The organism is Ruegeria sp. H7, assembly GCF_056532945.1.
Genome location: NZ_JBQFNZ010000001.1, coordinates 850,003 through 904,902, shown reverse-complemented (window position 1 = coordinate 904,902; position 54,900 = coordinate 850,003). Strand labels below are relative to the sequence as shown.

Below are 54,900 nucleotides of genomic sequence, written 5' to 3'. Positions count from 1 at the left end.
GTTGGGGCTGCGTGGTCCTGGCGCGGGCAGGCTGTTCTGCTGAGCGATGGTGCCGAGCAGGCAGTTGAACGGGCGGGCAGTGTTGGCGCTGTATCCTCTCGGACCAGTGACCGATTTGCGATTGTTCGGGAAATCTCCGGTGAGGTTTTTGGCTCGGTCGTTCTGACCAATGGCGCGCAACGGTTCAGCGCGGATCTGGTTGTTCAGGACGGCGAGATTGACCCGACCTTTGTGTTCTCGGACGGATGCCCACCGCGCGATCAGTCATTCTGGATCTGCGACGTTTTGGATTTTGGCGGTCAGGCGTTTGTCGAGCCACCTCAGGACGCAACCGTCGTTACCTTTCCACTGCACGCTGTGACGCGGAAGACCTAAGCGCGGTAGCAATCCAGGCTTAGCGACCTGCGGCCATTCGAATTGCGCCCTTTTCCCGGGAATTTCTTGCCGAATAGCTTATTGACTCTGACTGATCTGCAGATATAAGCGCGGCTTCATTGGTGTTGGTGGCCCCCGCAAGGGGATGCCTGTCATGGGGGAAACCTCAAGAGGACAACGCCCTTTATAACCCGGCACCACGCCTGGTCTGAACTGGAACTGCCCGGTCCGAGCGGAGACGCTATTTCGGCCCGAGAAATGGGAACCGGTTTTCGGATCAAGCCGATATGCCTCAGTAAAGGAGATCAGCCGTGACCAAACGCACGTCTGCCAAGTACAAAATCGACCGCCGGATGGGCGAAAACATCTGGGGTCGTCCGAAATCCCCGGTCAACCGTCGTGAATACGGCCCCGGCCAGCACGGCCAGCGCCGCAAGGGCAAACTGTCGGACTTTGGTCTGCAGCTGCGCGCCAAGCAGAAGCTGAAAGGCTACTATGGCGACCTGACCGAGAAGCAGTTCCGCCGCATCTACGCCGAAGCCGAGCGTGTCAAAGGCGACACCGGTGAAAACCTGATCGGCCTGCTGGAGCGCCGTCTGGACGCTGTTGTCTACCGTGCCAAGTTCGTGCCGACCGTGTTTGCCGCGCGTCAGTTCGTGAACCACGGCCATGTCAAAGTGAACGGCAAGCGGGTCAACATCCCCAGCTACCGCGTCAAGGAAGGCGATGTGATCGAAGTGCGCGACAAATCCAAGCAACTGGCCGTTGTTCTGGAAGCGGCTGCTTTGGCCGAGCGCGATGTGCCTGACTACATCGACGCCGACCATTCGAAAATGACCGCGACCTTCGTGCGCGCGCCGGGGCTGGGTGATGTGCCCTATCCGGTTGTCATGGAACCGAACCTGGTTGTTGAATTCTACGCGAAGAACTGATCTTCGATGACATTCGAAATTCGAAGGGCCGCGCCATCTGGCGCGTTCTTTTTTGTTTGAAGGGGGCTCTGCCCCCGTCGCTGCGCGACTCCCCCGGGATATTTCTGGCCAGATGAAGGGCGGATCAGAGTGGCAGGGGGCGGGCTTCGGCAATGGCCTCCATGGCGAAATATGAGGTTACGCTGTCCAGCTCGACCTTCTCAATCAGGCGTTGGTAGACCTTGTCGTAGGATGCCATGTCCTGAGTGACGACTTTGAGCTGATAATCGTAGTCGCCGCCGATGCGGTGAAAATCCACCACTTCGGGGATGGTGAGCACATGGCGGCGAAAGGCTTGTAGCCAGTCCGCCGAATGGTGGCGCGTGCGCAGCATGACGAATACCACCAGGTCGAGCCCCAGTTTCTCGCGCGCGATCCGGGCGGTGGAACCCAGAAGAACACCGTCTTCGTTCAGCGCCTTCAGCCGCCGCCAGCAGGCGTTTTGCGAGAGGCCGACCTGATCTGCGAGTTCTCGCTGGGACAGGGTGGCGTCTTTTTGCAGCGCTTGCAGAATACGCATGTCAATTTGATCTAATTTTGCGGTCATATCTGATCATATGACACAAAGTTTGCGTTTTCCATGCAAAGATTGGTGACGCTTACTCGCTTTTGCTCAATCACATTGGTATCACAGTAAGGAGCCGGTGTAATGACCTTGTCCAAGTTTCGCGCAGAAATCCAATCCACCACTCGCAATTCCAAGCTGCGCGATGGGCTGATCGGAGAGAACGTTCTGATTCCGGGTCTGCACGGGGACGTACCGCTGGTTTATGCGGATTACGTCGCCTCGGGCCGCGCATTGCGGCAGGTTGAGGATTTTGTGGCCGAGCATGTTCTGCCGTTCTATGCCAACAGCCATACCGAGGCCTCTTTCTGTGGGTCTTACATGACGCGGCTCCGCCATGAGGCGCGTGCTGAAATTGCCCGCATTGTTGGTGCGAGGGGAGACGACGCGGTGATCTTTGCCGGGTCCGGAGCCACTGCGGGTTTGAACCGGCTGGTCAGCCTTCTTGGAGTGGAGGAGGCCGACCGGCCGGTTGTTTTAATCGGGCCGTATGAGCATCACTCGAACATCCTGCCGTGGCGTGAAAGCAAGGCATTGGTGGTTGAGATTCCCGAAGCCGCGGATGGCGGGGTTGATATGGGTGCGCTGGAAAGCGCTTTGCTGCGCCATGCGGATGCGGATCTTGTGATCGGATCGTTCTCGGCGGCATCCAATGTGACGGGGATTATCACGGATCCCGATCCGGTCACGCGGTTGCTGAAGCGCCACGGGGCGATGGCGGTTTGGGATTATGCCGGTGGCGGGCCGTATCTGCCCATGGATATGGGGCCAGAGGATGCGCGCAAGGATGCGATCGTGGTCTCTCCGCACAAGTTTCCGGGTGGGCCGGGCGCGTCGGGTGTGCTGATCGTGAACGGGCAGGCGGTGCAGCGCACCAGCCCCAGCTGGCCCGGTGGCGGGACGGTCAGTTTCGTCTCACCCTGGCGGCATGACTACAGCGCCGATCTCGCCACGCGCGAAGAGGCGGGAACGCCGAATGTGATCGGGGATATCCGTGCCGCGCTGGCCTTTGTCGTCAAGGACGTGGTGGGAACCGATGAAATTGCGCGGCGCGAGGCGTTGTATAACCGTATGGCACTGGACGGCTGGCAGGACAATCCAAATCTGACTTTGCTTGGGACGGGGTCTGAGCATCGTCTACCGATCTACTCGTTCCTTGTGCGGGATAATGCGGGGCGGCCGGTGCACCAGCAGCTGTTCACGCGTATGCTGAGCGACATTTACGGTATTCAGGCCCGTGGCGGCTGCGCCTGTGCAGGGCCCTATGCGCACCGGCTGCTGGGCATCGACCGGGCGACGTCAGACGAATTGCACGCAGCGCTGTCTGCGGGTGATGAAATGAAAAAACCCGGTTGGGTGCGGCTGAACTTCTCGTATCTGATGAGCGAGGAAACGGTTCAGTTCATCATCGACAGCGTCAATGACCTGTCCCGCCGGACTGCGGAATTCGCGCCCTATTACAACGCCGACCCGGCAACCGCGCGCTTCAAAGCCGCATGAGGGAATTGCCGCTTTTCTCAACCTCTTGAGACAGGTATGAGAGGCTCCAATCAACGGAGCCTCTCAATGACCAAGATCACCCCGCAACCCGGCATCATGGACATCGCGCTGTATCAGGGCGGCCAGTCGCATGTGGCCGGGGTCGAGCATGTGATCAAGCTGAGTTCCAACGAAAACCCGTTTGGACCCAGCCCCAAGGCGATTGAAGCTGTGCGCGATAGCTCCGCGACCTTGCATCGTTATCCCAGCACCGATCATGCCAGTCTGCGCTTTGCTATTGGCGCGCGGCACGGGCTGGACCCGGCGCGGATCATCTGTGGTGTCGGGAGTGATGAGGTTCTGCAATTCATCGCTCAGGCCTATGCGGGGCCGGGGGATGAGGTGATCTATACCGAACACGGGTTCTCGATGTACCCGATCATTGCGCGTATGGCCGGGGCGACGCCGGTTATGGTGCCGGAACGCGACCGCCATGTGGATGTCGATAACATATTGGCCGCAGTGACCGGGCAGACGCGGATTGTGTTTGTGACGAACCCGGGCAATCCGACCTCGACCATGATCCCCGAGGCCGAGCTGGAGCGTTTGGCCAGCGCACTGCCCGAAACCTGTCTGATGGTTATCGATGGGGCCTATGCCGAGTTTGTCGATGGGTTCGATGGCGGCGCCGGGCTGGTGGACGCCCATGAGAATGTGATCATGACCCGGACCTTTTCAAAGGTTTACGGTCTTGGCGGCATGCGCGTGGGGTGGGGCTATGCTCATCAGCCGATCATCGATGTGCTGAACCGGGTGCGCCAACCCTTCAACCTGTCTCTGACGGCTCTGGCTGCGGCAGAGGCGGCGGTGAATGATGTCGAGTTCCTGACCTTCTGTCAGGCCGAGAATGCGCGGCTTCGGGTTTGGCTGGCAGATGAACTGGCCAAGGTCGGCGTACCCTCGGACCCGTCCTGCACCAATTTCATTCTTGCGCGCTTTGCGGATCAAGCCGAAGCCGAGGCTTGTGACGACTACCTCAAAACGCAGGGTTTGATTGTACGCCGCGTTGCAGGCTACAACCTGCCCAACGCGCTGCGGATCACCGTCGGCGATGAAGAGGCCTGCCGCCGCGTGGTTGCGGCCGTCACTGCGTTCAAAGGGGGCGCTGCATGAGCCAGATATACGACCGTGTGGCGCTGATCGGGTTGGGCCTGATCGCCTCATCCATGTTCTGGGCGATCAAACGCGCCGGGCTTGCGGGTGAGGTGACGGGCTATGCGCGCTCGGAGGCCACGCGGGAAACGGCCCGCCGGATCGGGTTGTGCGACCGCGTGTGTGACACCGCGCAAGAGGCGGTCGAAGGGGCCGATCTGGTCGTGCTGTGTGTTCCGGTTGGGGCTATGGGCGCAGTTGCCCAAGATATCGCGCCGGTTCTGAAGCCGGGCGCGACGGTGACGGATGTGGGCTCCGTCAAGCGCCACGTCATTCAGGCGGTGTCGCCGCATATTCCCGAAGGCGTGCATTTCATCCCCGCCCACCCGCTGGCCGGGACCGAGCATTCCGGCCCGGAAGCGGGGTTTGCGGAGCTTTACGACAACCGTTGGTGCTTGCTGGTGCCGGTCGAGGGCTCGGACCCCGATGCCATCGCGCATTTGCGGGCCTTATGGGAAGGCATGGGGTCCAACGTTGATGAGATGGACGCTGATCACCACGATCTGGTGCTGGCCGTGACGTCCCATGCGCCACATCTGATCGCTTATACGATGGTGGGTGTGGCAGATGATCTGCGTCGGGTGACGGATAGTGAGGTTATCAAATACTCGGCGGCGGGTTTCCGGGATTTCACCCGGATTGCCGCATCCGACCCGACCATGTGGCGTGATGTTTTTCTAACCAACAAGGATGCAACGCTGGAAATCCTTGGGCGCTTCACCGAGGAACTGTTTGCCCTGCAACGCGCCATCCGCACCGGGGACGGGGATCATCTGTTCGACTATTTCACCCGCACACGTGCGATCCGGCGCGGGATTATCGATGCGGGTCAGGACACGGACGCGCCGGACTTTGGCCGGGGAAAGGTCAGTTCGTGACACGTGTCCGGGGGCATATCCTGTTCTGTATGGCGGCGCTTTGGGCCGTTGCCGCGCAGGCAAAGCCCCCGGAACAGTCATTGTTTCCCGTTGCGCGTCCCAATAGCACTTCGAACAGCGTCGAATTGGTCGCGGCCTCCAGCCGCGCGGCAACCCCGCTGAGCATCCCCAAAATGCGCCCCGAATTGCGCCCCGTGTCACCGCAGGTTACTGCAGCCGCCGCGCGCCCGTCGGATTTGCCGTTGCTGGGCCCGGATACATCCCTGATGCCTTACCTGCGGCCCGAGTCGCTGGAGCAAGCCATTCTGTTCAAGCGACGTAAGCTGCGCAAAGGCTCGGTTTGTGGGGATATTGCGATTCAGGGCAAACCCGTCGGGCGCGTGAGCAGCAAGGTCAGTGCCTGCGGGATCAAGGATGCGGTGCAGATTACCTCGGTGTCGGGCGTTGCGCTCAGCCGTCCATCAACGATGGATTGCGGAACGGCGATTGCGTTGAACAAGTGGGTGGATAAATCGGTCAAGCCCACGTTCAAGCGGCGCGGACCGGTGGTGCAGTTGCAGGTCGCTGCCCATTATGCCTGCCGGACGCGGAACAATCGCAAAGGCGCGCGTATCTCTGAACATGGCAAAGGCCGCGCCATCGACATTTCGGGTTTCGTTATGGCGGATGGTGAGGTTGTCACCGTCTATGATGGCTGGCGCAAGAACCCTTCGCAGAAACAACTTAAAAAGGTCTGGCGCGGGGCGTGCGGGCCTTTTGGAACGGTTCTGGGGCCGAATTCTGACCGGTACCACCGTGATCACTTCCATCTGGACACGGCGCGCTATCGCCGTGGTCCCTTCTGCCGTTAACGCAGGATCAGGCGTGGGGCCGGGCCCAAGGGCAGGGGCCCCAGCGCCACAAACCCGTCGCGGAAATTCAGTTGCAGATCCAGCGCATTCGGGTTGCCGCCCAGCCCCGCCAGAAAGTTGAGCGCACGGGTGACCGGATCGACCGCCTGATCGGGCAGGGCCCCCGCCGCGTTTGCCATCGCAATCATGTCGCGCCAGTTCTCGGCCTTGATGGCGATTTCGCCGGTTGGAATGCCTTGGGCATCCACGTCCAGCTCACCTGCGGCAAATAACCGAAGCTCTCCCCATTTGATCTCGGCCAGGTTCAGGTCAATGGCCACGGGCTGAGGGCGGCTTTCTTCCAGCGCGGTCCGGTCCCACGGCTTGTCGAATGTGGTTACCATGTCCAGTTCCAGCGTTTCGAACCGCTGCGGCAGCGAGGTGGCGGACTGCATCAGAGCCCGCAGATCGTCCCCCGGGGCGAACCCTTCGATCTGCGCCGTGATTGCATAGGCTTCGGGGGTCGCCGTCTGCTCCATCACAAGGCCAAGGGTGTCGCCGCCGGCCAGCGCCTCGCCGTCTTCCGAGATCAGCCAGGGCCCGGCGGTCAGCGCCATCTTCTCAAGCACCAGCGCGACACCGGGTTGCAGTTGTAACTGGGCCTGAAGCTCCTGCGCCTCAATGGTTGCGGTCTGGTCGAAATAGGACAGGCGCTGGGGTGTGTCGGCAAAGCGCAGAATCTGCCGCCCCGGCCAGATCGCGGGGCTTTGGAATTCGATCCAGTCCGCGCTCCACGCGGTTCCGGTGGCAGGATCGGCCAGGGCCGGGCTGTTCAGCCGCGTGATGTGATGCGCAGGAAATCCCGCTGTTTCGACATCCGAAAACTCGGCCTGCCACCCGCGGGATTGCTGGGCGTCAAACCAGCTGGTGATCGCATTGCGCAGGCCATATCCGGCGATGAACCAATAGGCGCTCCATGCGATGGCTGCAAAAATGAACACTCGTATCAGACGGCGCATGAGCTTCGGCCCTTTTTCCTGCCTCGGAATTGATGTTTATAGGTCGAAACAGGCAAGGACCAGTGCAATGACAATGTGGGTTTTCGGATATGGATCGCTGCTGTGGAACCCCGGTTTCCCCGTGGCCCGAAGCGAGCTTGCGACGCTGCACGGATATGCGCGGTCCTTCTGCATGAGCTCGATCCACCATCGCGGCACAGAAGAGAAACCCGGCCTTGTTCTGGCATTGGACGAGCAACCCGATGCCCACTGCAAGGGGCTGGCGCTGGCCGTTGAGGCCGGGCATGAGGACCGCACCCTGCACGAATTGCGCGAGCGTGAGCTGATCTCATCCGCTTACGTGGAACGGATGCTGGACGTGCATCTGGACAATGGCGAGGTCGTCACTGCCGTGACCTATGTGATTGACGAAGGCCACGTGCAGTATTGCGGGGGCATCCCGCTGGAAGAACAGGCCCAGATCATCGCCCATGCGGTTGGCGGGCGCGGTCCGAACACCGAGTATCTGTACAACACTGCCGAACATCTGGCCGAGATCGGGTTGCATGATCCCGATCTTGAGTGGTTGGCGCAACGGGTGCGCAGCATCACCTCATAAACCCTTGGCGTCGTCGGCGTAATTTCGCTAGATTCGGGCCAGAGCAGATAAAAACCGGGAACCACGCGCATGGCGCAGGCACATCAGGGCGCGAGACCCCACTTCTCGCATCCGACACGTCAAATCCTTTTGATGTTGCTGGCGATTGGCCTGTCGGGGCTGGGCGTATTTCTGGCACTGCCTTACGTTCTGCCGGTCTTCTTCGCCAACCCGTACCTGAACGGCTTCATTCTGCTGGTGTTCATCATCGGCGTTTTCGCCTGTTTCTATCAGGTTCTGCAACTGATCGGCTCGGTTCGGTGGATCGAGGCCTTTGTGGGCGGCGTGGTGCGCGAAGATGCCCGGACCCCTCAGTTGCTGGCCCCATTGGCCTCGCTGCTGCGGGAACGTGGCGCGCGGTCGCAGATCAGTTCGACCTCGACGCGGTCCATTCTGGATTCGGTGGCCGAGCGGGTCGAAGAAGAGCGTGAGATCACGCGCTATATCACCAACGTTCTGATCTATCTGGGTCTGTTGGGCACGTTCTTCGGCCTCGCCACCACGGTCCCCGCCATCGTCGACACCATCCGCAGCCTGAACCCGCAAGAAGGTGAGGAAGGTCTTGCTGTTTTCAACCGCCTGATGACCGGGCTTGAGGCGCAGTTGCAGGGCATGGGCGTGGCCTTTGGATCGTCGCTTTTGGGTCTGGCCGGATCGCTAATCGTCGGCTTGCTAGAGGTGTTTGCGGGCCACGGCCAGAATCGGTTTTACCGCGAACTTGAGGAATGGTTGTCGTCGATCACCCGCGTCGGTTTTGCCTCGGGCGAGGAAGGCGGGGCAGAGATTGCCGTGCTGACCCCGGTTCTGGATGCCATGTCGGAACAGATGGACGCGCTGCAAACCTTGTTTGTGGCGCAGGAAACCGACCGCGCCGACGTGTCGAACAAGCTGGGGCAACTGGTCGATGCCATCGGACAAATGAACCAGCGTCAGGCGGATAACGAAGGCATTACAGCAGCGCTGGAACGTGTGGCCTTGGGGCAGGACGCCTTGCTGGATCACATGCGCGATCACGGCGCAGGCGACGGCATCGACGCCGAAAGCCGGATGCGTCTGCGGTCCATGGACGTGCAACTGCTGCGCATCCTCGAAGAGATTTCGGCTGGCCGTCAGGAAAGCATGAACGAATTCCGCAAGGACATCGAGTTGCTGGTCAAGGCCATGACCCTGCCACGCGGCGCCGTGCGCACGACGCCCGAAGGAGAGTAACCCATGGCCCTGTCCCGTCGCACCGGTCAACGGTTCCAGGGCTCGGTCTGGCCCGGATTCGTGGATGCGATGACGGGTCTTCTGATGGTGCTGACCTTTGTGCTGACCATCTTCATGGTGGTGCAGTTCGTGCTGCGCGAGACGATCTCGGGGCAGGAGGATGAACTGACCGCCCTGTCGGACGAGGTCGCGGCGCTGGCCGGTGCGCTGGGGTTGGAAGAGCGTGAAAACAGCCGCTTGCAGGCCCGGCTGGGGGCCTTGAATGCCACCCTGACACAGGCCGAGGACGATCTGGCGCAGGCGCAGACCCGCATTACGGATTTTGAGGCTCAGGTCGCAACGTTGCTGGCCGATCAGGCGCGCGCGCAGGACGACATTGCCGCTTTGGAAACACAGCGTGCGGACCTGTTGGGTGAACGGGACGCTTTGGATCAGGCATTGGCCCAAAGCCGCGCGGAAATCGACGCGCAGGCCGAGGCCGCTCGCCTTGCCGCTGCCCGGCGCGAGGCGCTGGAAGCACTGGTGGCCGATCTGGAACAAAGCGGCGAGGAGCGCGCGGCGCAGATCGCGGAATTGCAGGAGCAGCTTAGCGATGAAGAGGCCGCACGGCTTGCCGAAGCCGCCGCAGCGGAAAACCTGCGCAACCGCTTACAGAATGCCGATGCCGAACTGACCGCCATGACTTTGGCGCTTGAGGCGCAGCGGAAAGAGGCCGAGGACACGCTTACCTTGTTGGCCGCCGCGCAAGCGGCCCGTGCCGAGTTGGAGCGCCAGTTCGGTGAATTGAACAACGAAGACCTGCAAGCCCAGTTGCAGGCCGCCCTGGATGCGCAGACACAGGCGGAAACCGATGCCAATGCGCAAAGAACGCTGGCGGAACAGCGCGCGGCGCTATTGGATGTCGCGCGTGAAACACTCTCTGCAGAGCAGGCGATTTCGGCGAAGGCTCAGCGCGAGGCCGCTTTGCTGAACCAGCAGATTGCGGCCCTGCGGGGGCAGTTGGGGTCCCTACAGGCGTTGCTGGATGACTATGAAGAACGCAACGCCGCTGCTGATATCCAGATTCAGACTTTGGGCCAGGACCTGAACGCAGCGCTTGCACGGGCCGCGTCCGAGGAACGCCGCCGCCGCTTGTTGGAAGAGGCCGAACGTCAGCGGCTTGAAGCCGAGGCCGAGGCTCTGGCCGGGCAGAATCAGGAACTGACTGCACAGGCCGAGGACCTGCAACGCTATCGGTCCGAGTTTTTCGGCAGGTTGCGCGATGTTCTGGGCGATCAGGAAGGTGTCCGGATCGAGGGCGACCGGTTCGTGTTCTCATCCGAGGTGCTGTTTGACACAGGTTCAGCAGAATTGTCCGCCGAAGGCCGGCAGGAGGTCGCAAAGGTCGCCGCGATCCTGCGCACCGTTGCCGCCGAAATCCCCGAGGGCCTGAATTGGGTGATCCGGGTCGATGGCCATACCGACAATGTGCCCCTGGCCGGGTCCGGGCGGTATCGCGACAATTGGGAACTGAGCCAGGGTCGCGCCTTGTCGGTCGTGCGCTACATGGTCGATGCGCTGGGCATCCCGCCGAACCGTCTGGCAGCCAACGGGTTTGGTGAGTTCCAGCCCGTCAATCCAGCCGACACCCCCGAAGCCCGCGCGCAAAACCGACGGATCGAGTTGAAACTGACCGAGCGGTAAGGCGTCAACTTTGGATTAAATCGTTCTGCCCGGCGGGAATTTCGCCTCTGGATCCGATGAAACACGGCACTTCGCTTCCTATATTATTTCAAGAGGTTGAGAGGGGATGTGTTTGAAAGGCAGGGTGACAAGTCTGGCTAATGCGGTCGATGAGGCTCTGCTTGCGTCCCATCAGCGCGTGGCCCTGTGTCAGACCAGGCAAGGCGACAAGTTCTGGCTGAAACGTGTCGAACGGTTTGCCCCCCACCTCTGGCTTGTCAAAGGAAATCCCGAACAGGCTTTTGAACGGGATCGGTCTTCTCATCGCAATCTTTGGAACCTTGGTGCGCCTGTCCCCAGAATCCTGGCCGAAGGATGCGGTTACATAGCGGTTGAGGATGCGGGTCGCAGCCTGACCAAGTTTTGCACCGAAAGGTCCATTACGGTTGCGGAAAAGCTCAGGGCGTGCCGGGCTGCTGGGCGCGCGCTGGCGCGTCTTCACGCGATGGGATTGGCGCATGGACGTCCCGCTTTTCGGGATATGTGCTGGGACGGTCGTCAGCTTCGTTTTATCGATTTTGAGTATTTTGTGCCCACAAAAGCGGGCAGGCTGCGCAAGGCGCGCGATCTGAGTATCGCTGTCCTATCTGCCTTTTCTCAGGGTGTAGATGGGCCGCGTTATGCGGTCAGTTTGGCGCTTGCATATCGGGAAGCGCGGGGCAGAGAGCCACTGGTTTTGCCCGTGCCATGCCACGTGACCAGTTTCCGCTCACGCAACCGGTGACTTGGTTGGGTACTGCCCAGTATGTTCTCATCGCGAGAATGCTATGAAACGAAAAAACCCGCCAAAGACTGGCGGGTTTTCTCATTCGTATTTTCACCGATCAGTCGGCAGTCAGCAACGGCGGCTTATCACCCGGAATGCGGCGTTGATCGGGGCCTAGGATTTCAAGATCCAACTCGCCCTTCTTGACCGAGACGCGCACCACGCCGCCCTTGGCCAGTTTGCCGAACAGCAATTCCTCGGCCAAAGGTTTCTTGATGTGCTCCTGAATGACACGGCCCAGCGGACGCGCGCCCATCTTGTCGTCATAGCCCTTGTCGGCCAGCCACGCGGCGGCTTTGGGGGTCAGGTCGATGGTCACGCCGCGATCCAGCAATTGCGCCTCAAGCTGCAGGACGAATTTCTCGACCACTTGCAGGATGACCTCTTTCGGCAACGGCGCGAAGGAAATCACGGCGTCCAGACGGTTGCGGAATTCCGGCGTGAACATGCGTTCGATTGCGGCGGTATCCTCGCCCTCGCGGCGGTCGCGGGCAAAGCCGATGGCGGCCTTGGCCTGTTCCTGCGCGCCCGCGTTCGAGGTCATGATCAGCACCACGTTGCGGAAATTCACCGTACGACCGTTATGGTCGGTCAACTCGCCATGGTCCATCACCTGCAACAAGATGTTGAACACATCCGGGTGGGCCTTTTCGATCTCGTCCAGCAGCAGCACGCAATGCGGATGCTGATCGACACCGTCGGTCAGCAGACCGCCCTGATCGAACCCGACATAGCCCGGAGGGGCACCGATCAGACGGGAAACCGCGTGTTTCTCCATGTATTCCGACATGTCAAAGCGCAGCAATTCCACGCCCAGATTGTCGGCCAGCTGTTTCGCCACCTCGGTCTTGCCCACACCGGTCGGACCGGCGAACAGGTAGTTGCCGATTGGCTTTTCAGGTTCACGCAGACCGGCACGGGCCAGTTTGATGGCGCTGGCAAGCGCCTCGATGGCCAGGTCCTGTCCGAACACCACGCGTTTCAACGAGGCTTCGAGGTCTTTCAGAACCGCCGCATCATCCTTGGTGACATTCTTCGGCGGGATGCGGGCGATCTTGGCGACGACCGCTTCGATCTCTTTCACACCGATGGTCTTGCGACGCTTGCTTTCGGCGACCAGATGCTGCGCGGCACCGGCTTCGTCGATCACGTCGATGGCCTTGTCCGGCAACTTGCGGTCGTTGATATAGCGCGCCGACAGTTCGACGGCCGTCTTGATGGCATCTGCGGTATATTTGATCTCGTGATGTTCTTCGAAATAGGGTTTCAGACCGCGCAGAATCTTCACGCTGTCCTCTACCGAAGGCTCATTCACGTCGATCTTCTGGAACCGGCGGCTCAGCGCGCGGTCCTTTTCGAAATGTTGACGGAATTCCTTGTAAGTGGTCGAGCCCATGGTGCGCAGCTTGCCGCCCTGCAAGGCAGGTTTCAGCAGGTTCGAGGCATCCATCGCCCCGCCTGATGTGGCACCGGCACCGATTACGGTATGAATCTCGTCGATGAACAGAACCGCGTCGGGGTGATCTTCCAATTCGGTCACAACCGCCTTGAGCCGTTCCTCGAAATCCCCACGGTAGCGGGTTCCGGCCAGCAACGCGCCCATATCCAGCGAGTAGATGGTGGTGTTGGACAACACATCCGGGGCCTCGCCGCCCACGATCTTGTGGGCCAGACCCTCGGCAATGGCGGTTTTGCCGACGCCCGGATCCCCCACCAGCAGCGGGTTGTTTTTGCGGCGACGGCACAGCACCTGAATGCAGCGTTCGACCTCATCCGCGCGGCCGATCAGCGGGTCCACGTCTCCGGCCCGCGATTTCGCGTTCAGATCGACGCAGTATTTGCCCAGAGCGCTTTCTTTCTGCTCACCATCGCCAGCGCTGGACTGCACCTCTTCCTCGACCTGATCCGCGCCCGAGACCGAGCGGCTTTCGCCATAGGCAGGGTCCTTGGCAACGCCGTGGGCGATGAAATTCACCGCGTCGTAACGGGTCATGTCCTGTTCTTGCAGGAAATAGGCCGCATTGCTTTCGCGTTCGGCAAAAATGGCGACCAGCACATTGGCCCCGGTCACCTCGGTCCGGCCCGAGCTTTGAACATGGATCGCGGCGCGCTGGATAACACGTTGGAAGGCGGCAGTGGGCACTGCTTCGGACCCATCGATGTCAGTGACCAGATTAGACAGGTCTTCGTCGATAAATTCGACCAAGGTGCTGCGCAATTCGTCCAGATCGACGCTGCAGGCCTTCATGACCCGAATGGCATCGGGTTCTTCCAGCAGCGCCAGCAGCAGATGCTCCAACGTTGCAAATTCGTGTCGCCGTTCATTCGCAGCTGCAAGGGCCGCGTGGATGGCTTGTTCCAATGTGCTCGAGAATGAAGGCACGCGGGTGCTCCTCTGTCTTGGGTCAGAAGGGGGCGGGCTTTCGGCCGGAACCCCATCCCAACCATGTCCTCATACTATTAGAGTTTGGTTGATCGACGCCCGGCTTCAAGGGTTTTCTTTCACTTGACAGTCACATTTGTTGTGACCGTGTCCGTGAAGAGGGGCAAATAGGCATCAAAACCGGTCTTTTCTACCCCTGATCTCGGCAAAAACAGCGGCTGGGTCAGACCCCACCATGCCAAGATGCGCCTGAATCGCGGGATCAGAGGCCCGCAGGAATGGATTTGTTGCTTTCTCAAGGGCCAAAGTTGACGGAACTGTCGGTTCTCCGGCTGTGCGGGCGCGTTTGGTCTCCGCAACGCGTTGTTGCAAGGCGGCGTTATCGGGATCGACCGTGACGGCAAACTTGGCGTTCGACAGGGTATATTCATGGCCCGAACACACCAGAGTATCGTCGGGCAGCGCCGCCAGCTTGCTGAGCGAGGCCCACATCTGATCCGGCGTGCCTTCGAACAGGCGACCACAACCCAGGGCCATCAGGCTGTCTGCGGTAAAGACCACGGCGCTTTGGGGCAGATAAAATGCGATATGACCAACCGTATGGCCCGAAACGTCCAGCACCTCGACCGGCTCTCCTCCGATCTCAAAGCCGTTGCCTTCGGACACTTGCAGGTCCAGCGGGGGCAGGCGATGGGCGTCTGCAGCGGCCCCGATCACCTTGGCCGGATGCTTTTCCAGGATGCCGGGCAGGCCATCGACGTGATCCCAGTGATGATGGGTCAGCAACACATGGCTCAGGCTCCAGCCGCGGCGGTCCAGTTCGGCCAGAATCGGCCCCGGTTCGGGCGCATCGACCAGGGCCGTCTGGCCGGTTGCGGCATCATGCGCCAGAAATGCGTAATTATCGCTGAGACATGGGATGGTTACGATCTCAAGAGGCATGGCCTTTTGCCCTTTCATTGCTAGACTGCGCCCAGCTAAGCCGATTGACCGGGTATCCGCAATGCATCTTGATGTGCAGGATCTGAGGAACTTTTACTACCGCAGCACGCTGGGCCGTGCGGCGCAGGCGGCGATCCGTGGGCGGCTTGTCGATCTGTGGCCCGAAGCCAAGGGCCAAACGGTTGCGGGCTTTGGGTTCGCGGTGCCTTTGCTGCGCCCCTATCTGGCCGATGCGCGCCGCGTGATCGGCCTTATGCCCGGTCCGCAGGGCGTGATGCCCTGGCCTGCCGGCATGCCCAATGTTTCGGTCCTGACCGAAGAGACGCTGTGGCCCATCGAAACCGGTCATGTCGACAAACTGGTGGTCATGCACGGGCTGGAAACCTCGGAACGCCCGAGCCAGTTGCTGGACGAATGCTGGAGGGTTCTGGGGCCGGGTGGCAAGGCCCTGTTCGTCGTACCGAACCGGGCCGGGTTGTGGTCCCGAACCGATCGCACGCCTTTTGGCTTTGGGCGTCCGTATTCGGCGACACAGTTGGAAAACCAGTTGAAGGCGCATCATTTCAAGCGTGAAAACCATTGCTCGGCGCTTTATCTGCCGCCGTCATTCCGGCGCTTCTGGCTGAAATCCGGCAGTCTGATCGAAAAGACGGGCCAGCGGATCCCGACAGTCATGGCCGGTGGCGTTCTGATGGTCGAGGTCAGCAAACGTATCCGCCCACCCAGCGGCAGTGTAACGAAAGATACCGCAAAACGGCCGATCAAGGCGCTGGACGGGCTGCTCAAGCCCGCGTAACCGCGAAACCTGCGGGGCGTTTTTGCCGCCCGAAATCGATGAAAATCGGCCACAGGAATCGCAAAAACCTACAGTTTGGTAACATTTTTATCTCAAGCCAGCCGGTCAAAAGGGTCGCACTTTGCGTAAGTGTATGAAATTCAACGTTTTGTGGATAAGGCGCTAGCCGTGATAATATATTGCTAGCTTGGTTCGGCTCTGCTACATCCCCGGTGATTTTGATCCCCGCCCTTTATGGACGGGGTTTCTTCACGCCCCCGGGGTAGCTGCCGCAACGCGAATTCGGGGCCCAAAATATCGGAAGGGTGGACGTGTCCGAACCAGCTTCGATTTCCACAGGCATCGCCGAGCGCTATGCCACCGCGATTTTCGAGATCGCGAAAGAGAATAATGACCTCGCAGGTCTGGAAACCGGCATCAATGATCTGGCAGCAGCACTGGGCGACAGCGCCGAATTGCGCGACCTGATCGCCTCGCCTCTGGTTTCCCGCGCCGAGCAAGAAGGCGCAATCACCGCAATCGCCGCGAAAATGGGTCTGAACACCATTCTGGGCAACACGCTGGGCCTGATGGCGCAGAAACGCCGCCTGTTCGTGGTGCCGCAGCTGGTGCAGGTTCTGCGCGACATGCTGGCGGATGAGCGTGGCGAAGTGACCGCCGATGTCGCCTCGGCCAAGGCGCTGACCAAGACACAACTGGAAAAACTGTCCAAGACGCTGTCCGAGCGTGTGGGCAAGACCGTGACAATCAATGCGACCGTGGATGAAAGCCTCATCGGCGGTCTTGTCGTTAAAGTGGGCTCGAAAATGATCGACAGTTCGATCCGTTCGAAGCTGAACTCCCTACAGAATGCAATGAAAGAGGTCGGATAAATGGGAATCCAAGCTGCAGAGATTTCTGCAATCCTGAAGGACCAGATCAAGAATTTTGGTCAGGAAGCCGAAGTGGCCGAGATCGGCCGCGTGCTGAGCGTCGGTGACGGGATTGCCCGTGTATACGGCCTGGACAATGTGCAAGCCGGTGAGATGGTCGAATTCCCCGGTGGCATCATGGGCATGGCGCTGAACCTGGAAAGCGACAACGTGGGTGTCGTTATCTTCGGGTCCGACCGTGACATCAAAGAAGGTGACACCGTCAAGCGCACCAACTCGATCGTGGACGTTCCGATCGGTGACGAACTGCTGGGCCGTGTTGTTGACGGTCTGGGCAACCCGCTGGACGGCAAAGGCCCGATCAACGCGACCAAGCGTGGCGTTGCAGACGTCAAAGCCCCCGGCATCATCCCGCGTAAATCGGTGCACGAGCCGATGGCAACCGGCCTGAAATCGGTTGACGCGATGATCCCGATCGGCCGTGGCCAGCGTGAGCTGATCATTGGTGACCGTCAGACCGGCAAAACCGCCGTTGCTCTGGACGCGATCCTGAACCAGAAAACCTACAACGACGCAGCAGGCGACGACGAGTCGAAGAAACTGTACTGCGTATACGTCGCCATCGGTCAAAAGCGTTCGACCGTTGCGCAGCTGGTGAAGAAGCTGGAAGAATCCGGCGCGATTGAATACTCGATCGTTGTGGCCGCAACCGCGTCCGACCCGGCGCCGATGCAGTTCCTGGCACCATATGCCGCGACCGCGATGGCCGAATACTTCCGTGACAACGGCCGCCACGCGCTGATCATCTATGATGACCTGTCGAAGCAGGCTGTGTCCTATCGTCAGATGTCGCTGCTGCTGCGCCGCCCGCCGGGCCGTGAAGCCTATCCGGGCGACGTTTTCTACCTCCACTCGCGCCTGCTGGAGCGTTCGGCGAAGCTGAACGAAGATTTCGGCGCAGGCTCGCTGACCGCTCTGCCGGTTATCGAAACTCAGGGCGGTGACGTATCAGCCTTTATTCCGACCAACGTGATCTCGATCACCGACGGTCAGATCTTCCTGGAAACCGAACTGTTCTACCAGGGCATCCGTCCTGCCGTGAACACCGGTCTGTCGGTTTCGCGTGTGGGCTCGTCGGCTCAGACCAACTCGATGAAGTCGGTCGCCGGTCCGGTTAAGCTGGAACTGGCTCAGTACCGCGAAATGGCTGCGTTTGCGCAGTTTGGTTCCGACCTCGACGCCGCGACCCAGCAGCTGCTGAACCGTGGTGCGCGTCTGACCGAGCTGATGAAACAGCCGCAGTACTCGCCGCTGACCAACGCTGAAATCGTCTGCGTGATCTTCGCCGGTACCAACGGTTACCTCGACAAGATCGACGTGTCCGATGTTGGCCGTTACGAAGCTGGCCTGCTGGCGCACCTGCGTGGCAAGCACGCGGATCTGCTTCAGTGGATCACGGACGAAGATCCCAAGATCAAGGGTGACGCTTCCGACAAGATCAAGGCTGCGCTGGACGAATACGCCGCAACCTTCGCTTAAGGGAGAGGCGGGCATATGCCAAATCTTAAGGACCTTAAAAACAGGATCGAGTCGGTCAAATCGACCCGCAAGATCACCAAGGCCATGCAGATGGTCGCGGCTGCAAAACTGCGCCGCGCCCAGGAATCTGCCGAAGCCTCGCGCCCCTATGCCGAACGGTTCAATGCCGTGATGGCGGGGCTGGCGGCGTCGGTCGGGGGCAGCGACAGCGCCCCCAAGCTGCTCCGGGGTACGGGCAGCGATGATGTCCATCTGCTGGTTGTCATGACAGCTGAACGCGGCCTGTGCGGCGGCTTCAACTCGAACATCGCCAAGCTGGCCCGCCAAAAGGCGGACGAGCTGCGTGCCAAAGGCAAGACGGTCAAGGTTCTGACCGTCGGCAAGAAAGGCCGCGACGCGCTCAAGCGTGATTTTGGCGATCTGTTCGTTGGACATATCGACCTGAGCGAGGTCAAGCGTCTGGGTTACACCAACGCGCAGGACATCGCCAAGGATATCCTGTCCCGCTTTGACGGGGGTGAGTTCGATGTTGCCACGATCTTCTACTCGAAGTTCGTCAACGTTGTGACGCAGATCCCGTCGGCACAGCAGATCATCCCCGCCTCGTTCGAGGACGAAGCGGCAGGTGACGACAGCGGTGCCGTGTTCGATTACGAGCCCAGCGAAGAGGCCATTCTGGCCGACCTGCTGCCCAAGGGGGTTGCCACCGCGATCTTCTCGGCCTTGCTCGAAAACGGAGCGTCTGAACAGGGTGCACGGATGTCCGCGATGGACAACGCGACACGCAACGCGGGTGAGATGATCGACAAGCTGACGATCCAGTTCAACCGCTCGCGTCAGGCCGTGATCACCAACGAGCTGATTGAAATTATTTCCGGCGCCGAAGCGCTGTAAGAAAACCGGAGACGAAACATGGCGAATGCAAAAGGCAAAGTCACACAGATCATCGGGGCCGTCGTTGACGTGCAGTTCGATGATGCGCTGCCTGAAATTCTGAACGCGCTGGAAACCACCAACAATGGCAAGCGCCTGGTGTTGGAAGTTGCTCAGCACCTGGGTGAAAACACTGTCCGCACCATTGCGATGGACGCGACCGAAGGTCTGGTCCGCGGCGAAGCGGTTACCGACACCGGCGCGCCGATCTCGGTTCCGGTTGGTAACGCCACCCTGGGCCGCATCCTGAACGTTGTCGGCGAGCCGATCGACGAAAAGGGCGAGGTTGTCGCAACCGAGACCCGCGCGATCCACCAACCCGCACCCGAGTTTGACGAACAGTCGACCGAGTCGGAAATCCTGGTCACCGGTATCAAGGTTGTTGACCTGCTGGCCCCCTACGCCAAAGGCGGTAAAATCGGCCTGTTCGGCGGCGCGGGCGTTGGCAAAACCGTTCTGATCATGGAACTGATCAACAACATCGCAAAAGTGCACTCGGGCTTTTCGGTGTTCGCGGGTGTTGGTGAACGGACCCGTGAAGGCAACGACCTGTATCACGAGATGATCGAATCGAACGTTATTAAACCTGACAACCTGTCGGAATCGCAGGTTGCCCTGGTATACGGTCAGATGAACGAACCTCCGGGAGCACGTGCGCGTGTTGCTCTGACCGGTCTGACCCTGGCCGAGCAGTTCCGCGACCAGTCCGGGACCGACGTTCTGTTCTTCGTCGACAACATCTTCCGCTTCACGCAGGCGGGTTCCGAGGTTTCGGCTCTGCTGGGTCGTATTCCTTCGGCTGTGGGCTATCAGCCGACACTGGCCACCGACATGGGCGCGCTGCAGGAACGCATCACCTCGACCAAGTCGGGCTCGATCACCTCGGTGCAGGCCATTTACGTGCCTGCGGACGACCTTACCGACCCTGCGCCTGCGACCTCGTTTGCGCACCTCGACGCGACCACCGTTCTGAACCGTGCGATCTCGGAAAAGGGTATCTACCCGGCGGTTGACCCGCTCGACTCGACCTCGCGTCTGCTTGACCCGGCGATTGTTGGTGAAGAGCACTACAAGGTTGCGACCGACGTTCAGCAGATCCTCCAGCGCTACAAGTCGCTGCAGGACATCATCGCCATCCTCGGCATGGACGAACTGTCGGAAGAGGATAAACTGACCGTGGCCCGTGCCCGTAAGATCGAACGCTTCCTGTCGCAGCCGTTCGACGTGGCCGAGGTTTTCACCGGTTCGCCGGGCGTTCAGGTTCCTCTGGATGTCACCATCTCGTCGTTCAAGGCCGTTGTGGCTGGCGAATACGATCACCTGCCCGAAGCGGCCTTCCTGATGGTTGGCGGCATCGAAGAAGTGATCGCCAAAGCCGAGAAGATGGCAGCAGAAGCCGCCTAAGGAGTATCCCTGATGGCAAACACGATGCAATTCGACCTCGTCAGCCCCGAGCGGAGCCTCGCTTCGCTCAGCGCTACCGCGGTCCAGATTCCCGGCGCGGACGGGGACATGACGGCGATGCCCGATCATGCCCCCACCATCACCACGCTGCGCCCCGGTCTGCTGAAGGTTGAGGCACCCGAAGGGTCCAGCGAATACCTGGTCACCGGCGGGTTTGCCCAGATCAACGGCGACAGCCTTTCGGTTCTGGCCGAAAAAGCGATCCCGGTGGCCGAAGTGACCCGCGCACATCTGGACGAGCTGATCGAAGACGCCCGCGCCTCGCACGAGGCGGCCAAGGGTGGTGACGACCAGACCATCGTCGATGATGCCGCCAAGTTGCTGGCCGACATGGAAGCGCTTGGAACGCATATGAGCCTGTAACAGGCATCACAGCTGAAAATTTGAACGGCCTCGCACCTGCGGGGCCGTTTTTTTGTCGTGCTTTTGCCGAAAAGCCGGGATAAGTTGCGGGAATTCAAGAATAATGATGACAGAATGAAGAAATTTCTTACCCATCCCATCGGCATCGATCAGGGCGAAGAGGTGCTGTTTTCCGAATTCGCCGAAGGCGGCGATATGTGGACCGGCGAAGGCCCGCGCGAACGTCGGGCTCAGATTCGATTCAGCGAAGCCTTTCGGTCGATCCCGGTTGTACAGGTGGGCATTTCGCTGTGGGACGTGGACACGTCTTCGGCATTACGGGCAGAGGTGAAGGCGCAGGATGTGACGCCCCAGGGGTTCACGGCTGTATTCCGCACCTGGTCGGATACCCGTATCGCCCGCATCCGGGTTGCATGGACGGCTATTGGTGAAGTCGCCCACGCAGATGATTGGAATATCTCCTGATCGGAGCAGGGCGCGGATTAGCTGTCCTGCGCCTCGATCATGTCCACCCGTGTCGCGTGGCGGCCGCCTTCGAACTCGGCGGACAGAAACGCGTCCACGATGTCCAGAGCCTGACCTTCGCCGACGACGCGCGCACCGATGGACAGCATGTTGGCATTGTTGTGCTGGCGGATCATCCGGGCCGAGAAGGCGTCAGAGCACACGCCGCAACGGATGCCGGGGACCTTGTTCGCCGCCATCATGATCCCTTGCCCGGTGCCGCAAAGGATGATGCCCAGCTGACAGTCACCCGACGCCACAGCTTGCGCTGCGGCTTTGCCGTGTTTGGGGTAATGCGTGCTTTCCCGGGTCGTCGGGCCAATATCGACCACCTCCCAGCCTTGCTGGGCGATGTGGTTGGCCACGGCCTGACGCAGATCGATCGCTGCGTGGTCGCTGGACAGGACAATACGTTTGTTGGCAGTCATCACATTCAGTCCATCTGGTACATGGATTCGTAGATCGGTGTCAGCGTTTTGTCTTCGAACAGAGATGAAACGCTGGTGCCGTTCCAGATGTTCAGGATGGCCTGAGTGAAGATCGGTGCGGTCGGCACGATGCGGATATTCTTGGCCTTCAGGATCTCTTTGGTTGGCTGGATCGTATCCGTCAGGACCAGAGATTTCATGACCGAATTGGTCACACGCTCGACCGCGGGGCCGCTCATGACGCCATGGGTGATGTAGGAATGAACCTCTTTCGCGCCGTTATCCAGCAGGACCTGAGCCGCCTTGCACAGCGTTCCGGCGGTGTCGCACATATCGTCCACAATCAAGCAGATTTTGTCTTTGACGTCACCGATCACGGTCATTTCAGCCACTTCACCCGCTTTTTCCCGGCGTTTATCGACAATCGACAGCGGGGCGTTGATGCGCTTGGCCAACTCGCGGGCGCGGGCCACGCCGCCGACATCGGGCGAGACCACCATGATTTCGTCCAGATTGTCCTTGAACTGATGCTTCACATCCAGCGCAAAGATCGGCGAGGCGTAAAGGTTGTCTACCGGGATATCAAAGAACCCCTGAATCTGGGCTGCGTGCAGGTCCATGGTCAGAACCCGCTCGATCCCTGCACCGGTCAGCATGTTTGCGACAAGCTTGGCGCTGATTGGCGTGCGGGCCTTGGTGCGGCGGTCCTGACGGGCGTAGCCGAAATAGGGGATCACGGCGGTGATCCGCTGGGCCGACGACCGGCGCAGCGCGTCGGCGATGATCAGCAGTTCCATCAGGTTGTCATTGGCCGGGTTCGAGGTCGGCTGGATGATGAACATATCCTCGCCCCGTACGTTCTCGAAGACTTCGACGAAGATCTCGCCGTCATTGAACCGCTCGACCCGCGCATCGACCAGACCCTGGTCAACGCCGCGATACAGGCTCATGCGGCGAGCGATGGTTTCGGCAAGCGGAAGGTTTGCGTTCCCAGCAATAAGCTTGGGTTCGTGGAGTGTCGGCATTGGCTGAGATCCCCGGGCAGCGTTGGCAATGTGACAGATTCGTGATGTTGACACCGCTTAGCATGGCCTTACCGTCCCGCAAAGATAACGCTGCGGAGAAAGTGCACATGACCCAGATTGACTACTTTTTTGCGACAATTTCGCCCTACACCTATCTGGCCGGTTCCCGGCTGGAAGAGATCGCGGCGAAGCACGGCGCGACGATCAATTACAAACCGCTGGATATCATGGCCTTGTTCGCGCGCACCGGGGGAACGCCGCCAAAAGACCGCCATATCTCGCGCACCGAATACCGCGCGCAGGAGTTGCTGCGGCAATCCAGGGATCTGGGGATGGAGTTCAATCTGCAGCCCACACACTGGCCGACCAATATGGCCCCGTCGTCCTATGCGGTGATCGCCGCGATCAAGGATGGCTCGGGCGATGTGGGCAAGCTGTGCCAGTCCATCCTGCGCGCCTGCTGGGCCGAGGAAAAGGATGTGGCACAGGATGATGTGATCCGCGACTGTCTGTCGAATGCCGGGTTTGACCCCGATCTGGCCAATAGTGGCTTGCTGGTCGGGGCCGAGACCTATGCCGCCAATCTGGAAGAGGCCGTGGATCGCGGCGTGTTTGGCGCGCCGTTCTACCTCACGCCCGATGGCCAGCGGTTCTGGGGTCAGGACCGGCTGGACGATCTGGATCGGCATCTGGCAGGGATGAACGGGTGACAGCCTTGGCTGCAGCGTCACACGCGGCCTTCGTCCGGCATTTGGGGAAGGGGGAGCGCAAATTGCTCGCCCTTCACTGCACCATTGCGCATTCCGGCGCGTGGTCCGGTTTGGCCAAGGTTCTGGAGGGCAGCGCGTCTCTGATCGCCCCGGATATGCCGTCGCACGGGCGCAGTCCGGATTGGGACGGGCAGAGCGATTTCTTCGATGCGGTGGCTGGGCAGGCGACGCAGGAGTTGACCGAACCCATGGATCTGATCGGTCATTCCTTTGGGGCGATCGCCGCGCTGCGGCTGGCAATGGTAAACCCGCAATACGTGCGCAGCCTGACCCTGATCGAACCCGTATTCTTTGCCGTGGCAAAACAGGATGCGCCCCAATTGTTCGACCAGCACATCCACGCGTCCCAACCGATCAATGCAGCCTTCGCGGCGGGCGATACAGCTTTGGCCGCACGGCTGTTCAACCGGATGTGGAGCACCGGCATCAGCCCGAAATGGCCTGACCTGCCCGAGCGAACTCGGGCCAGCATGGTGCGGGGGATACATGTTGTTCCTGCCTCCCATCCCGTGCTGTACGAAGACCGTGCCGGGTTGCTGGACCCGGAGAACTGCAAACGCGTCACGATGCCGACCCTTTTGCTGAGCGGGTCTGAAACCGACCCGACACTGCCGGTGATCTGCGAAGGATTGCAGCACCGCCTGCCAAATGCGCGGCATAAGGTGGTGCGCGGCGCGGGGCATATGCTGCCCATCTCGCACCCCCATGAGACAGGCGCGCTGCTTCAGGAGTTCTGGAAAGCCAACCCCGCGACAGGCGTTACAGCAGGCTGAGGAACCGGTCGATTTCAGCCGCCCCAATCGACCAGTCGCAAACCAATCGGCAGGCGAGGTTTTCGTCGTCATCGTCCCCTTCAAGCTCGGCACCCCAGAGGTGATAGACCGCCCCGGCCTCGTGCAATTGCTTGTGCTTGGCGCGTGGGAATGAGGCAAAGATCATATTGGCCTGCGGCTCGTGCAGGAACGTGGCCCCCTTGGCGCGCAACCCGTTGGCCAGCAGAGCGCAGTTGTCGTTGGCCTGACGGGCCATTTTCAACCAAAGATCATCTTCCAGATAAGCCGCCATCTGGGCGGACAGGTAGCGATGTTTGGAAAACAGATGCGCCCCGCGTTTGCGGCGCAGCTCGAATTCCCAGGCTTTGCTTTCGTCAAAGAACACGACGGCCTCGACGCCCATCAGGCCGTTCTTCGTGCCACCAAAGCTGACCGCATCCACACCTGATTTCCAAGTCATATCCGCCGGGGAACAATTCAGCGCAACCAGAGCGTTGGTGAACCGCGCCCCGTCCAGATGGACGGGCAGGCCGTATTCCTTGGCCACGCGGCACAGGGCCTGCAACTCTTCCAACGAATAAACCGACCCGCGCTCGGTGACCTGCGTGATCGACACAGGCCCGCGCTGTGGCCCGTGCACCCCGCGCGTTTCTTCCCCAAGGATCGAGCCGCGCAACGCATCCGGGGTCATCTTGTCACCACCCGGCACCAGTGTCAGCTTCGCCCCGCTGTAAAACTCGGGCGCGTTGCACTCATCCTCGTGGATATGCGCGACCGGAGAACAGAAGACCGTTTCCCAGGGGTTGGACAGCGTCGCAAGGGCCAGCGAATTTGCCGCCGTCCCCGTCGCCACCAGATAAACCGCCGCGCCCGGTGCCTCGAAGATGCTGCGGATACGGTCGCGCACCTCGTTCATCATCGTGTCCGCGCCATAGGCCATCTGGTACCCCTGATTGGCCTCGGCCAGCTTGGCCATGACCTGCGGGTGAACCGGGCCGGAATTGTCAGACGCGAAATACATCAGGTTGGCTCCTCGATAATGTAATCTTCCCACTCTTCCATGGGGGTTTCGAACTCGGACACAGTACGCCCCTGAACCGAGACGCCCGCCGCGTGCACGCTGTCCGGCGTACCAGATATCAAAGGATGCCAGTCGTAAAGAGGTTTGCCTTCCCACAGCAATCGATACGCACAGGTTTGCGGCAGCCAATAGGCGTGGTCGTCGATATTGTCGGGAGTCATGACGATGCATTCGGGTACGAATTGGTGCCGGATGTCATATTGCGTGCAGCGGCAGCTTTCATCGTCCAGCAGGCGGCAGGCGACGCAGGTCAAGGCAACCTCGCCTGTGTCCTCATCCTCCAGCTTGTTCAGGCAACATTTGCCGCAGCCGTCGCACAGGGCCTCCCACTCGCGCTGGTTCATCTTGCGCAAGGGCTTGCGTTCCCAAAACCGGGCAGGCAGGCCCGCGCGTTCAATCGGATCGGTGGTCATAGAGCGGCCAGAATACCACGGGCCTTTTGGCAATCGGCATCCATCTGCGCGATCAGGCCGTCCAGCCCATCGAATGTCAGCTCTGGTCGCAGGAAGTCGATCAGACCGACGGACAGGGTCGAACCGTAAAGATCGCCGGAAAAATCGAACAGGAAGGTTTCGATATTGGGGGCTTCGCCATGGAACATGGGGCGCACACCGATCGAGGCCGCCCCGTGATAGCTGCCCTGATGCGGGCCGTCCAACACGTCGACCAGCACGGCATACACCCCGAATTTGGGCGGGTGCAGACCTTCGATGGACATGTTCGCGGTTGGAAAGCCCAACTCGCGCCCGCGCTGTTCGCCCCCGATCACCACACCTTCGATCCGGTGCCAGTGGCCCAGCATAGCGGCCGCATCGCGCGGACGCCCGTCGCTGAGCGCGGTGCGAATGGCGGTCGAGGAAACAACGTTTTCCGACCGCTCCATCAGTGGTGCAATGGTGACGCCAAATCCCATCTGCTCGCCAAAGCGGACCATATCCTGCGCGGTGCCGACACGACCTTTGCCAAAACAGAAATCGGCCCCCACAACGATATGGGACAGGCCCAGCCCATCGCAAATGACGTTTCTGGCGAACTCTTCCGGGGACAACCCGGCCAGTGCCGCATTGAACGGCAGTTCGTACAGCATCTTTACGCCCAACCTTTCCAACCGGTGCGCACGTGCATTGCCCCGCATCAACCGGAAGGGCGGCGCGTCCGGGGCGAAATACTCGCGCGGATGCGGCTCGAACGTCAAAACACCCAAAGGCGCATCAGGGGCGGCGCGGCGCGCCAGTTCAATCACCGACTGGTGCCCCAAATGAACGCCATCAAAATTCCCGATCGCCACACTGGCGCCACGGTCCTGAGGCTCGATGTACTGAAAATCCCGGATGATGTGCATATGGCTTGCCTAGCTGGACTGTAAGGCGGGTTCAAGCACCTGATTGGTCTTGCTTGCGCAGCGTTTCAGCCACGTATTGCCGAACCCAGTCCCTGTTCGTGGCGTCCCAGAGTTTGGCCGTCGGCGTTTCGACGCCCTACGCCAGACCCGGATCGAGACCCAGGGTTTGCAGCACCTCGACCAATCCGACAGGGATGGCGCGTTAAAACAGGATTCTGGCCGACCCGCGCACCCGGTTGCACGCAACAATCGACATAGCAGGGTGCTGCCGCTGCGGGGGCTGGTGCAGATGACGTAAGAATCGAAACGAGGCAGTGATCGACCTGTTGGCCTGACGGAATGTTACCTCTCCATGATCCAGTGTTCTGGCGCGCCAACAACAAAAAAGGCGCCATTCCGGGCGCCTTTGCTGTGACGTGATGTGATCAAGGCTCAGTCGAACTTGCGCGACGGGGCCAGAACCATAGCCTCACCAATCAGGACCTTCTTGCCGTCGACCGAGCAATGGCAATCCAGCTTGACGCGGCGTTTGGCAAAGTCGATGTCGATGACTTTCACCTCGGCATAGACCATGTCGCCGGGGCGCACGGGAGCCAGGAATTTCAGGGACTGACCCATGTATACGGTGCCATGGCCAGGCAGCTGCTCTCCGATCACGGCCGAGATCAGACCCGCCGTCAGCATCCCGTGGGCGATGCGCCCTTCAAAGATCGTGTCACGCGCATAATCGTCATCCAGATGCACCGGATTCCGGTCGGTCGAAACCTGCGCGAACATCTCGATATCCTCATCCGTCACCACTTTGCGCAGGTGGCGGGACATGCCCATCTCGATGTCTTCGATACAGATCGTTCCGCGTGGAAGATTGTCCAACATGTTGCCCTCACTCGAAGTTGGCCGTGAAAGAAAAATCCACCATCAGGCCTAGGTTGGCAACTTTATTACTTCGCAACTGCAGAAAATCAAGTCAAAAATGACTATCGCAAGCGACCGATTGTATATGTCGGGCTGATCTTTTCCCTTTGTATATAGTCAGTTAAGGATTCAGCGTGCGGATGGTGCGACGTTTTTGTTTCCGCTGCCGCCAATCCGCCCGAGATGAACAGGGTATCGATTCCCTCTCCCATCCCGCCAAGGATGTCGGTATGGGGGCCATCGCCAATGGCAAGGATGTCAGAGTCTGCAATATCTGCGCCCAATTCCTGAAGGCGGCGGCGGGCCAGATCGTAGATTGGCGGGTGGGGCTTGCCGAAATACAGGCTCTCGCCACCCATCTCGGTATAAAGCTTTGCCAGAGCCCCCGCGCACCACTCACGCACCTCGCCCCGGTCAACAACGATGTCGGGATTCGCACAGAGCAGCTTCATGCCCATCTGCTTGGCGTACAGGAAATCGGGCCGGTTCACATCGGGGTCCGCCATCGGATCGAAAGGTCCACAGCAGACGATGCCCTCAGCCTCTTTTAACGGGACACGTTCGATGTGGATGGGGTGGTGCAGCAGCTTCAGCGGCTCAAAGAACCCCGCATCGCGCTGCCATTCTCCCATGAAATACACCTTGTGCCCGACCGCGCCGCGAAACATGGCGGACCGGGCTGAATCTCCGCTGGTTGCGATCGTGTCATAGGCATCGGCGGGTACGTTGAACTGGGTCAGCTGCGATGCAACCCCGGCGCGCGGTTTGGGAGAGTTTGTTACCAGCACGACCAGCCCGCCAGCGGCGCGGTAGGCCTGCAACGCTGCCACCGCTTCGGGATAGGCGGTGATACCGTTGTGAACGCAGCCCCAGAGATCGACAAAAAGCGCCTTATATCGGTCGGAGATCTCGGTCAGAGAGGAGATAATCTGGGTCATTGGGTCTCTTTCGGCGATGAACTGCGGCTGCCAAGCCTATGGCAGAGCTTGACGGGTTTTGCCAGAGGGGGCTCTGCCCCCGCCGCCCGTGCCGGGCGTCTCCCCCGGGATATTTCGGGCCAGATGAAGCAAGGAATCCGTTCTTCATCTGGCCAAAAATATCCCGGAGCGCGAGGCAGAGCCTCGCAAAAAGAAAAAGGCGCCCGGTTCGGACGCCTTTCACACGGGAATGACAGAAGATCAGACCTTCAGGTTCGGGATGATCTGTTTCTTGCGGCTCATGATGCCGGGCAGGACAACGGCGTCGCCCTCGACCGATGCGCCAAAGCTTTTCTCGGCAACGGTTTTGACCAGATCGTTCGGGACCAGCAGGGTGGCTTCTTCGTTCAGGATGTCCACGACGAACAGCAGAACCTGATCAACGCTGTCTTCCTTTGCCACATCGACCATGGATGCAGCCAAGCTGTCTTTTCGGTCCAGCACAACGCCCGGCGCGGTGGTTTCCAGAACAGAAACGCGGAACTTGGTGCCGTCGACCTCGTATTCCTTGCTGTCCATGCGGATCAGTTCGGCGTCCGAGAACGAGGACACATCCGACTTCGCTGCAAACATGTCAGCCGCATAGGCCGAGACGTCCAGACCCAGTTCAGCCGCCAGCTTCTCGGCCACGGCGCGGTCATGCGCGGTGGTGGTGGGCGAGCGGAATTCCAGCGTGTCCGACAAGATGCAGGTCAGCGCCGCGCCTTTGACGGCTTCGGGCATCTTGGCGGCATAGTCGCCCATCAGGTCAACCATGATGGTTGCCGTGCAGGCCAGCGGGCGCACGGTGATGTCGATCGGGCCCTTGGTTTCCAGCCCGCCGACCAGCTTGTGGTGGTCGATGATCGCGCGGATATCGGCGCTGTTGACACTCGCGGGCAGTTCCGCCGGGTTGTTGGTGTCCACGATTACAACCGGCGCGTCGGCCTCGACATCGTCGATGATGCGCGGCTTGGGCAGGTCCCAGCGTTGCAGCATAAAGGCCGCTTCGGTGTTGGGTTCGCCCAGCAGAACGGGCTCGGCCTGTTCGCCTTTCACTTCGTTCAGGTACCACGACCACAGGATCGGAGAACCGGTCGAGTCTGTGTCGGGAGATTTGTGGCCAAATACGAGGGTTGTCATGTCAGCTATCCTGAGGATTGGAAATTTGCGCGCCTTATAGGGTGCAAGGCACCGCTTGTCACCCGGTTGCGGCCTGCTGCGACTGTTGGTCTGCTATGCGCCTGGGTCAGAACGGCGCGCGGGTCAGCGTATACCCTTCCTGTTCCAGCAAGGCGAGAAGACCGAAATCATGGCTGAGATGCCCGGCACCCACGGCGATGACGGCGGTTTGATTCTGAATGGCGAGAATATGCCTCATCCAATTCGCGTTGCGGGTCACCAGCAGTTTCTGTTCGAACTGGTCCCATTCCGCGTTGTATTCGGTTTCGGACAGGCCCGAGGCCTCAAGCCCCTGCAACCGCGCCAGTTGCAGGATCTGGGCGTGCTGTTCCTCCAGATAGGCATTGGCCATGGTGGTCAGATGATTGGCGTCGCTTTGCATCGCCCCGGCCAGTCGCACCAACGAGTCCACCTGCTGATCCAGCGGCAGATCGTCGAACATGGTCATCAGGTCTTCGATCCGTTCCAGCGAGTGCTGGGGGATGCCGTTGGCCTCGGCCAGATCTGTCAGACGCGCGTCCATGCCGTATTTCGCGTCGGGGTTCTGCATCAGGCAGGGCGGAATGCCCAGCATCATGCTCAGAAACCAGGGCCGCATCTTGGCGGCCATCCAGCTTGGAATGCCCCGTTCCGTCAGCGACCCTGACAGGGCGGCCCAATCCTCGGCACTCATCAGCTCAATCAATGTGGGCCCCGAAGTGATCATTACCGGGCTCAGGTCCTTGGCCAAGCCCTGCTCAAACGTGTTCATCTCGGCCTGAGTGACCTCGAAATAAAAGGCGTCGGCCCGGCTCAAGGTTGGCGCCAACCGTTCGACCACCGCATCCATGCGCGCGTCGTTTGTGTGCAATGTGCCGATCAGATGCAGCGTGGTGTCGCCCTTGCGGGCGATCCAGTGGTTTCCTTCCGGATAGGGGATGTCAGCCAGTGCCTGATGCAGTTCCGAGCGGTCCGCTTCGGACATAAGCGGGCGCAGATCATGCCCCTCACACGCGGCGTTGGCCGTCATGGGGAGTAGCAGAAAACCGAACAGGGCCAACAGACGCATGGATGAACCTCAGAGATTTGTCAGGCGGGACGACCAAGGATGTAGTCATGCAAATGCAGCATATTCAAGGCAACCCGTCTGGCATTTCAGCCCAAAACGCATAGCATGGGCGCATGGAGCGCGAGCAGGATCTTTACCCCCCGATCAAGGCAATGTTGGAGGGGCAGGGCTATACCGTCAAAGGTGAGGTCGGCGCAGCCGATATTGTCGCCATGCGCGACGGGTCCGAGCCGGTGATCGTCGAGTTGAAACTGCGGTTCTCACTGGCCTTGTTCCATCAGGCTGTCGCGCGGCTGCGGATTAGCGATCAGGTGTATCTGGGGGTCAGCAAACCGACCGGACGCACGGCCCGGCGTGCCTTGCGGGACAATCTGGCCCTGTGCCGCAGATTGGGGCTGGGCCTGATCACTGTTCGCAAGGATGGGGTTGTCGAGGTTCAGTGCGATCCCGGCCCGTATGCGCCGCGCAAGAACAAAGCCAAGGCCGCGCGGATGTTGCGCGAATTTGACCGGTTGGAAGGGGACCCAAACGCGGGCGGCGCAACCCGTCATGGGATCGTTACGGCCTATCGGCAGGATGCGCTGAAATGCGCCGCCCATCTGGCTGAACATGGTGCCACCAAGGGGGCTGCGGTCGCATCGGCCACCGGCGTGCCCGCCGCCACCCGTTTGATGCGCGAAAACCATTACGGCTGGTTCGACAAGGTCGAAAAAGGCATCTATGCATTGTCGGATGCAGGGTCCGAGGGCCTGAAACACTGGGCTTACAGTTGGGAACAGGCCGACTGATCCTTTGTGGCAAAAAATCCGTATCGGCTTGTTGACTCGGGGTTTCAGACCCCCTAGCTATGCGTCGTTATCACTCACACACCCCGAGTGCTAGCGCCTCACCAGCCGGTGAGGGGAGGATAGATAAACTTTGAGCCCAAGGAGCTGCAAAGATGGCATTGAAACCGCTTCATGACCGTGTGCTGGTTCGCCGTACAGAAAGCGAAGAGAAAACCGCAGGCGGCCTGATCATTCCTGACAGCGCAAAAGAAAAGCCAAGCGAAGGCGAAGTCGTCGCAACCGGCGAAGGCGCGCGCAAGGACAGCGGCGAGCTGATCGCAATGGCTGTGAAAGCTGGCGACAAGATCCTGTTCGGCAAATGGTCGGGCACCGAGGTTCAGGTCGACGGCGAAGAGCTGCTGATGATGAAAGAAAGCGACATCATGGGGATCATCGAGTAAGCCCAAACGCTTTCTCTGATCTTCATTTCCAACTTATTTCTCAAGGAGAAACGACATGGCTGCAAAGGACGTCAAGTTCGACACCGATGCCCGTAACCGCATGCTGGCAGGCGTGAACATCCTGGCCGACGCTGTCAAAGTGACCCTGGGCCCCAAAGGCCGCAACGTGGTTCTGGACAAATCCTTCGGCGCACCGCGCATCACCAAAGACGGTGTTTCGGTTGCCAAGGAAATCGAACTGGAAGACAAGTTCGAAAACATGGGCGCGCAGATGGTGAAAGAAGTCGCCAGCCGCACCAATGACGAAGCCGGCGACGGCACCACCACCGCAACTGTTCTGGCACAGGCCATCGTTCGCGAAGGTCTCAAGCAGGTTGCAGCTGGCCTGAACCCGATGGACCTGAAGCGCGGCATCGACCTGGCAACTGCCAAGGTTGTTGCGGGCATCAAAGACGCATCGCGTGAAGTCAAAGACTCGGCCGAAGTTGCTCAGGTTGGCACCATCTCGGCCAACGGCGAAGCCGAGATTGGCCAGCAGATCGCGGATGCGATGCAGAAGGTTGGCAACGAAGGCGTTATCACCGTCGAAGAAAACAAAGGCCTGGAAACCGAGACCGATGTTGTCGAAGGTATGCAGTTCGACCGCGGCTACCTGTCGCCCTACTTCGTCACCAACGCAGACAAGATGATCGCAGAGCTCGACGACTGCATGATCCTGCTGCACGAAAAGAAACTGTCCTCGCTGCAGCCGATGGTTCCGTTGCTGGAGCAGGTAATCCAGTCGCAGAAGCCGCTGCTGATCATCGCAGAAGACGTTGAAGGCGAAGCGCTGGCAACTCTGGTTGTCAACAAACTGCGCGGCGGCCTGAAAATTGCTGCTGTCAAGGCACCGGGCTTCGGCGATCGCCGCAAAGCCATGCTGCAGGACATCGCGATCCTGACCGGCGGTCAGGTCATCAGCGAAGATCTGGGCATGAAGCTTGAGTCCGTCACCATGGACATGCTGGGCACCGCCAAGAAAATCGAAATCACCAAAGACGAAACCACCATCGTTGACGGTGCAGGCGAGAAAGCCGAGATCGAAGCCCGCGTTGGCCAGATCCGCACTCAAATCGAAGAAACCACCAGCGACTACGATCGTGAGAAGCTGCAAGAGCGTGTTGCCAAACTGGCAGGCGGTGTTGCCGTGATCCGCGTCGGCGGCATGACCGAAGTCGAAGTGAAAGAGCGTAAGGACCGTGTGGACGATGCTCTGAACGCGACCCGCGCTGCTGTGCAGGAAGGCGTTGTCGTGGGCGGTGGTGTTGCGCTGGTTCAGGCCGGTAAAGCACTGGAAGCTTTGGAAGGTGCAAACGCTGACCAGAACGCGGGTATCAACATCGTTCGCAAGGCCATCGAAGCGCCGCTGCGCCAGATCGCTGAAAACGCAGGTGTTGACGGTGCGGTTGTTGCTGGCAAGGTCCGTGAATCGTCGGACGCTGCATTTGGCTTCAACGCTCAGACCGAAGAATATGGCGACATGTTCTCGTTCGGCGTGATCGACCCGGCCAAAGTTGTCCGCACCGCTCTGGAAGATGCGGCATCGGTTGCTGGCCTGCTGGTCACCACCGAAGCAATGGTTGCCGACAAGCCTGCCAAAGAAGGCGCAGCACCCGGTGGCGGCATGCCCGACATGGGCGGCATGGGCGGCATGATGTAAGACGTCGTCTTTTTGGAAGACTGAGTTATGGGGTCGCCTTCGGGCGGCCCCGTTTCGTTTTGAATAGCCGCTGCGCGGCTATGCCTCCGGCGGAGGTATTTTTGAACAGAAGAAGATTTGGGTCGGCTGAGGCAATGTGAGTGTGCAAACCCAGCGGAACCGGCTATGCGGTTGGAATGAGATTGCTTCTGCTGACCGCCCTGACCATGTGCGCCTTTGCGGCGAACTCGATCCTGAACCGGCTGGCGATTGACAGCGGCGCCAGTGACCCGGCCAGCTTCGCAGTGTTTCGGGTGATGTCCGGTGCGGCGGTTCTGTGGGCGTTGGTACTGCTGCGCGGCGTCGCACTACCGCTGCGTTCGCGCAGGCGGATTGTGGGGGCTGGATCGTTGTCCCTCTATATGATCGGGTTTTCGCTGGCCTATTTGACCCTCGACGCGGGTCTGGGCGCGTTGATCCTGTTTGCGGTTGTGCAGATTACCATGTTTGCCGTCGGCGCGATCATGGGGGCGACGCCGACCATGCGGCAGGTCGCAGGGGCCGGGATTGCGTTGGCGGGTCTGACCTATGTGCTGTGGCCCAGCGGTTCGGTTCACGTCGATGCGCTGGGCGCGGGGCTGATGGTTGCGGCCGGGTTGGGCTGGGCGGTGTATTCCTTGGCAGGACGGTCCGAACCGGACGCGCTGGCAGGCACGGCTGCGAACTTTGTGGTTGCCTTGCCGATCACAGGGCTGGTGCTGGTCGGTATGGGTGGCAATTGGCAAATGACCGGTTTGGGGTATCTGCTGGCCGCGTTGTCTGGGGGCGTGACATCGGGCCTGGGCTATGCGCTTTGGTACCGTGTGCTGCCGCAGCTTTCCCCGTCGGTTGCGGCGGTGGTTCAACTCAGCGTGCCGGTGATCGCCATCGTCGGAGGTGTTGTCTTGTTGGGCGAGGTTGCTGGCCCGCGCCTGGTGGCAGGGACAGCTTTGGTTCTGGGCGGAATCGCCCTGGCCGTTCTGCGCCGGACCCGAGGGTAGGTCTTTCCACAGCTTCAGATCGGCGCTATTGGGCGGGTATGAGACTTCTGTGCGCCCTGATTTTCCTGTGTCTGCCTGCCGCGGCAAGTGCGAAATGCGTGATCCTGCTGCATGGGCTGGCACGGACCGAGGCGTCATTTTCGGTGATGGAGCAGCTGTTCAAGGCCCATGATTATACGGTCGTTCGGCCCGGATACCCGTCGACCGACATGGGCATACCCGAACTGGCCGAACAAACCCTGCCGGACGCGTTTGCGGCCTGTGGTGAGGACGAGGCCAACGTTGTGGCGCATTCGATGGGCGGCATCCTGTTGCGCTATTGGTTGCAGGACAACCATCCCGAAAACATGGGTCGCGCAGTCATGCTGGGCCCGCCCAATCAGGGCAGCCAACTGGTCGATGAACTCAGTGCATGGGAAGTGTTCGGCTATCTGAACGGCCCTGCCGGATTGCAACTGGGAACGGGGCCGGAAGGCATCCCGCGCAAGCTGCCTGCCGTGGATTTCGATCTGGGCGTGATCGCGGGTGAGAATTCTCTGAACCCTCTGTTCTCATCACTGATCGACGGCCCCGATGATGGCAAAGTGTCGGTTGAGACAACGAAGGTCGATGGCATGGCAGATCACATCGTTTTGCCGGTCACGCATACCTTCATGATGAACAACCCACGCGTCATGGCGCAGGCGCTGCATTTCATCGAATTCGGACAGTTTGATCCGCAAATCACGTGGCTCGACAGCGTGCTCGACGTCATCGAAGAAATCTGCATCGGCGAAGACTGTTCCGAGCCTGACTCGGAACCGACACGATGACCCGACTAAACCTTACGCTGACCGGCGCAGAGGTGCTGTTGCCGCAAGAGAGCCTGTCTCGCGCGCCGCTTTCGATCGCCGATGGGCAGGTGCAGGAAACGCAGGTTGGGCGCGAAGTTGACCTGTCCGGCTATGTCGTTTTGCCGGGGATCATCGACCTTCACGGCGACGGATTCGAACGCCACATCGCCCCGCGTCGTGGTGCGATGAAGCAGATGAACGAAGGCATCCTGTCCGTCGAGGCCGAACTGGCCGCAAACGGGATCACGACCGCCGTGCTGGCCCAGTTCTACAGCTGGGAAGGCGGTGTGCGGGGGCCGGAGTTCGCGGGGCAGGTGTTTGAGGCGATCCGGGCCGTCAAAACCGACACGGTCACCGATCTGATCCCGCAATTGCGGTTCGAGACCAATATGCTCGACGATTACGCTGGTATGGCCCGGCGCATCGCCGATTGGCAGGTCCCTTACGTGGTGTTCAACGACCACTTGCCACATGACCGGCTGGCCCAGGGCAAAAAGCCGCCGCGCCTGACCGGGCAGGCGTTGAAAGCCGGACGCAATCCTGACGCGCATTTCGAACTGCTTCTCGACATGCACGCGCGCCGGGGTGACGTTCCCGCAGCGGTTGAGGCGCTCAGCGCCGAGCTCTCGGAAATGGGTGTTCGTCTGGGCAGCCATGACGACGCAACCGCCGAGACCCGTGCCTGGTGGCGGGATCAGGGTGCCCTGATCGCCGAGTTTCCGGAAACGCTGGAGGCGGCCGAGGCCGCGCGCCTGGCCGGTGATCACGTCATACTCGGGTCGCCGAACGTTGTGCGCGGTGGGTCACACAAAGGGAATGCAAGCGCGGTCGAACTTGTCGCGATGGGCCTTTGCGACGCTCTGGCGTCGGACTACCACTATCCCAGCCCCCGCCGTGCCGCGCTGATGCTGGCCAAGTCTGGCGTTCTGGATTTGGCAGGCGCGTGGGGCCTGATCTCGTCCGGTCCCGCAAGTGTTCTTGGCCTGACGGATCGCGGCACGCTTGAACCGGGCAAACGCGCCGATCTGGTCATTCTGGACGCGCAAACCTACCGTGTCGCCGCGACGCTGGCGGCAGGGCGCGTCAGCTACATGTCCGGAGATATCGCGGCCCGGTTCATCACCTGATCCCGGCCCGCCTTCTTCTGTTCAAAAATACCTCCGCCGGAGGCATCGCGCGTCAGCGCGATTTTCAGCCCCGAACGATCCGGTTGAAATGACCCATCTTGCGGCCCGGCTTGACCTCGGCCTTGCCATACAGATGCAGGGCGACATCCCGTTCCTGCGCCAATTCAGGTACGCGGTCCATGTCGTCACCAATCAGGTTCTCCATCACCACGTCCGAATGACGTTGGCCATCACCCAGAGGCCAGCCAGCTACTGCCCGGATATGCTGTTCGAACTGATCCACGGCGCAGCCATTCTGCGTCCAGTGGCCCGAGTTGTGGACGCGCGGGGCGATTTCATTCACGATCAGGCCCTCTGGCGTCACAAACAGCTCGACACCCATCACGCCGACATAGTCCAACGCGTTCAGAATATTGGCCGCCAGCAGGATCGCGTCGCTGCGTTGCGCAGGCCGCAGTCGGGCAGGGATGGTCGTTGTACGCAGAATGCCATCGCGATGGACATTTTCGCCGGGATCGAAACAGGCCACCTGACCGTCCAGACCGCGCGCCGCGATGATTGATACCTCGTGGCTGAAATTGACGAAGCCTTCCAGAATCGCAGGTGCTCCGGCCATGTCGGCCAAAGCCGTCTCGGCATCCTCGGGCGTGCTCAGGCGCGCCTGTCCTTTGCCGTCATAGCCAAAGCGGCGGGTTTTCAGGATGGCAGGCGCGCCGATCTGGTCAATCGCGGCCTCAAGGCTGGCCATATCGGTGATGTCCGCAAAGGGCGCAGTGTTCAGTCCCAGATCCTGAAGAAATGTCTTTTCGGTCAGGCGGTCCTGACTGACCCGCAGTGCCTCGCGTCCGGGGCGAATGGGGCGGTGGGCTTCCAGAATGTCCAGCGCCTCGGTGGGGATGTTTTCGAATTCATAGGTGATGACATCGACCGATTCCGCGAAGGCTTTCAGCGCCTCGGCATCGTCATAGGCCGCCGTTGTCACCCGATCTGCGACCTGTCCCGCAGGCGGGTTTGCGCCGGGCTCATAGATATGGCTGACAAAGCCCAGCCGTGCCGCCGCAACCGATAGCATCCGGCCCAATTGACCACCGCCCAGAATTCCAATCGTTGCGCCGGGGGCGAGCATCTTTGTCATCATCAGGTCTCCAACCGTTTGCCAATCGCCGCCAGGGCCGCGTTCAGCGCGTCATGTGCTTTGCCCGAACGTAAACTCTCGGTCATTTGCAGGCTCAGCGTTCCATCGGTGGCCAGCGCATCTCGTTCGGCCGCCAGTCGCCCCGCTTTGCCTTTTTCCATCGCGGAAAGAAAGCCCGAGAACAGCTGTGTTGTATAAAATTCCGCACTGTCTGCGTCGCCTGTCTGCCCGGCCAGCCATTCCGAACCGGTTGCCATCAGATCCAGCAGGCCCGGCACCATGGCGCAAATCGCGAAATGGGCGTTCAGGGCGGCCTCACTCTCGACCTTGATCACGGGGTTTTCCGGCTCGAACAGATCGGCCAGCAGGCGATCATTGCCCAATGCAGCCAAAGGGCACCCGCCGGTTTCCAGAAAGCCCAGAGGAATGGTTTGAACAAAATCCTTCGCAGGCGCGCAAAGCTCGGCCAGTTGATCCGAAGGGACTGCAGCCATGACCGACACGATTTGCTGATCGGCGCGGAACGTCAGCGGGGTCAGAATGTCGGCGGCCACATGCGGGCGCAGGCACAGAAAGAGGATCTCGGAAGCGTCAATGACGGTTTGCGGGTCCGTGACGGTCACGCCGAGTTCCGATTTCAGTTTCGCCGAGACCTCAGCGTTGCGTTGGGTGACCCAGATGTCATGCCCCTTGGCTGCCAGAAAACGCACCATCGGCGCTGCGATGTGCCCGGTTCCGACAAAGCCGATGCGGCTCATCCCTCGGGCTCTTGAGCGATTGAGGCCGACAGGGCCGCGCGCCACGCATCCAGCCGTTCAGCCAAAGCGTCATCCTGCAGGGCCAGAATTCCGGCAGCCATCAGCCCCGCATTTGCGCCGCCAGCGGACCCGATGGCCATGGTGGCAACAGGAAACCCCTTGGGCATCTGCACGATGGAATAAAGCGAATCGACGCCGGACAAGGCCCGCGTCTGCACCGGAACACCGATCACCGGCACGCGGGTTTTCGACGCCATCATGCCCGGCAGATGTGCCGCACCGCCTGCACCGGCAATAATCACGCTCAGACCACGTTCAACAGCGGTTTTGCCATAGTCCCAAAGACGGTCCGGTGTGCGATGGGCCGACACGATGCGCTTTTCATAAGCCACACCCAACTCGTCCAGAATATCTGCGGCTTCTTTCATCGTGGGCCAGTCCGACTGGCTGCCCATGATGATCCCGACCTTGACGTTACCCATCCGCTAAATCCCCGCCCGTTTGCAGAGCGCGCACTATATCCAAATCCGCCTTCGTGGCAATGCGTTAGGCGATGATGTCCGGGGTCAGGCGATCCTCGATCAGACGGATAATGTCTTTCAGCCGCAATTTCTGCTTTTTCAACCGTTTGATCGTCAGTTGATCCGCCGTTCCGGTGGATTGCAGCGCCTCGATAGCTTCGTCCAGATCGCGGTGCTGTCGTCGGAAAACCTCAAGCTCAACCCGCAGAACGTCATCTGTTTTCATCGAAAGGTCGGTGGGCGCGTTCATTGGCGACTCGGGCTGGTTGTGGTGCGTCATCAACAAGATAGTGTGTCAGACGTTATCGCGCCAGACCTTGTGGACATCCTGGTTTCTTCCCATATTCTATTATGCGCGGTTGCCGGAACGGGGCCGCACAACACGTCGCTTTGGCAATAAAGGACGAGAAAACGTGTCAAAACTTACTCTTGGCTCTTACCCGCATCTTTTGGGGTTCGAGCAGTTGGAACGCCTTCTGGAACGGTCTGCAAAGGCTGGTAATGAAGGGTATCCGCCCTACAACATCGAACAGACCTCGGACTTTTCGTACCGCATCACTCTGGCGGTGGCCGGGTTCGCGGAAGAGGATCTGTCGATCACGATCGAGGATCGCCAACTGGTGATCCGGGGCCGTCAACGCGACGACAGCGAGGGGCGCATATTCCTGCACCGTGGCATCGCGGCGCGTCAGTTTCAGCGCATGTTCGTGCTGGCAGACGGTGTCGAGGTCGGTGAGGCGATCATGGAAAACGGTCTGCTGCATGTGGATTTGACCCGCGCCGTGCCGGAAACCGTGGTTCAGACAATCAACATACGGAAGGGGTAAGAGCAATGAATACACCGATTGAGATCAACACCGAAGGCGACCGTATCGTTTATGTCAAAACGGTTGAGGTGGCCGATCTACCGCGTGATCTGCGCGATCAGGCAGGCGATCTGGATCAGCTTTATGCGGTCCATGACTCGGATGGCCAGCAATTGGCGCTGGTGGCCGACCGCAAGCTGGCCTTTGTGCTGGCCCGACAGCATGACCTGTCCCCGGTGGCCGTTCACTGAACGGCCCCGTCACGCCCGATTGGGCGTGACATTCCCAGCGACACGCGCGACACATGACCACAGGCGGATGCCGCCGCATCATCTGTGTCAGGGAGTTTTCGCATGAGCTGGTTTGACTTCGATTGGGTAGACGCGTTCAGCGCCCGGGCCTTTGGCGGTAACGGCTGTGCCGTGGTGCACGAAGGCGCGGAACTGCCCGAGAATGTGTGCATGGCCTATGTCCGGGAAACCTCGCTGGTAGAATGCACCTTTACCGGCCCGTCCGAGGTGGCCGATATTCGCGTCCGGTACTTTCTGGCCAGCCGTGAGATTCCCTTTGCCGGGCATCCGACAATTGCGACAGTTGCCGCGATGCGGTCGCGCGGGATGATTTCGGGCGATGCGCTGACCCTGGAAACCGGGGCCGGGATTGTGTCGATCCGGTTGATCGGGGACCAGATCGAAATGACGCAAGTCGCGCCGCAGTTCGGCGTACATGTTCCAGCGGAATTGGTGGCCTCGGCCATCAGCCTGCCGGAAAGCGCCATTATCTCGCCGCCGCAACTGGTTTCCACCGGGTTGCCGTTCTGTATCACGGTCCTGCGCGATCACGATGCCCTGCGCGCGGCACGGCTGGATGAAGGGCCATTGCGAGAAGTAGCCGCCGCCGCTGGCTATTCGGGCTCGGATATGGCGGAACCGTTTCTGGTGACGCTGCAAGGCGCGACATCTGCGGGGGACACGTTCTCGCGCCTGTTGCTGGCACCGCCCAGCCCGCCCGAGGATCCGTTCACCGGATCAGCAACCGGCGCGATGGCGGCTTATATTTGGAAATACGGCTTGATGGGCAAGGACAGTTTCATTGCCGAACAAGGCCACGATATGGGCCGTCCCGGACAGGCGACTGTAACCTGTGTTGGACCACCTGACGCCATGACCGGGATTAAGGTCGCAGGGTGCGGCCATATCCTGATGCGCGGGCAGGTCGATTTGGGCTAAGGCTCAACGAAACTTGGCTCGGTGACAGTTTGGAAACAAAAAAGCCCCCGGCGAACCGGGGGCTTTTCATTCAGTATGCCTTTAGATCAGGTCGCGGCGATCAGACCCATGCTTTCCAGCTTCAACAAAACCTGATGGGCGCAGTTGTCCACATCCACATTCTCGGTCTCGACCGTCAGCTCGGGGTTCTGGGGCACGTCGTAGGGGTCTGAAATGCCGGTGAATTCCTTGATCTTGCCCTCACGCGCCAGTTTATACAGGCCCTTGCGGTCGCGCCGTTCGCATTCCTCGATGCTGGTGGCCACGTGAACCTCGCAGAAAGCACCAAACTGCTCGACATCTTCGCGCACCGCGCGACGGGTGGTGGCGTAGGGCGCAATCGGAGCACAAATGGCGATACCACCGTTCTTGGTGATCTCGGACGCGACATAGCCGATGCGGCGGATGTTCAGGTCGCGATGCTCTTTCGAGAAACCAAGCTCGGATGACAGGTTCTTACGAACGATGTCCCCATCCAGCAGCGTGACCGGGCGGCCACCCATCTCCATCAGCTTGACCATAAGCGCGTTGGCGATGGTGGATTTGCCCGAGCCCGAAAAGCCGGTGAAGAACACGGTAAAGCCCTGCTGGCTGCGCGGCGGCTTGGTCTTGCGCAGCTCGGCCACAACCTCAGGGAAGCTGAACCATTCCGGAATTTCCAGCCCTTCAGCCAGACGGCGGCGCAGTTCGGTGCCCGAGATGTTCAGGATCGTGACGTTATCCTTGTCGGCGATCTCGTCATTCGGTTCGTACTGGGCGCGTTCCTGCACATAGACCATGTGTTTGAAGTCGACCATTTCGACGCCGATTTCATCCTGGAACTGACGGAACAGGTCCTGTGCATCATAGGGACCATAGAAATCCTCACCGGCGGAATTCTTGCCGGGGCCAGCATGGTCGCGGCCGACGATGAAATGGGTGCAGCCGTGGTTGGCGCGGATCAGGCCGTGCCAGACCGCCTCGCGCGGGCCAGCCATGCGCATCGCCAGATTCAGCAGCGACATCGAGGTGGTGGATGCGGGGTATTTGTCCAGCACCGCCTCATAGCAGCGGACGCGGGTAAAGTGGTCCACATCGCCCGGTTTGGTCATGCCGACAACCGGGTGAATCAACAGGTTGGCCTGCGCTTCCTTGGCGGCGCGGAAGGTCAGTTCCTGATGTGCACGGTGCAGCGGGTTGCGGGTTTGGAACGCAACGATGCGACGCCAGCCCAGCTTGCGGAAATAGGCGCGCAGCTCGTTCGGGGTGTCGCGGCGGGCGCGGAAATCATAGTGCACCGGTTGCTGGATGCCGACAACGGGACCACCCAGATAGACCTTACCGGCGACGTTGTGCAGATAGTTCACCGCAGGGTGCGCGTCGTCATCGGCGCCAAACACCTTTTCAGCCTCGCGTGCCTTGTCCGGCGTCCAGCGGTCGGTCACGGTCATGGTGCCCAGAATAACGCCTTCCTGATCGCGCAGGGCAATATCCTGACCCAGCTCGATGTTGTCTGCAAAATCCTCGCTGACGTCCAGCGTGATTGGCATCGGCCACAGGGTGCCATCGGCCAGACGCATATTCTCGACGACGTTGTCGTAATCGGCCTCGGACAGGAAGCCTTTGAGCGGGTTGAACCCGCCATTCATCAGCAGTTCCAGATCGCAGATTTGGCGCGGGCTCAGATCCCAGCTGGTCAGATCGGCGGCGTCGACCTTCAGTTTCTGTGCCGACTCGTAGGACACATACAATTCAGGGATCGGGGCCAGATTACTTAACATCGTCATCAGAATACTCTTGTCGCAGTGTTGGATTGCCGGTGATTCTCGGTCTTTTGAGGGGCGTTTGCCCCGACTTTGGCCCGAAGTCCACAAGCGGTTGTGAAACAAAGGACGATATGCGCTGATTTCCTCCGAAATGGAAGGATTTTCCATATGCTACGTCGGATTGCGACCGCAGTTCCGGACCGAATGCGATTTCGGGTCAGCCAGAGTATGCCTGTTCTTGTGTCACCGATGCCTCGCGCAGGTCGGCGGTACGGGTGACCGGCAGCGCCGGTACGGGTTGGCTGACGCCGCGCAATTGGAACAGGCGGATGCGGTCGGGGTTGATTGTCAGGTCAGCGGCTTGCAGCAACTCGTCCGACACCAACAACTCGACGCCCAGCGCCTTGGTTTCGCTTTCCAGGCGGCTGGCGACGTTGACCGCATCGCCGATAATCGTTTGCGAGGCATGGCCCGCCGCGCCGATCTCACCCAACACCAGATCGCCCAGATGCAAGCCCATGCCGATGCGGATGCCGGGGCTGCCTTCAGCCTCTAGCCGTTGATTGAAGCTGTCCAGCGCCAGGCTGATCTCTATCGCCGCCCGCAACCCGGCCTTCGCTGACGCCGTTGCGTCGGGCTTGTTGAACACCGCAAGCAGGCCATCGCCCATGTATTTGTCGACAATGCCGCCTGCGTCGGTAATGGCTGGAACGATTGCATCGAAAAACCGGTTCAACAGAAAGACGATGTCATAGGGCAATTGGCCGGTCGTGCGGGCCGTGAACCCGCGCATGTCCAAAAACAGAACGGCCAGTTGCCGTTCCTGCCCTTGGCTTGCATGGCCCCGATTGCGCCCGCCATCGGGGCGAAACACGCGAAAGACGGTCAGCGGCTCGGTCGGGTGAATCTGGCACGCCAGCCGTGTTTGCGCAGAGGCCCCGACCGCTGCCAGACTGCGGGCCTCGACATCGCTGGGGGCCTCAAGCTGGGCGCCGCCCTCTTCGACAATGACGCGACAGGTGGTGCACCGCCCCTTGCCGCCACACAGCGCAGTGTGGGGAATGCCATTGGCTTGTGAGATTTCCAGCAAGGTCATGCCCTTTTCTGCGACGACCTCGGGCCCACGTGCATATTTGATGCGAACCGAGTGCCTGCGACGCCAAAGCTTGCGCCCGACAAAGATGGCCCCGCAAGCGCCCAGAGTGATCAGAAAGGCCAGAACCGCGTTATCCTTGACCGTGAACATGGTCTGGAAGGCTTCGGGTGAGGGCCAGTTGTAATGCTCGATATATTGTTGTCGCAGAAACTCATCCGCGAAATCGGCCCAGATGCGCCGGCCCTCGGTCAGAACGCCCGCCAGCGCGAACGACGGAACAAAGACCGCAACGCCGATCAGGTAGGGCACGGTTTTCGACCACCACGACGTCAGGCGCAGCCACATGTGCAACCCGATGCAGCCATGGACCCATACAATCAACAGCAGCAGGCTTTGCATCCAGACTGCCGAGCTGGGCCACATCAGGATGATGATATAGCCCATCTCATCATTGACGCCGTAAATCTCGTGGGCGACGCGCGTGTGAATGATGTGGGAAATCAGTTGCAGCGGGATCAGCAGGCCCAGCACGATCTGCAACGCGGTGCTGAGCGGCATCCTGAGCGTTCTGCGCTGGGCGATCGAGGCCAGCGACAACCCCGCATGCACGATCAGCGCCGCATAGAGCAAGACGCTGACGACATCATGCCGTGTGACCGCTTTTCGGCCATCCTGCATCCCGTGCAGATAGTCGGTGTGAAACAGGCCCAGACCGATATTGATGAAGTGGAAGAAGGCAAAGACGAACAGAACCAGACCGCTGCCGATCCTGAGCCGGGTTGCCCACCCGCCGCGCCAGAGTGCGTTGTCCAATGCCAGTACCCGCAAATGCTTCGTCAGGGCCGAGTGTGCGGGGCCGCCCGGCAAGGGTCAAGCCGACCTGCATAGGTGCGGGAAAAACGGCCAAGGGTGTGGGGTTCAGCCACACCCCTGGCCCCAGACTTATTCCTGTTCCGCCAGAAAACGTTCCGCATCCAGCGCGGCCATGCAGCCCATTCCGGCGCTGGTCACGGCCTGACGATAGATGTGGTCGGTCAGGTCGCCCGCCGCAAAAACGCCCGGTACGGACGTTTCGGTCGAGCCCGGCTTGGTCACGACATAGCCGCCCATATGGGTGTCCAACGTGTCCTTGACCAACTCGTTCGCGGGCGCGTGGCCGATGGCGACGAAGACGCCTTTGCAGGGGATCTCGGTGATCTCGCCGGTCTTGACGTTTTTCACGCGGACACCCTCGACGCCTAAAGGTGCATCGGTGCCAACCACTTCTTCCAGTTGGTGAAACCACAGCGGCTCGATCTTTTCGTTCTTTAACAGGCGATCCTGTAGGATCTTTTCGGCCCGCAATTCGTCACGGCGGTGGATCAGCGTCACCTTGCTGGCGAAGTTGGTCAGGAACAGCGCCTCTTCCACGGCGGTGTTGCCGCCGCCGATCACAACGATCTCTTGCCCGCGATAGAAGAACCCGTCGCAGGTGGCGCAGGCCGAAACGCCGAAGCCTTTGAATTTCTCTTCCGACGGCAGGCCCAGCCACTTGGCGCGCGCGCCTGTCGCCAGAATGACGGCATCGGCCGTGTATGTGGTCCCGCTGTCACCCTTGGCGGTGAAGGGGCGCTGGCTGAGATCCAGATCGTTGATGATATCGCCGATCACCTCGCAGCCCATCGCCTTGACGTGGTCCTGCATGCGCACCATCAGATCGGGGCCCTGAACCTCGGTATCGCCGGGCCAGTTTTCAACCTCGGTCGTGGTGGTCAACTGCCCGCCGGGCTCGATTCCCTGCACCAGAATGGGCTCCAGCATCGCCCGGCTGGCATAGACGCCTGCGGTATATCCTGCCGGTCCAGATCCGATGATCAGAACCTTGGTGTGTCGTGTGTCGGCCATTGTACCCCCGCTCGAACTGCCTGAATTGGGCCGTTTGCCCGTCGCCCCGATATAGCGACGCGGGGGCAGGGCTTAAAGCCCTTTCCTGTCCGGGCTCATTTTCCCAGGCGCGGGCAAATTCGCGACCCGTCACCGAATAATATTGCGCCCCTGCGAAACATTATTGCGCACTCGGTGGGTGCTGATATAAGAACCGAAAAAATCAGGAGCATTTTATGGTCACGACGCGGCTGGATGAGATTGATCGTAAGATTCTGGCAGAGTTGCAGGCAGACGGTCGCATGACCAATGTCGAACTGGCCAAACGCGTCGGGATTTCGGCCCCGCCCTGTTTGCGCCGTGTGCGCACGCTGGAGGAATCCGGCTATATCACCGGATACCACGCCGAAGTCAGCGCGCGCGAACTGGGGTTTGAGGTGCAGGTTTTTGCAATGGTCGGTCTGGACAGTCAGGCCGAAGCCGAGCTGCGCGCTTTTGAAGACCGGTGCCGTGAATGGCCATTGGTCCGTGAATGCCACATGCTGAATGGCGAGGTAGATTTCATTCTGAAATGCGTGGCCCCCGATCTCAGCAACTTTCAGCAGTTCTTGACCGGAGAGTTGCTGACCACGCCGAACGTGGCCAGCGTTAAAACGTCGCTTGTTATCCGCGGCGCAAAAGACGAACCAGGCGTGCCATTCGACGTTCTGGAAGAACGCATGAACCGGACGGCATGAACCGCATCTGATTCTGATGTGTTTGACAGGGCGGCAGCATTGCTGCGACCGCCAAGGATACAATCCAACTTAGTAATATCTGCATAATGCCCCCAGGATGCAGTAATCGTTAACGTTTACGCAGTGATCGCGTCCACCTCTCCGTCTCCGGCGCGCGGCATCAGCAGCGGGCCAAAATCGCTCAGCGATTCGATATGCGCGAACAGGTTCAGGTAAATCGACCGCAAGGAATGGCTGATCATCCGAACCGCGTTTACTCCTGGGTGATAGGTTTCGAACTGTAAACCATCAACCCGAATGACCGAATGTTTTCTGAGGCAAATGTGAAACAGTTCCACCGGGGTCGGCGGCATTGTTTCAATCACGCTCATCCCATCCTGAAATTCCGCAACGGGCGTCAAAACCGGCGCGTCGCCATGCAGGTGTCGCAAATGCGCAGGTGTCCCCAGTAAACGCGCCGCCGGACCGGCGATAACGCCTGACATCGGCTTTTGCATTCCAAACGTGTCGGCCATGATTCGCGTCAGGGGTCGTGTGCGCCCCCGCGAATCCTCGCGTCCGGGGATCAGGGTGACAGACCCTTTCCAAACGATGGTTTCCGATGTGCCATCCTGCGTCAGGACCGTATCCCCCGGCAACAGATCTTCGATTGCCATCGGTCCTTGTTCTGTCTCGACCAGCGAGCCGCGCGAAAAGGCGCAAAACGCGTCTTCGAACATGGGCAGAGCTGGTGCGATGTGGCGTGTCTGCGCGATATCCCCGTTATCGAGCAGCGTGCAAACCTCGTATCGGCGCAGTTGCGCCTTGGGTTTGGCGGTTGGTCTTGGAGCCTCGCGCAGTAAAGCCGACGTTTCGACGGCATTTCTGGCTGCGCGGGCCAGTGAATTAGGAATAGTCATTAATATTCCTTCCCCTCTAATCTCCGAACAGACGGGGCGTACCCCCGTGCAGGCCCGCCTGACGGAACAGTTCTTTGCCTTGAAATGAATGAGAGACCTTTGGGCACCCGTAATCGCAGTGCACAGCGAGAAAAACGTCGCATTCCATTGGTCAACACATTGACCCCCCAGACAAACTCGTACTTTGCAGGCTGAAATTGCCCGCACACACACCCCTGAACCAAAGGCCGCATAGCGTTATGCGACCGAACGCACATCAGGTCGGAGCATCCCTGATACGCGTTTCCCAGAAGGACCGGCAGCTTGGTCCCGAGGGCTTCTTTTTCAGCGACGCGCTGCCAACCGGCGGGCGACCCTGACAGAATTGCTAGAAACTCGTTTCCACGGCATTTCCAGTTTCTGGTCCTGCGCGGCCGCAACAACCGCGCTGAGAAAACGAGACTTCGATTTCATTTCTGATCCTGCTCTGATGCGGGGTCTGACGCCCCTTTTTCCTTTTGTAACCCTTATGTGACGCAGATTTGCGGCAGTGATGTGACGTATCCGGGAAAATATCAGGACAGAAGGTGAAGTTTGACAGTTCCTCCGTGTTGAGGTGCCAGAATTCACATGTCTGAAAGTCAGATAACCATCTGAGTACTGGCAAAAAATTACGCTACGATTCTGCCTTCAGGTAAACACAATGAATGTGGCGGAAAGGTGGCGGAATTGCCTTAATCGAGGCCAATTCTACAATCTGATCGCAGAAATCAGACGTCCGTAATCGGCTTCTTTTGCATGCGTCGCACGGCGGTAGGAATAAAAGCGATCCGGGTCGGAATAGGTGCAGTGACGGGTCCATTCGGCGTGCCCGACACCGGCCTGTCGCAGCCGGTGCAGGCCGAACGCGGGCAGGTCGAACTGCAGCCTGTCTTCGTGACCATTGGCGAAAAACCGGCTGTTTTCGGGGGAATCGGCCAGAAAGTCGTCCAGAAACTCGGGCCCGACTTCATAGGCGCGCTGCGAGATTGACGGCCCGATGACAGCACGGGTGTTTTCGCGTGTCGCGCCGAGTGATTCCATGGCTTCCAGAGTGGCTTCGAGCACACCATCCAGCGCGCCGCGCCACCCGGCATGGGCGGCCCCGATCACATTGGCGTCAGGATCGGCAAACAGCACCGGTTGGCAGTCTGCGGTCAGAATCGTCAGGGCAAGGTTTGGCGTTGCTGTGACGACCGCATCGGCCTTGGGCTTCTCACCTTTTATCGGGGCATCGATGGTCAGAACGGTTGGGGAATGCACCTGATGAACGCCGACCAGTTCGTCGGGCGTCACCTCCATGGCTTCGGCCACACGTCTGCGATTCAGCGCGACCACCTCGGTCTGGTCCGAAGACCCATGGCCGCAATTCAACCCCGAAAAGATCCCGGATGAAGCACCGCCCCGGCGGGTAAAGAAGCCGTGGCGCACGGGGGCGAGCATTTCAGAGGTCAGAATTTCCAGTGTCATGGCTCCAGTCCCGGCGGTGGCGCTGAATGTGATGGATACAGGCCCAGTACTTTGAACAGGTTTCCCATTTCATCGGGATGCGTCAACCGGCGATGTGCAGCAATCACCTGTTCTTGCGTTGAACCGTCCACGGCTTTCGTCAGGGCCTGCGCCCGGGCCGTGATTCCCAAACGTTCGAGGAAGACCCCCTGAGACGTCAGCCGCGTGTGCGCACAACCCGCCGCGCGGGTCGCAATGGCCAGAGGCTCAAAATCGACATGCGTCGTCAGATCGCACTGCCCCGGATCGGCCAGCGGGTCCGACCGTTCATGCGCTTTCAACGCTTGCAACGTGTCGCCCAGTGAATGCCAGTCGCCATAATCAATGATCAGCGCAGCCCCGCCATGGGTTGCAATACGACTGGCGAGGACTGTCATGATCGGGATTGCAGCAGCGCAGAGTTCGACAAGATCGCCGTCTTCGGTGTCTGCCAGCCTGTCCTTTAACGCGACCTGAGGCGCATTCGGGCCCAGACCAAAGGCAAGCGCGCCGTCCGCCTCTCCGATCAGCCGTTCGCGCCAGCCGTCGCCGTCACGGATGAACTGACGAACGGGAAGGGCGTCGAAAAACTCGTTGGCGATCAGGAATAAGGGCTGTTCAGGCAGGTCGGCGGTGTTTTCAATCCATTCGGGCGTGTACTGGTTCAGCATTTCGGCCTGAACCAGCCGCAATGCAGGCGATGCCTCTAGCAGACATATCTTAGCCGCTGCATGGAATCCGGGGACTTGCCGCGTGGCGCGCAGCGCATCGGCCATCAGCGTGCCGCGTCCGGGGCCAAGTTCGGCAAGGGTAAAAGGCACGGGGCGTCCCTGATCGATCCAGCATTGGGCCAGCGACAACCCGATCAGTTCGCCAAACATCTGGCTGATCTCGGGGGCGGTGATGAAATCCCCTTGCGCCCCAAGCGGGTCGCGGGTGCTGTAATAGCCCAGCTTGGGATGCAACAGGCAGTCGGTCATATATTCAGCCGTACTGATCGGGCCATCCTGACGGATGCGCGCGATCAGGTGGTCCGACAAGTTCATGCCGCGCGCCGGGCGCGCAGGATGAACCAAAGGCCCAGCGCGATCATGGGCAGGCACAGCAACTGCCCCATAGTCAGGCCATAGCCGCCGACATGCCAGGCCAGCCCCAGCGGATTGCCGGGCGAGACGAACTGTGCATCCGGTTGCCGAAAGAACTCAACGATAAAGCGAGAGGCGCCGTACCCGGCCAGAAACACCCCCATGATCCGGCCCGGTGCGTGAAAGGCCCCGCTACGGTAGACCAGCCACAGCAAGACCGCGCCCAGCAAAACGCCCTCAAGCGCGGCCTCATAAAGCTGCGAGGGGTGGCGGGCGCACATTCCCGCGGCAACGCCGGGGCAATCCTGCGCGGCCATGCCGGGGAAGATCACGGCCCATGGCAGCTCACTGGGTCGGCCCCAAAGCTCGGCATTGACGAAATTGGCCAGCCGCCCCAGCAGCAGGCCGGGCGGAACCGTGTAGGCGACCAGATCGCCCAGCGACAGGATCGGGATTTTGTGACGCCGACCGTATAGATAAGACGCAAGGATGACGCCCAGCAAACCGCCATGGAAGGCCATTCCGCCTTGCCAGACCTTCAGAATCTCGGTCGGGTGCGACAGGTAGTAAGCCGGTTGATAAAACAGCACAAACCCAAGCCGACCGCCAAGGATGACACCGACAATGATCCATGTCAGCAGGTCGTCCAGCTGTTCGGGCTTCATCGGCGGCGTGTCATTGGGCCACAGCGCAGGGCGGCGCAGCGCGACAATGGCCAGCCGCCAGGCAATCAGAATACCCGCGATATAGGCCAGCGCGTACCATCTTAAGGCGAACTCTATCCCGAAGAGTGAGATCGAGAACAATTCGGGTGACAGATCGGGGAAATTCAGAACAGCCTGCATGTGCGTCTCATTGCCCGGGGTTTACGGGGCAAGTCAACCTTGAGCCTGCGCCAATCATTCCCCATATAGGGAAAAGCCCGCAATCGGAGAATAACCATGCAGACCCGCAACAAGATCCTCGACGATGTATCCCAGCTGATGACCAACGCCATGGGTGTGGCGCAGGGCGCGCGCGAAGAGGCCGAGAATGCGATGAAGTCCATGATCGACCGCTGGCTGGCCGACCGCGACTTTGTTACCCGTGAAGAATTTGATGCCGTGCGCGCCATGGCCCAGAAAGCCCGGGAAGAGAACGCAGCACTTGAGGCGCGCATCGCCGCGCTTGAGGCGAAACTGGACAAGTAACGTCCAAATCGGAGTTTTCAGACAAAGCAAACGCCGCGCAATCCATGTCCGGATTGGGCGGTGGTGTGTATGTTGCCGTCTTGCAGGAATTAATCAAGACAAAGCTGGCGCTAGTGCCAATATTTTGTTCGCCGTTGCTGACCGTCCACAACTTATTGCTGTTATCCCCAAGAAATAGGGTTGCCAGATTCCATCCAGCGGCGCACCATATTTAGTACAGGCCCATGGGGGAAGCCCGGCTTGTAGAGCAGGCAACTAGCGCTGGGGCGCTGCCAGCCCCGAAATGCTAGAGATTAGTGAGGTGGCATTATGGCCCTTTCTGAGCAGTTTCTCGAAGAAGACCTTCATCCGATCGATATTGTTGAACATCTGGCCGAACATCACGACTGGGATTTTGACCGCATCGGCGACGATCAGATCGCCATGGCTGTTGAGGGGCAGTGGCGGACGTATTCCATTACTCTGGCGTGGTCCAACTATGATGAAACGCTGCGCATGGTCTGCTCGTTCGAGATGGAGCCACCGTCCGAGCGTGAGAGCGAGCTTTATGAGTTGCTGAACAGGATGAACGATCAGTGCTGGGCGGGGGCGTTCACATATTGGGCGAACCAGAAGCTGATGGTTTATCGCTACGGATTGGTGCTGGCCGGTGGCCAGATGGCAAGCCCGGATCAGATCGATACCATGATCACCGCCGCCGTCATGAGCGCCGAACGCTACTACCCGGCGATCCAGCTGGTGACATGGGGCAATCGCGACCCGGAAGATGCGATGCAGGTTGCCATTGCAGAGGCTTACGGCCGGGCGTAAAGCTTTGCCCCGAACCGTTACGTCAGGGAAGGGGCAATCATGGACATGTCGCGCGTGGCCGAACACGGCCTGGTGCTGTTGGGATGCGGAAAGATGGGGTCCGCGATGTTGGCGGGTTGGCTGGAACACGGCCTGCCCGCCTCATCCGTTTGGGTGATCGATCCGTACCCGTCAGAATGGCTGAAGGCGCAGGGCGTCCATATCAATACCACATTGCCGGAAGCACCCGCCGTGGTTCTGGTGGCCGTCAAGCCGCAGATGATGGGCGACGCGCTGCCAGCCATACAGGCGCTGGGCGGGGGCGGCAGCCTGTTCGTGTCTGTCGCGGCAGGTACATCGATTGCCACGTTCGAGGATGTGCTGGGTGCAGGCACCCCGATTGTGCGGGCGATGCCAAACACGCCTGCCGCGATCCGTCAGGGTATTACGGCGATGATCGGTAACACCCATGCATCCGAAGATGATCTGGCGCTGGCAGAAAACCTGCTCTCGGCCATCGGTGAGACTGTGCGCCTGTCGGCCGAAGCGCAGATTGATGCGGTGACCGGCGTCAGCGGCTCGGGCCCGGCTTATGTCTTCCACCTGATCGAAACGCTGGCCGCCGCGGGTCAGGCGCAGGGCCTGCCGCATGATCTGGCAATGAAACTGGCCAAATCCACCGTGGCCGGGGCAGGGGCCTTGGCGATGGCGGCGGAAGAGGACCCCTCGCAACTGAGGGTCAATGTGACATCGCCCAACGGCACCACGCAGGCCGCGCTTGAGGTTCTGATGCACGAGAAGGAAGGGTTCCCCGATCTGCTGCAACGCGCGGTCAAAGCCGCGACCGACCGATCCAAGGAACTGTCCGGTGAGTGAGATTTCCTTCGGCGACTTCATGAAAGTCGATATCCGCGTTGGCGAGGTCATCCGGGCCGAGCCCTACCCCGAAGCCCGCAAGCCCGCGATCAAGATGTGGATCGATTTCGGCGATGAGATTGGCGAGCGTAAGACCTCGGCCCAGATCACTGCGCATTACGATCCGGCAACTCTGGTCGGCAAGCAGGTCATGGCTGTGGTCAACTTCCCTCCGCGCCAGATTGGCAAGTTCATGTCCGAGGTGCTGGTCTTGGGCCTGCCCGACGAAAACGGCGAGATCGTTTTGATCGGGCCAGACGGAAAGGTTCCGCTGGGCGGGCGGATGCACTGATGAAACTGTGGATCACCCGCCCCATGACGCCAGCGGTCGAAGCGCGGGCAAAAGCTGAGTTTGAGGTCGACATCCGCAGTTCCACCTCGCCACTGTCACAGGATGAGATGAGGCGAGCGCTAGAGCAGTACGACGTGGTCGTGCCAACTTTGGGCGACCAATTCTCTGCCGCCGTGTTTGCGGATGTGCCTGCGCTTCGCTGCAAGCTACTGGCCAATTTCGGTGTGGGCTACAACCATATCGACGTCGAAGCGGCGAACGCGGCGGGGGTCACGGTCACGAACACGCCGGGCGCCGTCACCGATGCCACCGCAGACATCGCGATGACTCTGCTGCTGTCCACCGCACGCCGCGCGGGTGAAGGGGAACGTCTGGTCCGGTCCGACGCGTGGCAGGGCTGGCATCCCACTCAGATGCTGGGGCATCACGTCACCGGCAAGCGCGTCGGTATCGTGGGTATGGGGCGCATCGGTCAGGCCATTGCCCGACGGTGTCATTTCGGGTTCGCGATGCAGATTGCCTACCAGTCCCGCAGCGCCAAACAGTTGGAGTTCGATGCAGAATACTTTGCGGATTTGCCTGCGCTGGCCGCGTCGGTCGATTTTCTGGTTCTGGCCGTGCCAGGTGGGGCCGAAACCCGCCATCTGATCAACGCGACGGTGCTCGAGACCATGAACCCGGCAGCCATTCTGGTGAACATCGCGCGCGGAGAGGTGGTGGACGAAGCCGCCCTGATCGCTGCCCTTCAGGCGGGTCAGATCGCCGGGGCGGGGCTGGACGTCTACGAATTCGAACCTGCGGTCCCTCAGGCCTTGCGCGATATGGAGAACGTCACCCTGTTGCCCCATCTGGGCACTGCGACCGAAGAGGTTCGGACCAACATGGGGCACATGGCGCTGGATAACGTGGCGGCGTTTGTTGCGGGCCGGGACCTGCCCAATCGCGTCTAGTCGCCGACGGCTTCGCGCCAGTGTTTGCGGCAGAGTGAAACATAGGTCTCGTTCCCGCCGATCTGAACTTGTGCGCCTTCGGTGATGGCCCTGCCGTTCTCATCCTGACGAATCACCATCGTGGCTTTGCGCCCGCATTTGCAGATGGTGCGGACTTCGCGCATCTCATCGGCCAGCGCCAGCAAAGCGGCGGATCCGGGGAACAGTTTGCCCTGAAAATCCACCCGAAGCCCGTAGGCCAGAACCGGGACGCGCAGGTCGTCAACGGCGCGCGCCAATTGCCAGACCTGATCGTCCGACAGAAACTGCGCCTCATCGACAAAAACGCAGGCGACAGAGCCTTGTTTCAGCCGCGTATCGATCATGGAAAACACATCTGTATCAGGCCGGAACGTGTCGGCCTGTTCGGAAATGCCGATACGTGACGCGATGCGACCTGTTCCCGCGCGCCCGTCAACAG

General features: G+C 60.2%; 60 protein-coding genes (2 of these 60 cut by a window edge). 34 read left to right on the top strand and 26 right to left on the bottom strand.

The window, feature by feature from the left end; all coding sequences use genetic code 11:
• Window positions 1–375: the 3' portion of a PLP-dependent aminotransferase family protein gene (locus ACR0AC_RS04315; protein ID WP_170622825.1), read on the top strand. 90 nt of this gene lie to the left of the window's left edge; only the last 375 of its 465 coding nucleotides appear in the window; the start codon falls outside the window, past its left edge; its stop codon occupies window positions 373–375.
• Window positions 376–686: 311 nt separating this feature from the next.
• A complete protein-coding gene (gene rpsD / locus ACR0AC_RS04310; RefSeq protein WP_039537647.1) occupies window positions 687–1,307 on the top strand; it encodes a 30S ribosomal protein S4 in 621 nt (206 codons plus the stop codon).
• Window positions 1,308–1,431: 124 nt separating this feature from the next.
• On the opposite strand, the gene ACR0AC_RS04305 is transcribed toward rpsD, so the two are convergent.
• Window positions 1,432–1,893, bottom strand: coding sequence for an Lrp/AsnC family transcriptional regulator (locus tag ACR0AC_RS04305; RefSeq protein ID WP_170452727.1), 462 nt, complete (start codon window positions 1,891–1,893; stop codon window positions 1,432–1,434).
• Window positions 1,894–1,995: 102 nt separating this feature from the next.
• Between ACR0AC_RS04305 and ACR0AC_RS04300 the strand changes: the two genes are divergently transcribed.
• The 4 genes from ACR0AC_RS04300 to ACR0AC_RS04285 all read left to right on the top strand — a co-directional run bounded on the left by ACR0AC_RS04300 (window position 1,996) and on the right by ACR0AC_RS04285 (window position 6,331).
• A complete protein-coding gene (locus ACR0AC_RS04300) occupies window positions 1,996–3,411 on the top strand; it encodes an aminotransferase class V-fold PLP-dependent enzyme (protein WP_480872065.1) in 1,416 nt (471 codons plus the stop codon).
• 66 nt (window positions 3,412–3,477) lie between these two features.
• Complete coding sequence (gene hisC, locus ACR0AC_RS04295) at window positions 3,478–4,563, top strand: histidinol-phosphate transaminase (protein WP_480872063.1); 1,086 nt, start codon at window positions 3,478–3,480, stop codon at window positions 4,561–4,563.
• Complete coding sequence (locus tag ACR0AC_RS04290) at window positions 4,560–5,480, top strand: prephenate/arogenate dehydrogenase family protein (RefSeq protein WP_480872061.1); 921 nt, start codon at window positions 4,560–4,562, stop codon at window positions 5,478–5,480. The genes hisC and ACR0AC_RS04290 overlap by 4 nt, the downstream gene beginning before the upstream one ends.
• A gap of 29 nt (window positions 5,481–5,509) precedes the next feature.
• Window positions 5,510–6,331 carry an extensin family protein gene (locus ACR0AC_RS04285; RefSeq protein WP_170453147.1) on the top strand — a complete coding sequence of 274 codons (822 nt, stop codon included), beginning with the start codon at window positions 5,510–5,512 and terminating at the stop codon, window positions 6,329–6,331.
• Here the strand turns inward: ACR0AC_RS04285 and ACR0AC_RS04280 are convergent.
• A complete protein-coding gene (locus tag ACR0AC_RS04280) occupies window positions 6,328–7,329 on the bottom strand; it encodes a DUF2125 domain-containing protein (protein WP_480872059.1) in 1,002 nt (333 codons plus the stop codon). The two genes, ACR0AC_RS04285 and ACR0AC_RS04280, sit on opposite strands and share 4 nt — an antisense overlap.
• A 67-nt stretch (window positions 7,330–7,396) precedes the next feature.
• Between ACR0AC_RS04280 and ACR0AC_RS04275 the strand changes: the two genes are divergently transcribed.
• The 4 genes from ACR0AC_RS04275 to ACR0AC_RS04260 all read left to right on the top strand — a co-directional run bounded on the left by ACR0AC_RS04275 (window position 7,397) and on the right by ACR0AC_RS04260 (window position 11,621).
• On the top strand, window positions 7,397–7,927 hold the full coding sequence (locus tag ACR0AC_RS04275; RefSeq protein WP_480872057.1) for a gamma-glutamylcyclotransferase: 531 nt from the start codon (window positions 7,397–7,399) through the stop codon (window positions 7,925–7,927).
• A 69-nt stretch (window positions 7,928–7,996) separates the two neighbouring features.
• Window positions 7,997–9,175, top strand: coding sequence for a biopolymer transporter ExbB (locus ACR0AC_RS04270; RefSeq protein ID WP_480582663.1), 1,179 nt, complete (start codon window positions 7,997–7,999; stop codon window positions 9,173–9,175).
• 3 nt (window positions 9,176–9,178) lie between these two features.
• Window positions 9,179–10,858, top strand: a complete 1,680-nt coding sequence (locus ACR0AC_RS04265) for a peptidoglycan -binding protein (protein WP_480872055.1) — start codon at window positions 9,179–9,181, stop codon at window positions 10,856–10,858.
• Window positions 10,859–10,964: 106 nt separating this feature from the next.
• On the top strand, window positions 10,965–11,621 hold the full coding sequence (locus tag ACR0AC_RS04260) for a phosphotransferase (protein WP_480626368.1): 657 nt from the start codon (window positions 10,965–10,967) through the stop codon (window positions 11,619–11,621).
• 100 nt (window positions 11,622–11,721) lie between these two features.
• Here ACR0AC_RS04260 and clpA read toward each other — a convergent pair whose 3' ends face one another.
• On the bottom strand, window positions 11,722–14,046 hold the full coding sequence (gene clpA / locus ACR0AC_RS04255; protein ID WP_170452709.1) for an ATP-dependent Clp protease ATP-binding subunit ClpA: 2,325 nt from the start codon (window positions 14,044–14,046) through the stop codon (window positions 11,722–11,724).
• A gap of 174 nt (window positions 14,047–14,220) precedes the next feature.
• Window positions 14,221–14,988, bottom strand: coding sequence for a hydroxyacylglutathione hydrolase (gene gloB, locus ACR0AC_RS04250; RefSeq protein WP_480872053.1), 768 nt, complete (start codon window positions 14,986–14,988; stop codon window positions 14,221–14,223).
• A 61-nt stretch (window positions 14,989–15,049) separates the two neighbouring features.
• Between gloB and ACR0AC_RS04245 the strand changes: the two genes are divergently transcribed.
• From ACR0AC_RS04245 to ACR0AC_RS04215, 7 genes are all read left to right on the top strand, one after another.
• A complete protein-coding gene (locus ACR0AC_RS04245; protein ID WP_170452706.1) occupies window positions 15,050–15,784 on the top strand; it encodes a methyltransferase domain-containing protein in 735 nt (244 codons plus the stop codon).
• Window positions 15,785–16,095: 311 nt separating this feature from the next.
• Window positions 16,096–16,656, top strand: a complete 561-nt coding sequence (locus ACR0AC_RS04240; protein ID WP_170452705.1) for a F0F1 ATP synthase subunit delta — start codon at window positions 16,096–16,098, stop codon at window positions 16,654–16,656.
• The gene (atpA, locus tag ACR0AC_RS04235) at window positions 16,657–18,195 is read left to right on the top strand and encodes a F0F1 ATP synthase subunit alpha (protein WP_152459013.1); all 1,539 of its coding nucleotides are present in this window, start codon (window positions 16,657–16,659) and stop codon (window positions 18,193–18,195) included.
• A gap of 15 nt (window positions 18,196–18,210) precedes the next feature.
• The gene (locus ACR0AC_RS04230) at window positions 18,211–19,089 is read left to right on the top strand and encodes a F0F1 ATP synthase subunit gamma (RefSeq protein ID WP_480780161.1); all 879 of its coding nucleotides are present in this window, start codon (window positions 18,211–18,213) and stop codon (window positions 19,087–19,089) included.
• Between the two features lie 18 nt (window positions 19,090–19,107).
• A complete protein-coding gene (gene atpD / locus ACR0AC_RS04225) occupies window positions 19,108–20,532 on the top strand; it encodes a F0F1 ATP synthase subunit beta (protein WP_170452703.1) in 1,425 nt (474 codons plus the stop codon).
• A 12-nt stretch (window positions 20,533–20,544) separates the two neighbouring features.
• Window positions 20,545–20,955: a F0F1 ATP synthase subunit epsilon gene (locus ACR0AC_RS04220; protein WP_050604827.1), complete on the top strand. Its 411-nt coding sequence runs from the start codon at window positions 20,545–20,547 to the stop codon at window positions 20,953–20,955.
• 114 nt (window positions 20,956–21,069) lie between these two features.
• Window positions 21,070–21,420, top strand: coding sequence for an H-type lectin domain-containing protein (locus tag ACR0AC_RS04215; RefSeq protein WP_170452701.1), 351 nt, complete (start codon window positions 21,070–21,072; stop codon window positions 21,418–21,420).
• A 17-nt stretch (window positions 21,421–21,437) separates the two neighbouring features.
• Here ACR0AC_RS04215 and rpiB read toward each other — a convergent pair whose 3' ends face one another.
• The gene (gene rpiB, locus ACR0AC_RS04210; protein WP_170452700.1) at window positions 21,438–21,887 is read right to left on the bottom strand and encodes a ribose 5-phosphate isomerase B; all 450 of its coding nucleotides are present in this window, start codon (window positions 21,885–21,887) and stop codon (window positions 21,438–21,440) included.
• A 5-nt stretch (window positions 21,888–21,892) separates the two neighbouring features.
• A complete protein-coding gene (locus ACR0AC_RS04205) occupies window positions 21,893–22,912 on the bottom strand; it encodes a ribose-phosphate pyrophosphokinase (RefSeq protein WP_170452698.1) in 1,020 nt (339 codons plus the stop codon).
• A gap of 107 nt (window positions 22,913–23,019) precedes the next feature.
• Between ACR0AC_RS04205 and ACR0AC_RS04200 the strand changes: the two genes are divergently transcribed.
• Window positions 23,020–23,622 (top strand): DsbA family protein, encoded by a 603-nt coding sequence (locus tag ACR0AC_RS04200; RefSeq protein ID WP_480872050.1) that lies wholly within the window; start codon window positions 23,020–23,022, stop codon window positions 23,620–23,622.
• Window positions 23,623–23,684: 62 nt separating this feature from the next.
• Window positions 23,685–24,455, top strand: a complete 771-nt coding sequence (locus ACR0AC_RS04195; protein ID WP_480626364.1) for an alpha/beta fold hydrolase — start codon at window positions 23,685–23,687, stop codon at window positions 24,453–24,455.
• Here the strand turns inward: ACR0AC_RS04195 and ACR0AC_RS04190 are convergent.
• The 8 genes from ACR0AC_RS04190 to ACR0AC_RS04155 form a co-directional block, all read right to left on the bottom strand.
• On the bottom strand, window positions 24,442–25,476 hold the full coding sequence (locus tag ACR0AC_RS04190) for a threonine aldolase family protein (RefSeq protein ID WP_480626363.1): 1,035 nt from the start codon (window positions 25,474–25,476) through the stop codon (window positions 24,442–24,444). The genes ACR0AC_RS04195 and ACR0AC_RS04190 overlap by 14 nt on opposite strands.
• Window positions 25,476–25,949: a YcgN family cysteine cluster protein gene (locus tag ACR0AC_RS04185; protein ID WP_480872047.1), complete on the bottom strand. Its 474-nt coding sequence runs from the start codon at window positions 25,947–25,949 to the stop codon at window positions 25,476–25,478. The genes ACR0AC_RS04190 and ACR0AC_RS04185 overlap by 1 nt, the downstream gene beginning before the upstream one ends.
• Window positions 25,946–26,878, bottom strand: a complete 933-nt coding sequence (locus ACR0AC_RS04180; protein ID WP_480872045.1) for a bifunctional riboflavin kinase/FAD synthetase — start codon at window positions 26,876–26,878, stop codon at window positions 25,946–25,948. The genes ACR0AC_RS04185 and ACR0AC_RS04180 overlap by 4 nt, the downstream gene beginning before the upstream one ends.
• Window positions 26,879–26,887: 9 nt before the next feature.
• Window positions 26,888–27,169, bottom strand: a complete 282-nt coding sequence (locus tag ACR0AC_RS04175; protein ID WP_480872220.1) for a Stf0 family sulfotransferase — start codon at window positions 27,167–27,169, stop codon at window positions 26,888–26,890.
• 141 nt (window positions 27,170–27,310) lie between these two features.
• Window positions 27,311–27,754: a MaoC family dehydratase gene (locus tag ACR0AC_RS04170; RefSeq protein WP_170452686.1), complete on the bottom strand. Its 444-nt coding sequence runs from the start codon at window positions 27,752–27,754 to the stop codon at window positions 27,311–27,313.
• 101 nt (window positions 27,755–27,855) lie between these two features.
• Complete coding sequence (locus ACR0AC_RS04165; RefSeq protein ID WP_170521684.1) at window positions 27,856–28,731, bottom strand: TIGR01459 family HAD-type hydrolase; 876 nt, start codon at window positions 28,729–28,731, stop codon at window positions 27,856–27,858.
• A 240-nt stretch (window positions 28,732–28,971) separates the two neighbouring features.
• On the bottom strand, window positions 28,972–29,892 hold the full coding sequence (locus ACR0AC_RS04160; RefSeq protein ID WP_170452681.1) for a manganese-dependent inorganic pyrophosphatase: 921 nt from the start codon (window positions 29,890–29,892) through the stop codon (window positions 28,972–28,974).
• Window positions 29,893–29,998: 106 nt separating this feature from the next.
• Window positions 29,999–30,979, bottom strand: coding sequence for a TraB/GumN family protein (locus tag ACR0AC_RS04155; protein ID WP_170452679.1), 981 nt, complete (start codon window positions 30,977–30,979; stop codon window positions 29,999–30,001).
• A 113-nt stretch (window positions 30,980–31,092) separates the two neighbouring features.
• Here ACR0AC_RS04155 and ACR0AC_RS04150 point away from each other — a divergent pair, with 113 nt between their 5' ends.
• The 6 genes from ACR0AC_RS04150 to ACR0AC_RS04125 all read left to right on the top strand — a co-directional run bounded on the left by ACR0AC_RS04150 (window position 31,093) and on the right by ACR0AC_RS04125 (window position 36,885).
• A complete protein-coding gene (locus ACR0AC_RS04150; protein WP_170452677.1) occupies window positions 31,093–31,767 on the top strand; it encodes a DUF2161 family putative PD-(D/E)XK-type phosphodiesterase in 675 nt (224 codons plus the stop codon).
• A gap of 152 nt (window positions 31,768–31,919) precedes the next feature.
• On the top strand, window positions 31,920–32,207 hold the full coding sequence (groES, locus tag ACR0AC_RS04145; protein WP_170352338.1) for a co-chaperone GroES: 288 nt from the start codon (window positions 31,920–31,922) through the stop codon (window positions 32,205–32,207).
• A gap of 55 nt (window positions 32,208–32,262) precedes the next feature.
• Entirely contained in the window at window positions 32,263–33,906 is a 1,644-nt protein-coding gene (groL, locus tag ACR0AC_RS04140; protein WP_170452676.1) for a chaperonin GroEL, read from the top strand.
• Between the two features lie 176 nt (window positions 33,907–34,082).
• Window positions 34,083–34,925 carry a DMT family transporter gene (locus tag ACR0AC_RS04135; protein ID WP_170452674.1) on the top strand — a complete coding sequence of 281 codons (843 nt, stop codon included), beginning with the start codon at window positions 34,083–34,085 and terminating at the stop codon, window positions 34,923–34,925.
• A gap of 38 nt (window positions 34,926–34,963) precedes the next feature.
• The gene (locus ACR0AC_RS04130; protein ID WP_170452672.1) at window positions 34,964–35,737 is read left to right on the top strand and encodes an alpha/beta fold hydrolase; all 774 of its coding nucleotides are present in this window, start codon (window positions 34,964–34,966) and stop codon (window positions 35,735–35,737) included.
• Entirely contained in the window at window positions 35,734–36,885 is a 1,152-nt protein-coding gene (locus ACR0AC_RS04125; protein WP_480582629.1) for an alpha-D-ribose 1-methylphosphonate 5-triphosphate diphosphatase, read from the top strand. The genes ACR0AC_RS04130 and ACR0AC_RS04125 overlap by 4 nt, the downstream gene beginning before the upstream one ends.
• A 64-nt stretch (window positions 36,886–36,949) precedes the next feature.
• Here ACR0AC_RS04125 and ACR0AC_RS04120 read toward each other — a convergent pair whose 3' ends face one another.
• The 4 genes from ACR0AC_RS04120 to ACR0AC_RS04105 form a co-directional block, all read right to left on the bottom strand.
• Window positions 36,950–38,020, bottom strand: coding sequence for a 5-(carboxyamino)imidazole ribonucleotide synthase (locus ACR0AC_RS04120; protein ID WP_170736465.1), 1,071 nt, complete (start codon window positions 38,018–38,020; stop codon window positions 36,950–36,952).
• 2 nt (window positions 38,021–38,022) lie between these two features.
• Window positions 38,023–38,778 carry an NAD(P)-binding domain-containing protein gene (locus ACR0AC_RS04115; protein WP_170452667.1) on the bottom strand — a complete coding sequence of 252 codons (756 nt, stop codon included), beginning with the start codon at window positions 38,776–38,778 and terminating at the stop codon, window positions 38,023–38,025.
• The gene (purE, locus tag ACR0AC_RS04110) at window positions 38,775–39,260 is read right to left on the bottom strand and encodes a 5-(carboxyamino)imidazole ribonucleotide mutase (protein WP_170452665.1); all 486 of its coding nucleotides are present in this window, start codon (window positions 39,258–39,260) and stop codon (window positions 38,775–38,777) included. Before purE ends, ACR0AC_RS04115 begins: the two co-directional genes overlap by 4 nt.
• 64 nt (window positions 39,261–39,324) lie before the next feature.
• Window positions 39,325–39,549 (bottom strand): DUF465 domain-containing protein, encoded by a 225-nt coding sequence (locus ACR0AC_RS04105; protein WP_170453145.1) that lies wholly within the window; start codon window positions 39,547–39,549, stop codon window positions 39,325–39,327.
• Window positions 39,550–39,712: 163 nt separating this feature from the next.
• Between ACR0AC_RS04105 and ACR0AC_RS04100 the strand changes: the two genes are divergently transcribed.
• The 3 genes from ACR0AC_RS04100 (at window position 39,713) to ACR0AC_RS04090 (ending at window position 41,334) form a co-directional block, all read left to right on the top strand.
• Window positions 39,713–40,126: an Hsp20 family protein gene (locus ACR0AC_RS04100; RefSeq protein ID WP_058275530.1), complete on the top strand. Its 414-nt coding sequence runs from the start codon at window positions 39,713–39,715 to the stop codon at window positions 40,124–40,126.
• A 5-nt stretch (window positions 40,127–40,131) separates the two neighbouring features.
• A complete protein-coding gene (locus ACR0AC_RS04095) occupies window positions 40,132–40,356 on the top strand; it encodes a DUF1150 family protein (protein WP_050604806.1) in 225 nt (74 codons plus the stop codon).
• Between the two features lie 102 nt (window positions 40,357–40,458).
• Window positions 40,459–41,334 (top strand): PhzF family phenazine biosynthesis protein, encoded by an 876-nt coding sequence (locus tag ACR0AC_RS04090; RefSeq protein WP_480872041.1) that lies wholly within the window; start codon window positions 40,459–40,461, stop codon window positions 41,332–41,334.
• Window positions 41,335–41,420: 86 nt separating this feature from the next.
• Here ACR0AC_RS04090 and ACR0AC_RS04085 read toward each other — a convergent pair whose 3' ends face one another.
• The 3 genes from ACR0AC_RS04085 to trxB form a co-directional block, all read right to left on the bottom strand.
• Window positions 41,421–43,139 (bottom strand): bifunctional sulfate adenylyltransferase/adenylylsulfate kinase, encoded by a 1,719-nt coding sequence (locus tag ACR0AC_RS04085; RefSeq protein ID WP_170452661.1) that lies wholly within the window; start codon window positions 43,137–43,139, stop codon window positions 41,421–41,423.
• A gap of 196 nt (window positions 43,140–43,335) precedes the next feature.
• Window positions 43,336–45,027, bottom strand: coding sequence for an adenylate/guanylate cyclase domain-containing protein (locus ACR0AC_RS04080; RefSeq protein ID WP_480872040.1), 1,692 nt, complete (start codon window positions 45,025–45,027; stop codon window positions 43,336–43,338).
• Between the two features lie 129 nt (window positions 45,028–45,156).
• A complete protein-coding gene (gene trxB / locus ACR0AC_RS04075) occupies window positions 45,157–46,098 on the bottom strand; it encodes a thioredoxin-disulfide reductase (RefSeq protein ID WP_170452657.1) in 942 nt (313 codons plus the stop codon).
• 215 nt (window positions 46,099–46,313) lie between these two features.
• Between trxB and ACR0AC_RS04070 the strand changes: the two genes are divergently transcribed.
• Window positions 46,314–46,814 (top strand): Lrp/AsnC family transcriptional regulator, encoded by a 501-nt coding sequence (locus ACR0AC_RS04070; protein WP_170452655.1) that lies wholly within the window; start codon window positions 46,314–46,316, stop codon window positions 46,812–46,814.
• 116 nt (window positions 46,815–46,930) lie between these two features.
• On the opposite strand, the gene ACR0AC_RS04065 is transcribed toward ACR0AC_RS04070, so the two are convergent.
• The 4 genes from ACR0AC_RS04065 to lgt all read right to left on the bottom strand — a co-directional run bounded on the left by ACR0AC_RS04065 (window position 46,931) and on the right by lgt (window position 51,149).
• Window positions 46,931–47,713 carry a Hint domain-containing protein gene (locus ACR0AC_RS04065; RefSeq protein WP_170521706.1) on the bottom strand — a complete coding sequence of 261 codons (783 nt, stop codon included), beginning with the start codon at window positions 47,711–47,713 and terminating at the stop codon, window positions 46,931–46,933.
• A gap of 729 nt (window positions 47,714–48,442) precedes the next feature.
• Window positions 48,443–49,201 carry a peptidoglycan editing factor PgeF gene (gene pgeF, locus ACR0AC_RS04060; protein WP_170452652.1) on the bottom strand — a complete coding sequence of 253 codons (759 nt, stop codon included), beginning with the start codon at window positions 49,199–49,201 and terminating at the stop codon, window positions 48,443–48,445.
• Window positions 49,198–50,265, bottom strand: coding sequence for an SAM-dependent methyltransferase (locus ACR0AC_RS04055; RefSeq protein WP_170452651.1), 1,068 nt, complete (start codon window positions 50,263–50,265; stop codon window positions 49,198–49,200). The genes pgeF and ACR0AC_RS04055 overlap by 4 nt, the downstream gene beginning before the upstream one ends.
• Window positions 50,262–51,149 carry a prolipoprotein diacylglyceryl transferase gene (gene lgt / locus ACR0AC_RS04050; protein ID WP_170622874.1) on the bottom strand — a complete coding sequence of 296 codons (888 nt, stop codon included), beginning with the start codon at window positions 51,147–51,149 and terminating at the stop codon, window positions 50,262–50,264. The genes ACR0AC_RS04055 and lgt overlap by 4 nt, the downstream gene beginning before the upstream one ends.
• Window positions 51,150–51,245: 96 nt before the next feature.
• Between lgt and ACR0AC_RS04045 the strand changes: the two genes are divergently transcribed.
• From ACR0AC_RS04045 to ACR0AC_RS04025, 5 genes are all read left to right on the top strand, one after another.
• Complete coding sequence (locus ACR0AC_RS04045; RefSeq protein ID WP_050604795.1) at window positions 51,246–51,494, top strand: accessory factor UbiK family protein; 249 nt, start codon at window positions 51,246–51,248, stop codon at window positions 51,492–51,494.
• A gap of 309 nt (window positions 51,495–51,803) precedes the next feature.
• The gene (locus ACR0AC_RS04040; protein WP_170452647.1) at window positions 51,804–52,304 is read left to right on the top strand and encodes a YbjN domain-containing protein; all 501 of its coding nucleotides are present in this window, start codon (window positions 51,804–51,806) and stop codon (window positions 52,302–52,304) included.
• Between the two features lie 39 nt (window positions 52,305–52,343).
• Window positions 52,344–53,159 (top strand): pyrroline-5-carboxylate reductase, encoded by an 816-nt coding sequence (gene proC / locus ACR0AC_RS04035; protein ID WP_170452645.1) that lies wholly within the window; start codon window positions 52,344–52,346, stop codon window positions 53,157–53,159.
• Window positions 53,152–53,490, top strand: coding sequence for a tRNA-binding protein (locus ACR0AC_RS04030; protein WP_480872035.1), 339 nt, complete (start codon window positions 53,152–53,154; stop codon window positions 53,488–53,490). The genes proC and ACR0AC_RS04030 overlap by 8 nt, the downstream gene beginning before the upstream one ends.
• Window positions 53,490–54,440: a 2-hydroxyacid dehydrogenase gene (locus ACR0AC_RS04025; RefSeq protein WP_170622876.1), complete on the top strand. Its 951-nt coding sequence runs from the start codon at window positions 53,490–53,492 to the stop codon at window positions 54,438–54,440. Before ACR0AC_RS04030 ends, ACR0AC_RS04025 begins: the two co-directional genes overlap by 1 nt.
• On the opposite strand, the gene ACR0AC_RS04020 is transcribed toward ACR0AC_RS04025, so the two are convergent.
• Window positions 54,437–54,900 carry the 3' portion of a thymidine kinase gene (locus ACR0AC_RS04020; RefSeq protein ID WP_170622878.1) on the bottom strand. It continues 115 nt past the right edge of the window, so the window shows 464 of its 579 coding nt (coding positions 116–579); its start codon lies off the right edge, out of view; it ends in the stop codon at window positions 54,437–54,439. The genes ACR0AC_RS04025 and ACR0AC_RS04020 overlap by 4 nt on opposite strands.

Coding starts and splice junctions, on each gene's coding strand:
- ACR0AC_RS04305 (WP_170452727.1), bottom strand. CDS start 1,893: ATGACCGCAAAATTAGATCAAATTGACATGCGTATTCTGCAAGCGCTG.
- ACR0AC_RS04300 (WP_480872065.1), top strand. CDS start 1,996: ATGACCTTGTCCAAGTTTCGCGCAGAAATCCAATCCACCACTCGCAAT.
- hisC (WP_480872063.1), top strand. CDS start 3,478: ATGACCAAGATCACCCCGCAACCCGGCATCATGGACATCGCGCTGTAT.
- ACR0AC_RS04290 (WP_480872061.1), top strand. CDS start 4,560: ATGAGCCAGATATACGACCGTGTGGCGCTGATCGGGTTGGGCCTGATC.
- ACR0AC_RS04285 (WP_170453147.1), top strand. CDS start 5,510: ATGGCGGCGCTTTGGGCCGTTGCCGCGCAGGCAAAGCCCCCGGAACAG.
- ACR0AC_RS04280 (WP_480872059.1), bottom strand. CDS start 7,329: ATGCGCCGTCTGATACGAGTGTTCATTTTTGCAGCCATCGCATGGAGC.
- ACR0AC_RS04275 (WP_480872057.1), top strand. CDS start 7,397: ATGACAATGTGGGTTTTCGGATATGGATCGCTGCTGTGGAACCCCGGT.
- ACR0AC_RS04270 (WP_480582663.1), top strand. CDS start 7,997: ATGGCGCAGGCACATCAGGGCGCGAGACCCCACTTCTCGCATCCGACA.
- ACR0AC_RS04265 (WP_480872055.1), top strand. CDS start 9,179: ATGGCCCTGTCCCGTCGCACCGGTCAACGGTTCCAGGGCTCGGTCTGG.
- ACR0AC_RS04260 (WP_480626368.1), top strand. CDS start 10,965: ATGTGTTTGAAAGGCAGGGTGACAAGTCTGGCTAATGCGGTCGATGAG.
- gloB (WP_480872053.1), bottom strand. CDS start 14,988: ATGCCTCTTGAGATCGTAACCATCCCATGTCTCAGCGATAATTACGCA.
- ACR0AC_RS04245 (WP_170452706.1), top strand. CDS start 15,050: ATGCATCTTGATGTGCAGGATCTGAGGAACTTTTACTACCGCAGCACG.
- atpA (WP_152459013.1), top strand. CDS start 16,657: ATGGGAATCCAAGCTGCAGAGATTTCTGCAATCCTGAAGGACCAGATC.
- ACR0AC_RS04230 (WP_480780161.1), top strand. CDS start 18,211: ATGCCAAATCTTAAGGACCTTAAAAACAGGATCGAGTCGGTCAAATCG.
- atpD (WP_170452703.1), top strand. CDS start 19,108: ATGGCGAATGCAAAAGGCAAAGTCACACAGATCATCGGGGCCGTCGTT.
- ACR0AC_RS04220 (WP_050604827.1), top strand. CDS start 20,545: ATGGCAAACACGATGCAATTCGACCTCGTCAGCCCCGAGCGGAGCCTC.
- ACR0AC_RS04215 (WP_170452701.1), top strand. CDS start 21,070: ATGAAGAAATTTCTTACCCATCCCATCGGCATCGATCAGGGCGAAGAG.
- rpiB (WP_170452700.1), bottom strand. CDS start 21,887: ATGACTGCCAACAAACGTATTGTCCTGTCCAGCGACCACGCAGCGATC.
- ACR0AC_RS04205 (WP_170452698.1), bottom strand. CDS start 22,912: ATGCCGACACTCCACGAACCCAAGCTTATTGCTGGGAACGCAAACCTT.
- ACR0AC_RS04200 (WP_480872050.1), top strand. CDS start 23,020: ATGACCCAGATTGACTACTTTTTTGCGACAATTTCGCCCTACACCTAT.
- ACR0AC_RS04190 (WP_480626363.1), bottom strand. CDS start 25,476: ATGTATTTCGCGTCTGACAATTCCGGCCCGGTTCACCCGCAGGTCATG.
- ACR0AC_RS04185 (WP_480872047.1), bottom strand. CDS start 25,949: ATGACCACCGATCCGATTGAACGCGCGGGCCTGCCTGCCCGGTTTTGG.
- ACR0AC_RS04180 (WP_480872045.1), bottom strand. CDS start 26,878: ATGCACATCATCCGGGATTTTCAGTACATCGAGCCTCAGGACCGTGGC.
- ACR0AC_RS04170 (WP_170452686.1), bottom strand. CDS start 27,754: ATGTTGGACAATCTTCCACGCGGAACGATCTGTATCGAAGACATCGAG.
- ACR0AC_RS04165 (WP_170521684.1), bottom strand. CDS start 28,731: ATGACCCAGATTATCTCCTCTCTGACCGAGATCTCCGACCGATATAAG.
- ACR0AC_RS04160 (WP_170452681.1), bottom strand. CDS start 29,892: ATGACAACCCTCGTATTTGGCCACAAATCTCCCGACACAGACTCGACC.
- ACR0AC_RS04155 (WP_170452679.1), bottom strand. CDS start 30,979: ATGCGTCTGTTGGCCCTGTTCGGTTTTCTGCTACTCCCCATGACGGCC.
- ACR0AC_RS04150 (WP_170452677.1), top strand. CDS start 31,093: ATGGAGCGCGAGCAGGATCTTTACCCCCCGATCAAGGCAATGTTGGAG.
- groES (WP_170352338.1), top strand. CDS start 31,920: ATGGCATTGAAACCGCTTCATGACCGTGTGCTGGTTCGCCGTACAGAA.
- groL (WP_170452676.1), top strand. CDS start 32,263: ATGGCTGCAAAGGACGTCAAGTTCGACACCGATGCCCGTAACCGCATG.
- ACR0AC_RS04135 (WP_170452674.1), top strand. CDS start 34,083: ATGAGATTGCTTCTGCTGACCGCCCTGACCATGTGCGCCTTTGCGGCG.
- ACR0AC_RS04130 (WP_170452672.1), top strand. CDS start 34,964: ATGAGACTTCTGTGCGCCCTGATTTTCCTGTGTCTGCCTGCCGCGGCA.
- ACR0AC_RS04125 (WP_480582629.1), top strand. CDS start 35,734: ATGACCCGACTAAACCTTACGCTGACCGGCGCAGAGGTGCTGTTGCCG.
- ACR0AC_RS04120 (WP_170736465.1), bottom strand. CDS start 38,020: ATGACAAAGATGCTCGCCCCCGGCGCAACGATTGGAATTCTGGGCGGT.
- ACR0AC_RS04115 (WP_170452667.1), bottom strand. CDS start 38,778: ATGAGCCGCATCGGCTTTGTCGGAACCGGGCACATCGCAGCGCCGATG.
- purE (WP_170452665.1), bottom strand. CDS start 39,260: ATGGGTAACGTCAAGGTCGGGATCATCATGGGCAGCCAGTCGGACTGG.
- ACR0AC_RS04105 (WP_170453145.1), bottom strand. CDS start 39,549: ATGAACGCGCCCACCGACCTTTCGATGAAAACAGATGACGTTCTGCGG.
- ACR0AC_RS04095 (WP_050604806.1), top strand. CDS start 40,132: ATGAATACACCGATTGAGATCAACACCGAAGGCGACCGTATCGTTTAT.
- ACR0AC_RS04090 (WP_480872041.1), top strand. CDS start 40,459: ATGAGCTGGTTTGACTTCGATTGGGTAGACGCGTTCAGCGCCCGGGCC.
- ACR0AC_RS04085 (WP_170452661.1), bottom strand. CDS start 43,139: ATGACGATGTTAAGTAATCTGGCCCCGATCCCTGAATTGTATGTGTCC.
- trxB (WP_170452657.1), bottom strand. CDS start 46,098: ATGGCCGACACACGACACACCAAGGTTCTGATCATCGGATCTGGACCG.
- ACR0AC_RS04070 (WP_170452655.1), top strand. CDS start 46,314: ATGGTCACGACGCGGCTGGATGAGATTGATCGTAAGATTCTGGCAGAG.
- ACR0AC_RS04065 (WP_170521706.1), bottom strand. CDS start 47,713: ATGACTATTCCTAATTCACTGGCCCGCGCAGCCAGAAATGCCGTCGAA.
- pgeF (WP_170452652.1), bottom strand. CDS start 49,201: ATGACACTGGAAATTCTGACCTCTGAAATGCTCGCCCCCGTGCGCCAC.
- ACR0AC_RS04055 (WP_170452651.1), bottom strand. CDS start 50,265: ATGAACTTGTCGGACCACCTGATCGCGCGCATCCGTCAGGATGGCCCG.
- lgt (WP_170622874.1), bottom strand. CDS start 51,149: ATGCAGGCTGTTCTGAATTTCCCCGATCTGTCACCCGAATTGTTCTCG.
- ACR0AC_RS04045 (WP_050604795.1), top strand. CDS start 51,246: ATGCAGACCCGCAACAAGATCCTCGACGATGTATCCCAGCTGATGACC.
- ACR0AC_RS04040 (WP_170452647.1), top strand. CDS start 51,804: ATGGCCCTTTCTGAGCAGTTTCTCGAAGAAGACCTTCATCCGATCGAT.
- proC (WP_170452645.1), top strand. CDS start 52,344: ATGGACATGTCGCGCGTGGCCGAACACGGCCTGGTGCTGTTGGGATGC.
- ACR0AC_RS04025 (WP_170622876.1), top strand. CDS start 53,490: ATGAAACTGTGGATCACCCGCCCCATGACGCCAGCGGTCGAAGCGCGG.